The following is a 57,671-nucleotide window of genomic DNA, read 5'->3' on the forward strand; positions in this document are numbered from 1 at the left end:
TGCTCGGCACCAGCGGCGGAACAGCCGTCGGCACCTGCGGCGGGACCTGGTGTGGCACCTGGTGCGGCGCAGCCACAGGCGCGAGCGGCGGTACCGCGGTGGTCGGATTCTCGAGCTGAACCTCGACGGTGCCGGAGGAACCGCTCACCGTCGCGGCGCGCTCGCCGCTCGCGGTCACTCCCCTGCCGGAGTACACGGGCGCGGTGAACGTCACGCCGTCGACAGTCGCTCGCGCCTCCGTCAATGTCACCGCAGCGCCTTCGGGGATGCGAGCGAGCGTGGCACTCGAGCCGTCGTGCACGTGGAGCACGCCGCTCTTGGCATCCGCGCCAGCTCCATAGGACCACGCCACGTCGAAGGGCGTGTCGCCCACCGCGGCCTCGCCCGGTCCGGTGACGTCCTTGGTGAGGTGCAGGGCCCACAGCGCCACGCCGCTCGCGGCGCCGCCGGCGCTCGCCGTGTAGGTCACCTCCTTCGTGGTCGTGACGGATCCCGCCTCCACCGTGTTGGAGTATGCCTCGCCGGTGAAGGCGTCGAGGGGGTACGCGGTCGTGTAGCTGAGCACGTACTGCCCGCCATCGACGCGGCACGTCTGATCGCTGATGCTCACCTCGAGAAGCTGGTTGGAGGCGTCGCTCCCGGAGGTGGACCACGACGCGCTGTCGAGGCCGTGAGTGCGCCCCAGGACGCGGCAGCTCAACGAGACGCTCTCAGGGTCCAGGGTGAGCCGGTCGGAGTAGCGGTCCTTGATGACCGCCTCGCCGGTTCCCAGTCCGGGAGCATCGGCCACCACGGTCCACTCGGCGCGCCGGTGCTCGTTGTCGCCCTTCACGGACTTGCTCAGTTGGGCCGGAGGGTTCCAGGTCGCGTGGGCCGTGGCGCGGGGTTGACCGGGCACGGCCGCGATGTTCTCGAACGTCGTGCGGCTGTGTGCGGACGCCGGCAGCTCGGTCCCGTATGTGAGGACGTAGGTGCCGTCGCACTGCGAGTCGCTGATCCCCACGGTGATGCCATCAGGCCGGGCGGTGACGCTGAACCCGTGCGCTCCCACGCCCGAGGTGTGACCGGAGGTCTGCGCCTTGCAGCTCAGCTTCGCGTCGCCGAGGTACGTGAGCTCGTTCCCGCCGGACCAGGTGTCCGTGATCGTGAGGGCGCTGTGCGAGGGGCGCGCAGAGGTGGGAACGGTGACCTCCCAGTCGATGCGGCGGCGCGTGGAGTCGACGCGCCGGGCGCGCTTGGTCGGGTGCGCGGCGGGGTGATAGGCGTGCGAGGTCTGCGTGTGGGGCTGGGAGGGCGTGGGCTCGTCGACCGTGAGCGGAATGCGGTAGGTCGCACCGCCGGCGCCCACGAGGTTCACGTGATCGGCGCCGTCGGTGTAGTGAGCGGTCACCTTGAACCAGAGGTCTCCGTGGACGTTCTGGTGGGTCGCTCCGTAGTCGTTGACGGTGCAGTCGATCGCGGAGTGCGTGACCTCGCACTCGCCCACCGGCACGCCGGCCGCGTCGAGCAGAGGGAAGGGCGCCACGGGCGTCGCGATCAACTCCGGAGGCAGCGAGAGCCCGAAGTGGCTGCCTGCTGGCGTGCCAGCCGGCTCCGCCCAGTCGGCGGCGACCGTGAGCTGATGGCCGTCTGCGACGGTGGAGACGCTGGCGCGCACGCGGGAGAGCGCGTCGAAGAAACCTGCGGCAGGCGCCGGAGCGGGTGCCACATCGGGCTCGTCCGGGGCGGGAGGTGCCGACGGCTGCTGCGCGGGCTCAGCCGCGGGGACTGGCTCAGTGGCGGGAGCCAGTTCAGCCGCAGGACGAGGCTCGGCGGACGGCGTCGGCTCGGGCGTGGGGGACACCGCCGGAGTCGACACGGTCGTGTCGGCGGCGGGAGCGACCTCTGCGGCGGATGCCGGGATGGCCGCGAGCCCGAAGGCCAGGATGGCGATGGCGACGACCGCCACCAGGGCGACGATCCGACACGCGACGGCGATGGCCAGGTTCGCTGTGCCTCGGACGGTGCGGGCTACTGCATTCATGGGGGACCACTTCCTCAGAGAGTTGAGCCGGAGCGTTCCTCGAGGGGGTCGTCATGGAGATCACCTCAGCGGCGATCGGCGGGGACTCGGTGGGCCCCGGCGTGTCATACCGTTGTGACAGTTCTCACGCTTCCACGGCGCCGCGGGGTCCGCTCGGGCCTTAGGTCCCATTTTTGGCGGATGTTCCAACAAATGTCCCGGTCCTGGTGCGTCAGGGCACGTAAGGACGGCCATGCTTCGAGCCTGGTCGCGCCCGCCCGGACCGACGCCGTGATCCCCCTGGCGCGGGAGATCCAGCCCAACCCGACCGCCAGCGGCTCCGCAGAACTGATGTCACCGGGACCGCGAACGTGCTCGTGGCGGCTCGTGACGCCAGCGTGGCGCACATGGTGGTCGCGTCCTCGGTTGGCGCCTACTGGACGCTCACGAGCGCGACCACCCGGATGTGCTCATCACGCGGCTGCGCCCCGCGACGATCGTCCGGCGCGATGCCGGAGCGCAGATGGTTCGCACGCTGGCCCAAGAATGACTCAAGTCCCGCCGCGACTGCGACGGGGCTTGTCCTGTGGCGCGCCCTGAGGGATTCGAACCCCCAACCTTCTGATCCGTAGTCAGATGCTCTATCCGTTGAGCTAAGGGCGCACGGCCCGTGCGGGCCGAGTCACGAGTATACAGGCTGTGCGACGCGCGTCGCGACGAGCCGGCTACGGGTGGCGGAGACGGTGGGATTCGAACCCACGGATGGGTAACCCCATCACATCCTTAGCAGGGATGCACTTTCGGCCGCTCAGTCACGTCTCCCGATCGCCCACACAGGGTACCGGGCGCGGGGCGCGCTGAGCAAAGCGGATCCGACGAGCGGGTGATCAGGCCGCCCGCCGGTCGCGTTCCAGCCGATCAGCAGCAGCCTCCGCTGCAGCAGCCTCCGCCGTTGTCGGTGTCCACCATCGCGCTCACCTCCTTTCGACATATATCTCAAGCCGAGCGTGGCGCAGGATTCGACATATGTCAAATCTCGTGGCATGATCGCCTCATGCCAGCGAGCCTGCCCGTGATCGACGCCTCCGAGACGCTGTGCTGCGCGCCGCTCGGCTCGGCGGCGTTCTCGCCCGAGCGCGACGCCGCCCAGATCGCGGCCAGGCTGCGCGCGATGGCCGACGCCGGGCGCGTGCGCATCCTGCAGGAGCTCTCGTGCTGCGACGGCCACGCGCTCACCACCACCGAGGTGGCGACGCTGCTGGAGGTGACAGCCGCGACGGCGAACCATCACCTCCGACAGCTCGAACGCGCCGGCCTGGTGGCTCCTCGCCGTGACGGTGCGAGGGTGCTCTACGCCCTGCGCGCGGACAACGTGAGGGCGGTCGCCGCGGCGCTGAGCATCGGCTGCGACTGCTGCTGACGCTGAGACGTCCCGCGCAGGCGAGCGCGCCGCACCAGCGGCGGAGAGTGTGGGATTCGAACCCACGGAGACGGGTTACGCCTCAACAGTTTTCAAGACTGTCACCTTCGGCCGCTCGGTCAACTCTCCTCGGCGACCCGAGGATCGCCAGCGACCATTGTGCCAGCCCGAGCGAGCGCATCGGCCCTCAGGAGGCCGGACCGCCCCCATGCCAGCCCGGCTCGAGGCCAGGGGTGACGACGGTGAGGCCGTAGAGCTCCGCCGCCTGCGCGAGCTCCGCGTCGTACGTGGCGATGGTGTCCATCGCGGGATGGGCGACCGCCGCCCCCAGGTGCAGGGCTGCGAACGGCTTCAGGACCGCGGCAGCGTGCGTGGACACGGAGACGTTCTGGTCGGAGAAGCGGATCATCGCGATCTTCGCGCGCACCTGATCCACCACGTCATACGCGCGAGCCTTCTGGTCGCGCGGCATGAGCTCCGCCGCCTGCCGCAGCTCCGTCACGCCTAGCTGCGTCATCGCGACCTGGTCGATGCGAGGCACCACCCAGGCGTTCCACTCGTCGAAGTACTTCACGCCGGGCAGGAACCTGCACAGCGCGGAACCGTCGACATAGATCACGTCACCAGGGTATCGGCGCAGGCGGCGAGCCGATGCGCACGCGCCTTTGCGCACGCATCGGCCGTCTGAGTCAGCTCTTCTTGAGCTGCTTCATCGCCAACTGCACGACGGCGATGAGCGCCTGCTTGGTCGCGGCCTTCTCGCGAGCGTCCGTGTACATGACCGGGACCTCGGGCGGGATGCCCAGGGCCTCACGAACATCCTCGAGGGTGTGGCGAGCCACGCCATCGAAGCAGTTCACGCACACGACGAACGGCACGCCGCGACCCTCGAAGTAGTCGACGGCCGGGAAGCACTGGTCCAGACGCTCGGTGTCGACCAGCACGACCGCGCCGATGGCGCCCCGCACGAGGTCGTCCCACATGAACAGGAAGCGGTCCTGGCCCGGCGTCCCGAACAGGTACAGCCACAGCGAGCCCGGCAGGGCGATGCGGCCGAAGTCCATGGCGACGGTGGTGGTGGTCTTGCGGTCGGTCACGCCGCCGGCATCGTCGATGCCGATCGACTTCTCCGTCATCGCCGCCTCGGTGTTGAGGGGGTCGATGTCCGAGATCGAACCGATGAAGGTGGTCTTGCCCACCGCGAAGCCGCCCGCGATCACGATCTTGACGACCGTGGGGGCGACGGTGGGGGCGGAGGTCGCGACCGCCGCGTCAGAGGGCTGCGATGCCATCGAGGACACTCTCCAGGAGACTCAGGGAAATGCCGCCGGACTCGTCGTGGGTCGACGTGTCGTCGGCAGTTCCGCCGGTGTGAATCGTCAGGTGATTTTCTTCAGCAAGATCCGTCACCAGCACACGGACCACACCGAGCGGAAGCCGGGTGTGAGCCGAGAGCTCGGCGACGGATTGATATTGACCTGTAGCGAGCTGCAGGATCTTCTTCTTCTCCGGGGTGAGCCCCTTCAAAGCCTGGGTGGTGGAGCGCGACTCGACCAGGGCCTCCATGGGGAGGTCCTTGCTGGCAGCGCTCACGCGGCCGCCGGTCACGGCGTAGGGGCGGACCGTGTAGGTCTCCTCCTCGCCGTGCGGCGTCATCGCGTCTGTCATGATCCGTCCCCTTACGAGCGCAGCAGGCCGTCGGTGGGAAGGTTCTGACGCATCTCGGTGATGAGCTGCGGGGTGAGGGCGTTCTCGGTGCGCGACACCAGCAGTGTCATCTCGTAGCCCACCAGGCCCACGTCGCACGTCGAGTCGGCGGCCACTGCCAGCACCGAGCCGTTCGAGACGCTCATGAGGAAGAGGAACAGCTCGTCCATCTCGATGATGGACTGCCTGACCTCACCCGCTCCGAGCTGTCGCGCCGCGCCCCGGGTGAGGCTCGCCATGCCGGAGACGACCGCGGCCAGGGTGTCGCCACCGGTGCGGTCGAGGTTCTTCGACATGGCCATGAGCAGGCCATCCGCGCTCACCACGAGGGTGTGGCGAGTGCCAGGCACCGTCTGAACGAAGTTGTCGAGAAGCCATCCGAAGTTGGTGGCCTCAGTGCTGAGCTCGGTCACAGCTCCTCCTTGCTGGTAACGCTCCATCGGTGGAACGAGTTCTGGGTGGTAGGGATGCTAGTCGGTTGGGGTCTCACGAGTCGGTCGCCTCCGCAGGCTCAGTCTGGCGCTCGAAGCTCGCGACGTCATCCTTCGCGCGCTGCGTACCCGAGTAGAACGAGCTGAAGCGGTTGCGAACAGCGTCCGCGTCGCGCTCGGCCGGGGCGATCTCCACGGACTCCTCGATGGGCTTGACCTCGACCGGCGCCGCGCCCGTGGGGCGGCGGCGCTGGAGGCCAGCACTCGTCTTCTCGATCTTGGGCCGCTCGGCCGCGAGCGAGCTCAGCTCGGAGAACACCGCCGACGTCACGTCCTCGCCACCTGCGGAGTCCGGCTGGATCACCGGCTGGTAGCTGGTCGCGACCTCGGGCTCGGCGGCCTGGAGCGCGCTCGCACCGGCAGACTCCCATCCCGCCGGCGTGGCGAGCTGCTCGGGCGTGAAGCTTCGCGCGCCTCCGTCGGCTCCCCATGCAGTCGCGGGCTGCTGTGGCGCCGCGGGGAAGTCCTCCGCGCGGGGCTCCGGCTGCGGCTCGGGCGCGAAGGACGTGGGCGCGGACGGGGATGCCTGCCACGGCGACTGCGCCGGCTGCCGCGCGTCGTGCTGGGGCGACTCGTGCTGGGGCGACTCGTGGTGCGGCGCGGCCGGCTCGGGCGCGGACGGCACCTGTGGCGCGAAGGCCACCGGAGCTGACGGCACGGAAGGAGCCTGCGGTGCGCTCGTCGCCTCGGGCGCCGGCTGCGGCGTCCCGAAGGCGAAGCCGTTCTGAGCCTGCGGCGCGGGCTGCTCGTCGCGCGGGCCAGCGGCCTCGGGGACGGACGGCGTCTGTGGCGCGAAGGCGACCGGAGCCGATGGCACGGACGGGACCTGCTGGGCACTCGCGGGCTCCGGCGTCGACGTCACGGAGCTGAACGCGTGAGGCGATGACGCCGGCGGCGCGCTCGGCTGGGCCAGCGGCGCAGCGCCGGTGGCCTTGCGGTTGCCACGGCCGAACAGCCGGGCGAAGAACCCGGGGCGCTCCTCCGCGTCGTGGTCGACGGCACTCTGAATCAGGTCATCGAGGCTCGGGTTGGACCGCGCGCCTGGACTCGGAGCCGAGCTCGCGCCCGGGGCCGCGAGCTCCTCCTGGCGCTCGGCATCCACGGGCTCTGCAGCGGCCACCGGCTCGGCCACGGGCTCAGGCGCCGGCGATGCGAAGCCCGGCGCGGCCGGGGCGAACCCGGGTGCCGGCTGCTGGGCGACGGGCGCGGCCGGAGCATCGTGCTCGACCGCGGACTGCGACCACGGGGCCGCTGCCGGGGCAGCGGACGGGGCCGACGGCGCGTGCGCCGACTGCTCCCACGGCATGCTCGTCGGTGTGCCGTCGTGAGGCGCGGCCGGAGCGGGCATGTCGTAGCGATCGTCGCTCAGGGAGACCGCGTCGACGCCGCTGTGCGGATCCGGAACGTCCGAGGGGGCGTCGTCGGCAGGCACGGCCGCGGCTCGCGCGTCCTCCGCCTGGTCCGCCTGGTCCGCCTGACCGTGATCGGCCTCGGCGGCCTCATCCTCGTCGCTCTCGAGGCTCGGGATCACCATGGGAGCAGCGGAGTCTGCGCCGAACTCCGGCTCGAAGTCGTCAGCGCTCGAGGCGGACAGGGCTGGCCCGTCGCTCTCCAGGTCAGGGACGGACTCGACTCGGGTCTCGTCCGCCGCAGGGGTCGCGGGCGCCGATGCGCTCGCCGGCTCGTCTTGGTGCGCGACGGCACCGGTAGCCGCCAGCCCGACGCCCGTGGCTCCAGCGAGCTTGGGCATCGAGAAGGTCGGCAGGTCAGCGTCAGGCTGCGGCGACAGATCGTCTTCGGCGGCGACGGGTGCCGACGCCGCGGAAGGCGCCGTCGGCGCCGAGGCCGCGGAGCTCGCCGACGCGAACGACGTCGCGGACCCGACGGGCGCGTCGGCCCCATCTGCAGCGTTCGCGTCGGCAGCGTGCGCGTCCGCGGAGCTCGGAGCGCCGCCATCCTCGGCTGCCCGCGCTCCGAAGAACGCGGCCGCGCCGAAGGCGGTCGCGCCGGCGGCGATCGCAGTGTCACCAGAGCCGTCGGCGTCCGCGCCCTCACCGTCCGCGCTGCCCTCGGGAGAGGGCGCGTCATCGGGCTCGAGCGACGGGATGGTCAGCTCGGGCTCGGCCGGCGCCGCGGACTCCGCGGGCTCCGCCGGCTCGTTGGCCGCAGCAAGGGCGGATGCGTCGAGGCCGCCACGACGGGCAGCGTGGCCGAGCGACTCCTGCTCGGGATCGACCGGCGCCTCGTCCTCGGTGGACCTGCGCGACCGGAAGCCGCGGAACATCGACGCGCGCTCCTCGGCGGACTGCGGCGCGAGCTCGCTGGGCGAGACGGCGGGCGTGAAGCCGCCGGCCTGCTCCGCCTCGAGGGCGGACAGCTGCTCGTCGGTCGCGGTCGCAGGAAGTCCGACGATCGACTGCTGCTCGCGCTCGGCGTCGGCGGGCGCGGGAGCCTCCCGGCGACGGCGCGTGGGCAGGCCCGCTCCGGTGGTCCCCTCGGTGAGGTCTGCGGGGTTGGACTGCTCGCCGGAGGGCGCGGCGGCGGCATCGGCGGCGATCAGCGCCTCGATCGAGTTCGGGTCTGCCTGCGGCTGCGGGCTGGCCTCCTGCTCGGTGGTCGCCGGGCCTGACGCGGCACCACGGCCCGCGAGCAGGCTTGCGCCTTCCTCGATCACCGTCGGGGTGTACGCGGGTGCCGCGGTGGCGCGCGATGGCAACTCGGAGATCTCGTCCGCGGCGTCGTGGCTCACGAGCGCCGCCGGGGCATGAGTCGCGGCGTCGACTGCGGAGCCCGAGATGTGCTCCTCCGGAACGCTCTCCTCCGACACGAACAGCGACTGCGGCATGGTGACGGTCGCCACCGTGCCCTTGTTCTCCTGGGAGGCGATGCTGACGCGCGCACCCACGCGACGGGCGATGCGGCCGACCACGAACAGGCCCAGGCGCTGCGCGCCCAGGATCTCGGACGCGGCCGACGAGGCGACGCGGTTGTTGGCCTCGGCGAGCTCCGACTCGGTCATGCCGATTCCGGAGTCCTCGATCTCGACCACGTACGTCCCGTCGATGTGCCGCGTGCGCACCACGACCTGGGTGCCAGGGTCGGAGAACACGGTCGCGTTCTCGAGGAGCTCGGCGAACAGGTGCGCTGCGGTGAGCGCCGAGTGACCGAGCATCGAGGGATCGGCGTCGAGCTCGAGCTGCACGCGCTCGTAGAGCTCGATCTCCGACGACGCGGTGCGGATCACGTCGGACAGCGGCATCGGACGGCGCAGGCGACGGCCGGTATCGATGCCTGCGAGCACCAGGAGCGACTCGGAGTTTCGACGCATTCGGGTCGCGAGGTGGTCGAGCGCGAACAGCCGGGTCAGCGTATCCGGGTCGTCCTCGGTGCGCTCCATCTCGTCGATCGACTTGAGCTGGCGGTTGAGGAGGACCTGGTCACGACGGGCGACGTTGACGAACATCTCCGAGATCGAGCCACGCAGGGCGGCCTGCTCGGCCGCGATCGACAGCGTCGCGGCGTTGACGCCGTTGAACGCCTCCGCGAGCGTGCCGATCTCATCACGGGACTCGACGGTGATCTGCACCTCGGAGACGTCCACCTGCTCGCCCGGCATCGCCACGCGCTCCACGAGGCGCGGCAGCTCCTGGCGCACGGCGGTCGCCGTCGTGGTCAGGCGTCGCAGCGGGTTGATGATGCGGCGGGCGATGAGGAGGGCGATGATGATCGACGCCACGACGACCAGCACGGCGACGATGGCCGTCAGGATGGCCTGGGTGAGCGCCGCTCCGGCGTCTGCCGCCACCATGTCCTCGACCTCGTTCCAGAGGTCCTCGCGCAGCGGCTCGTAGACCGCAAGCTCCTCGTCGACCTGCTCCGCCCACTGGGCGTTGCTCTGGGCGGCCAGGTCGGTGTCGGTGCCTCGGATGACCGCGGCACGCACGGACTCGTACGACTGCTGGTCGAGGGAGCCGTCGAATCCCACGGACGCGCCGAAGTCGGGGACGGGCTCGACGCCGGCGATGGCGGCGGACGAGTCCTGCGCCTCCTCGAGCGTCAGGTCCGTGCGGACCGTCAGGTTCCTCGCCTCGGTGGACTCGCCCACCTGGAAGGTGCCCGCGCGGATCAGCTTCTCGAACTCTGACTTCTCGAACTCCATGTTCTCGACGAGCGCGTCGAGATCGCCGTACGCCTGGAGCGCGGCGACGACCTCGCGGTCGGTCATCGCCACGGCGATGTCGTCCGCGGCGCCGACGATCGTGAGCAGGATGCTGCGGTAGAAGCCGGAGTAGGTGGCGACGTTGCCCTGCGCGGCGCGCACGCCGGTGCGAACCGACTCGAGGTTCGCGATGGCGGCCTCGCCGGACGACAGCGCGGCGACGGCGGCGGCGTTGTCCTCGTTCTGCTCGAGGCGCGCGGTCGAGCCCAGCAGCGCGGCGATGGCGCGGTCGACGTCGGCGGCGCTCGAGTCGACCTGTGCCTGCAGCGGGACCGGCTCGGTGAACAGGCGTGCAGCGGTGTCGCGCTCGTAGCCGATGCTGGACTCGAGGATCGTGAAGCTTCCGCCGACCGTCGCAGGGGCGTCCTCCGCGACTGCGGCGACTGCGGCCTGCGTCGCGGTGTACGCGTCCTGCATCGCCGCGACCTCGTCCTCGGCGGGGAACGTCAGCCAGCCCCCCTCCTCGGCCGGCGCGCCCAGCGTGACGGCGCGCTGCGCAGCGAAGAGCGGGTCGTCGGGACCGCTCACTCCCAGCGCGGCGTAGAGCTCGGGCACCAGCTCCGACGCGTCCTCGGCCTGCAGGTCGGCAACGGCCGCGTCGACGGCCTCGTCCGTGTCGTTCTGTCCGAGCACTCGGGCGTTGCTCACGCCCTGCACGATGTCCACGAACTCGGTTCCCGCCCAGCGCTCGTCCTGCAGCGCGGCCTCGAGCCCGCGGGTGGTGTCGAGGGTCTCGACCAGATCCTGGGAGTTGCGGGCGGCACTGAGGTCCTGGGAGGCGCCGTAGGTGATGAAGGCGGCCGCGAGCACGAGCACCAGGATCGGCACTGCCACCACCGCGAGGATCTTTCCCCGAATACCAAGCCTTTGGAGCATCTACTCTCTCCCTCACAAGCCACGTGCCTGGCCAGCTGGACATCTTCCAGCCGCGCCCTCATGCATCTGGACCCCAGCCTTATCGGCACCTTCGCCGAGAACCTGAAACCAGCGGCTTCGCAGACTGAGACGCTATACCGTGGCCGCTATGACGCAAACCATTGGGGCGTTGATGTGATCATCTCCACTTTGCGTGGTTTTGGCGGACCCGAGGTCCTCCACCTCGCCGAGGCCCCCGATCCGGCCCCTAGCCCTCACGACGTGGTGGTCGCCGTGCGCGCCGCCGGCGTGAATCGGGCAGACCTCCTACAGCGCGAAGGCCGGTACCCTCCGCCGGCCGGATCGCCGGAATGGCCCGGGCTCGAGGTCGCCGGCGAGGTGGTCGAGATGGGCGGACGGGTCACCCGCTGGCAGCTCGGCGACGCGGTGTGCGCGCTCGTGGCGGGTGGCGGCTATGCCCAGCGCGTCGCCGTCCACGAGGACCTGGTCCTGCCGCGCCCTGATGGGCTGTCCTGGGAAGAGGCCGGCAGCATCGTGGAGGCGGCGTGCACGGCGTGGTCCACCTTGGAGGCGGCCGATGCGCGGGCTGGGCAGACCCTGCTCGTCCAGGGAGGATCCGGTGGAGTGGGCAGCCTCGCGATCCAGATCGCTGCCGCGCACGGCATGCGGGTGCTCGCCACGGCGCGAGGGTCGGACCGCGCCGCGCGGTGCGAGGCGCTGGGCGCGGTCGGGATCGACTACACCGCAGGAGACGTGGTGGACCGCGTGCGCGAGCTGGGCGGGGCCGACGTGATCCTCGACGTGCTGGGCGCCGGCGCCTTGGCCGACAACCTCGCGATGCTGCGCCCTGACGGAGCGCTCGCCGTCATCGGACTTCAGCGCGGCGTCCGCGGCGAGCTCGACCTGGGCCGGCTGCTGGCGCTGCGCGGCAGGCTGATCGGCACCACCCTGCGAGCCCGACCCCACGCGCAGAAGGCCGCGATCGTGCGCGCCGTCGAACGCGACGTGTGGCCCTTCGTCCCCACGCAGGTGCGGCCCGTCGTGCACGGGGCCTTCGCGCTCGGCGAGGCCGACCACGCCCACCGCGCCCTCGAATCAGGCGACGTCTTCGGCAAACTGGTGCTCACGCCGCCCCGATGACCCGCGCATCGGCCCCGCGCATCGGCCCCGCGCATCGGCCCCGCGCACTGTCCCCCTCCTCCGCGGCTGATGCGCGAATGGGGAGCTGAACGTCAGCGAAGGTTGCCTGACGCCAACGAGCTCGCGAGCGCAGGCGACACCGGCAGCCGCGGGATCAAGGTCGCCTGCAGCGCGTGATAGATGTCCGCCTTGCCCTCCCACACCGTCCGGGAGACCGCATTGCCCGGGCCGAGCTCGTGCCACCACGAGCCGCCTCGTCGATCGATGTGGAACTCAGCCGCGAAGTCCCACCAGCGCTGGTAGTCCTCCGCGTATGCCGCGTTCCTGGTGACGGACCACAGCACCGCGGCGGCGCCGATCGCCTCCGCCGTCACCCAGTGCATGCGCTCGCGCACGACCGGCTTTCCCTCCCAGTCGACCGTGTAGACGAACCCCACCGCGCCGTCGACGTTCCACCCCTCGCGCACGGCCGCCTCATACAGGTGCTTGGCATCCTCGACCATCCACTCTGGTCGCGCGAGGCCGGACTGCTGCACGGACGATGCGAGCTGCAGCGTCAGCCGAGACCACTCGAACAGATGGCCGATGGTGGCGCCGTAGGGGCGGAACGGGTGGGCGGGATGCCCCGCGTTGTACTCGAGCAGCGGGGTCCATGACGAGTCGAAGTGCTCCGGCAGGCGCCAGTCGTTCTCCAGGGCGTACGCGTGCACCACGCGCTCGGCGATGCGCAGCGCTCGAGCGAGGAGCTGCTTGTCGCCCGTCGCATCCGCCGCCGCCATGTACGCCTCGACCGTGTGCATGTTCGCGTTGACGCCGCGGTAGTCCTCCACCTCCGACCAGTCGCGGCCGAAGACCTCCCGGCTCATCCCGGCGCCCTCGTCCCAGAACCTCTCGGCATGCACGGCGAGCGCCTCGTCCAGCAGCGACTGCGCCCCCGGACGGCCCGCCATGAGCGCCGACGACGCCGCGAGGATCACGAATGCGTGGCCGTACGCCTCCTTGAGATCCTTGGTGATGGCATCCCCGTCAACGGCCGCGAACCATCCCCCGTGCACGTCGTCATGCAGTCGCCCGCGCAGAGCGTCGATGCCGTGGTCAGCGAGCGCGCCGGCACCTGGGCGTCCCATGAGCGCCGCGAGGGAGAAGCAGTGGGTCATGCGGCAGGTGATCCACAGCTCCACGGGACGCGTCACGTCGAGACTGCCCGCCTCGTCGAGCCACCCGAACCCGCCGCGCGGGTCGAGGCTCGCGGCGCCGAACTCGAGCAGTCGATCCGTCTCGGACTCGAGCCAGCGCACGTGCGCGGGGTTCGTCATCCAGATCATGGTGTGAGGCTAGCGCCGCGCTCAGAGGACGGCGAGGCGGTCGGGGTCGATGAGCCGCTCGAGCAGCGGAAGCAGCCCGTCCTCCTCGACCGACCCCAGAACCTCGTCCGCGGCAGCGTGAACGTGCGCGGGCGCATTTCCCATCGCCGCTGACTGACCCGCCCACTCGAGCATCGCGAGGTCGTTGTTGCCGTCGCCGACGGCCACCGTGTGGGCGGGATACACGCCCAGCTTGCGGCGCAGCGCCTCGAGCGCGGACGCCTTGGTCACGCCCGGCGGCGTCAGGTCGAGCCACGCCGAGTAGCCCACCGCGTACGTGACGTCGTTGAGGCCGATGCGGTGGACCAGATCGTCGAAGTGGGAGACGTCCACGCCGGGCGCACGGATCACCACGCGGGTCGCCTCGCCGTGCGCCAGGTCCTCGAAGCTGTCGACCACGATCTGCCGACCGGTGAGCTCTCCCATCGGGAACTCACGGCTCACGCGGAACCCCACGCCCAGGTCCTCGACGGCGAAGAACGCGTCCGGCATCTCCTCGCGGATGAGCGCGAGAGCCGCCGTGGGATCGAAGGTGACCGTCTCGATGATGTCGTAGCCACCGGGGCTTGCTGGGTTCAGGCGCAGCGTCACCGCTCCGTTGGAGCACACGGCGTAGCCGCGCCTGATACCCAGCCGCTCCGCCACGGGCATGGTCGCGACGATGTTGCGGCCGGTCGCGAGGATCACGTGATTGCGGCACATGCGCACCTGCTCGACCGCCCGCACCACCCGATCCGAGATGTCGCCGCCCCAGTGCATGAGGGTGCCGTCGATGTCGAGGCCGAGGATCCGCCACGAGTCGTTGTCGAGCGGGGGGCGCATCTCCATGACACAGATGCTACGACGTGCCGGTGACGCAGGGTGGAGGACGTCAGGACAGCGCGTCGAGCACTGCGACCACGCCGTCGTCGTCAAGTGTTCCGGTGACGTGGGTCGCCGCCTCGCGCACCGCCTGTGAGGCCTGGCCCATCGCGACCGAGTGCGCCGCCCACGCGAACATGGGCAGATCGTTGGTGTGGTCTCCCACCGCGACCGTGTTGCGCCGCGGCACGCCATACGCCACCCGCAGCTCCTCGAGCCCTGAGGCCTTGGTCACGCCAGGGGGCGACGCATCGACCCAGCCCGAGCCCAGGTCGGTGAAGGGATGGCAGCTGAGCCCCAGGTGCTCGATCGCGTCATGGAGCTCGTCGCCCGTCGCCGTGGTGCTGCTCACCATGAGAGCGGTGGTCTCCGCCGCGTCCGCGTCCGTCATCCCTGCGGCCATGCGACCGAACACCGTGCCCTGAGGATGCGCCACGCCCACCGCATGCCCCGTGTCGATGTGCTCCACGCTGTAGCTCAGGTCAGGGAAGCGCGACAGCAGCGCCGAGATCGCAGGTCGCGCGTCGAACGTGCGGCGCGCGGTGATCTCGAAGTCCGCGGCATCGGGCGAGGTGTGGACCGTGACCGCGCCCTGGGAGCACAGCATGTCGAGGTCGCCCCAGCCCTGCTGGCGGGCCAACGCCAGTGCGGAGTCCGTCTGCCGGCCCGTCGCGAAGACGAGGTGCACCCCCGCATCGCGCACGCGGTCGATCGCCTCCTGGACCGCGCGCGAGACCACGCCCAGGGAACGCACCTCGCCAACGGTCTCCTGGTACGAGCACGTGTCATCGATGTCGAGCGCGAGCAGCACGGGCGCGGTCGGATCGAGGTCGAACCGCAGGGGGGCGGGCGTCGCGCCCGCACTCATGCGACCGGCTCGAGCCGCTCGACCCCGCCCAGGTAGGGCCGCAGGATCTCGGGCACGTGCACCGAGCCGTCCGCCTGCTGATGGTTCTCGAGCAGCGCCACGATCCACCGCGTGGTACCGATGGTGCCGTTGACGGTCGCCACTGCCTCCGTGCCGCGCTCGCCCCGCTCGCGGACGTTGAGCCTGCGCGCCTGATACGTGGTGCAGTTCGAGGTCGACGTGACCTCCATCCAGCGCTCCTGGCTCGGCAGCCACGCCTCGCAGTCGAACTTGCGCGCCGCGCTCATGCCCAGGTCGCCGGCCGCGGTGTCGATCACCCGGTACGGCAGCTCGAGCGCCTGCAGCATGCGCTCCTCGATCTCGAGGAACCGCGCGTGCTCGGCGGCCGCGTCGGCGGCGGTCACGTAGCTGAACATCTCCACCTTGTGGAACTGGTGCACGCGGATGATGCCACGCGTGTCGCGCCCGGCGGACCCGGCCTCGCGCCGATAGCACGCGCTCCAGCCGGCATACCGGAGTGGGCCGCTGCTCAGGTCGAGTATCTCGTCCGTGTGGTAGCCCGCGAGCGCGACCTCCGAGGTTCCCGTCAGGTACAGCTCATCGCGCTCGAGGTAGTAGATCTCGTCCGCATGCTTGCCCAGGAACCCGGTGCCCGCCATGGTCTCCGGGCGCACGAGGGTGGGCGTGATCATCGGGCTGAAGCCCGCATCCTGCGCCACGGCCATCGCCGCGTTCAGGATCGCGAGCTCGAGGCGCGCCCCGACGCCGGTGAGGAAGTAGAACCGAGCACCGGACACCTTCGCGCCGCGCTCCATGTCGATGGCCTTGAGGCCCTCGGCGATCGCGAGGTGATCCGCGACCTCGACGCCCTCGGCAGCGAAGTCGCGCACCTCGCCCTCATGACGCAGGACCGCGAAGCTGTCCTCGCCGCCGCTCGGCACGCCGGCCTCGGGGATGTTGCCCAGCGACCGGGCGAGCTCGATCGCCCGAGCCGCCGCCGCATCGGCGCTTGCCTGCAGCTCCTTGACCTCGGCGGCCAGCGTCTTGGTGCGCGCGAGCAGCGCCTGTTTGGCGTCGCCCTGAGCCTGCGCGACGTCCTTGCCCAGCGCCTTCTGCTCCGCCCGCTTGGTCTCGAAGTCCGCGAGCGCGCCGCGGTGCTCGGCGTCCGCCGCGAGCACCCGATCGACCACATCGGGGTCCTCTCCGCGAGAGCGCTGGCTGTCCTTCACGAGGTCCGGCTGAGCACGAAGGAGCTTCAGGTCGATCATGCGGGCGAGTCTATCGGCGGCGTAGGCTCGGGACATGGTTGCCCTGGTGCTCGGCGGTATTGCCCTGATCATCGCCGTCATGGCGCTGGTGCTCGCCGTCACCATCACGCGCCGCGTGGGGGCCCGCGATCCCTTCGCCGTGCCCAAGTATCTGCGCCGACTCCTGCGGATCCGGCCCGCCGTTCCCGGCGGCAGCGGAGCCTTCAGCCTCGACCACCCCGACCAGCAGCGTGTCGCCTTCGTCGCCAACCCGTCGAAGGACGGCGTCCTCCAGATCAAGGAGCGCGCGATGCGTGCGTGCGCGATCCGGTATCTGCCGCAGCCCATGTGGTTCACCACGACGGTCGAGGATCCGGGGACGGGACAGGCGCGCGCGGCCGTCGAGGCGGGCGCCGATGTGGTGGTCGCCGTGGGTGGCGACGGCACGGTGCGCGCCGTCGCGGAGGCGCTCGCCGGCACTGGCGTGGCGATGGGGATCCTGCCCATGGGCACCGGGAACCTCTTCGCACGCAACCTGGACCTGCCGCTGGCGGACACGAGTGCGCTCATGCGAACGGCTCTCGAGGGAGTGGACCGCGCCGTCGACGTGGGCTACCTGGACGTCGACCGCGCCGACGGCGAGTTCGACCACGAGGGGCGCCACCTGTTCCTCGTCATGGCGGGCGCGGGCATCGACGCGGAGATGGTCGCGGGCGCCAATCCGACCCTCAAGCGCCGGCTCGGATGGATGGCGTACTTCTTCGCGGCGCTCGAGCATCTGGGCGACAAGCGCATGACGGCGACGGTCACCATCGACGACGGCGAGCCCGTCACCAACGAGATGCGCACCGTGCTGCTCGCGAACGCTGGGCGACTGCCCGGCGGCCTTCAGCTGATCCCGGATGCGTCGATCTCGGATGGCACCCTCGACATCGCGACGCTCGACGCGCGCGCCGGGATCGTGGGATGGACAGACCTGTTCGGATCGGTCATCGCTCAAGGCGCTGGCATCAAGCAGTCCGAGGTCCTCCAGGCGTGGCGCGCGTCCCGCATCGACACCGCGACGGGGCGCAAGGTCGAGATCTCCATGGCGTCGCCCGAGCGCGTGCAGGTCGACGGCGAGGAGCTCGGGCGCGCGACTCGGATCACGGCGGTCCTCGATCCAGGCGCCCTGAAGGTCCGAGTCCCGGCCACCTGACCCGCGCCTCCCCTCCCCCTGATGCGCGAGTTGGGCCCAACTCGCGCACCTAAGCGACTTGATGCACCAGAACCGACCCACAGGATCGCAGGTCTACCGCGCCGCTAGGGCCTCCCGAACACGTCGCCTGCACCACTCCGGACGGCGAGTGATGTCCTCCCAGGTGAGCCGGATCACCATGAACCCCACGGAGGCAAGCAGCGCATCGCGTTCGATATCGCGCCGCCGCTGACCGTCGTCAGAGTGGTGACGTGCCCCGTCGAGCTCAATCGCGATGCGCGACGCCCGATGGACCATGTCAGGGTGCAGCACTCGTCCGCCCACCGCTATCGCCCCTTGGCGCTCCCAGTCGCGCCACTCCGGGCCGTGGAAGACCTCTGTCGCAGCGATGTACTCGAGCATGCTCTGAACGCCCTCACGCGCGAGAGCGACGACCTTTAGCAGTCCGTCGCGATCGGGTATGCGCGCGGTCGAGTCGACACGCTCCCTCAGAACGGAAGCGCGCACGCTCATGTCTCGCAGAACATCGAGCAGGAGCCCCTTGCGGTCGTCGGCTTGCGCCCGGCGCCACGCCATCACTGCGGCATCTTCAACCCCAACGACCCGAAGCCCGCGAACCACGTCGCTCGCTGGCACGTCGTCTGTGCGCAGCGTGTCCACGAATGCCGGCCTAGCGAGCTTGGAGCCGCGCGGCAACACGACGTCGATTCGCTCGGGCTCGGCGCCTCTCCAGCCTCGCACCCACAGAGCCGCAACGCCCGAGATCACGCCAGATGGAGCCATCCAGCTCGAGACGGCCTCAAGTCGGCATCCGGGGTCCTCGGAGTACGCCGCGTGGACATACTGTGCAGGAGCGATGCGCGCGATGAACCCTCTGCGAAGCGCCTCGGAGAGGGTTCGACCGCTCCACGAGGCCTCGAGCTCAGCTCGAGTCCAGGGCCGAGGTGCCGACTGCATCGCCGTCGTCATCGAGACGAGTGAAGGCGCGGAACGGCGTCTGGGCATGACTCGCACCGTATGCCTGGCGAGCGCGCGGGGGCCACTGCGGGTGCGCGGCCTGTGGATAAGCGTTCGCCGCGGCCATCGCCGTGGTCGGTTTTGGTGCATCAAGTCGCTTAGGTGCGCGAGTTGGGCCCAATTCGCGCAACAAGGGAGAGGTGAGGGTTGCGGAGGCCGGGACGGCCGCGGCGGCTAGGGCTGTCCGTTCCTGAGGCCCGCCACCCAGGCGCGGGCTTCCTCGAAGGCCCGATCGGTCATGCCGTCCGGCACCGCGGTGACGCCGGAGCCCACCGCAGGGTAGGAGCCCAGGAAGACCACCAGCGGGCACGACCGTCGAAGTCCCGCGAGCGCGTCCGCGATGCGCTCCTCCGCGATGTGGCCGAGCGCGTCGATCGAGAACGAGTACTCGCCCGGCCGGTCCCACCGCGGCCGCGACTCGATGCGCGACAGGTTCACGCCGCGCGCGGCGAACTGCTCGAGCATCTCCAGCAGGGCTCCCGAGCGATCGGTGGGCAGGTGCACCGTGAGCGTGGTCTTGTCGCGCCCGGTGGGTGCCGGCACGTCGCCGGGACGGCCGATGCGCACGAACCTGGTCGCTGCATGAGGGTTGTCGGCGACGTGGGACTCGATGAGGCTCAGGCCCAGACGCGCGGCGGTCCCCGGGGGAGCGAGCGCTGCGTCGACGTCCACGCCGCCCACTCCCTCACGCCCCGCGACGGCGAGTGCGCCGGCAGCGTTCGATGAGGCGGGCACGAACACCGCCTGCGGGATCGTCGCGTGCGCCCAGCGCCGCACCTGCGCCCACGCGTGCGAGTGCGCCGTGACCCGCTCGATGTCGGCATGCGCCGTGGGCTGCCGGGCGACGAGCTCGAACTCGACGGGCAGGACCGACTCGCCCAGGATGACCAGCGGGTCGCCCTCGGCGAGGGTGTCGAGCGTCGCGGTGACGCCGCCCTCGACGGTGTTCTCGATCGCGACCACGGCGAAGTCCGCCTCACCGGCGCGCACGGCGCCCAGCGCCGCAGGAACGTCGACCACGGGCACCGCATCGATGGCCGTGTCACCGACCATGGCGTACAGCGCGGCCTCCGTGAAGGTGCCGGCCGGTCCCAGATACGCATAGCGGGGACTGTGGGTCACGCGTCCTCCTCCTTGCTGCCGCGCAGGCGCTGGCTCACAGCGACGCGCGCGCCCGTCACCTCCGACCGCACCCGTCTCGAGCTCACGGCCACCATGACGTCACGGTACTGGGCGGCACGCTTGGCCGCGGCCCTGGGAGACGAACCCCCGGGGCGGTGCCGGATGTCGCACTCCACCTCCGTCACCGTGAATCCCGATCGGAGCGCGTCGAGCGTCATCGCGACCTCGAGTCCGGCGCCGCGCGCCAGCGGGACCGCCGCCTCGAACGCCTCACGCGTGATGCATCGGATGGGTCCGAGCGGGTCGTGAGGCGCCCATCCGGAGAAATGCTCGACGGCACGCCTGGCCAGCTTGCCAGAGGTGCTGAGAGCACGGTCATCGTGCTCGGTGACGGCGACGGCGAGATCCGCGACCTGCTCCACGACCGCGGGGACGAGGGGCGCGGCACCCACGGCGTGATGCCCCAGCCCGCCAGGCAGCAGGAGGATCGCCCGCGGAGTGCGGCCGGGCTCGTCGCGCATCGCGATGACGGAGGCCCCGGTCTCCACCGATGCGCTCTTGCCGCGATGGTGGGAGTGGCGGATCACCACCGCCCCCGCCTTGCGAGCGAGCTCCTGGGTGTTGTCGCCGGAGCCATCGTCGACCACGAGCACGAGGTCGACGCCGGGGATCGATCGTGCCGCGCGGACGGTCGCGGCGATGCGACGCGCCTGGTTGTGCGCCACGATCAGCGCGGCTGCGGCGTGAAGGTCGCGCGGGTCGGTGATGGCGCGGCGGCGCGCGGCGACCGCGATGCCGTCGGAGGCGCTGCCGTCGGGGGCCGATGCGCCGGTCCTCTTGGGGCGTCGGCTCGCCTTGGGGCCCGCGGTGCGGCTCGGCTTGCCGGCCTGCGTCGCCTCCGCGTCCGCAGGCTCCCGGTCTGCGCTTGCCTTGCGCTGAGCTGCCACGAGCACAGCCTAGCCCTCCAGCCGGGCATTTTTCCCCGTCTTTTGCATGACCGTGACCTCGACGTGACTCTGCATCGCCGTGCCTGTGCGATGGACGCGACCGCGCGCCTGGTGCAAGAGTGGGAGCCATGCACGAGCGCGCCGGAACTCCCGCCCAGCCCCAGGACCTCATCGATGTCGACCGCCTCATCGGCGAGTACTTCGACAAGGTCCCCGATCCCTCCGACCCCGCGCACCAGGTGGTGTTCGGCACGTCCGGGCACCGCGGCAGCGCGTTCGACACCGCCTTCAACGAAGCCCACATCGTCGCCACCACCGCCGCGATCGTCGAGTACCGGCGCTCGCAGGGCACGGACGGCGTGCTGTTCCTGGGCAAGGACACCCATGCGCTGTCCGGCCCGGCGCAGGACACGGCCCTCGAGGTGCTCGCCGCAGCGGGCGTGCGCACCCGCATCGACGCCCGCGACGGCTACACCCCCACCCCCGCGGTGTCGCTGGCGATCCTCGTCGAGAACGGCGCGGTCTCGCCGACCGGCCTGCGAACGTCGGGAGCCGGCCTCGCGGATGGCATCGTCGTGACGCCGTCGCACAACCCTCCGCGCGACGGCGGCTTCAAGTACAACCCGCCGCACGGCGGACCCGCGGACACGGACGCGACGGCCTGGATCGCGAATCGCGCGAACGAGCTCCTGCGGGGCGGCGGCTGGAAGCAGGTCCAGCGCCTGCAGCTCAAGGCGGCGCTCTCTGCCGAGACCACCGAGCGGTTCGACTTCCTCAAGGTCTACCTCGATCACCTCCCCAGCGTCATCGATCTGGAGGTGATTCGGGAGGCGGGCGTGCGCATCGGCGCCGATCCCCTCGGCGGAGCCGCCGTCGACTACTGGGGCGCCATCGGCGAGGAGCACCGTTTGAACCTCACCGTGGTCAACCCGGAGGTCGATCCCACCTGGCGCTTCATGACGCTCGACTGGGACGGCAAGATCCGCATGGACTGCAGCTCGCCGTCGGCGATGGCCAGCCTGCGCTCGCTCATGGAGGGCGCGGACGCGCCGTACGACATCGCCACGGGCAACGACGCGGACTCCGACCGCCACGGCATCGTCACCCGCGACGGCGGCCTCATGAACCCGAACCACTACCTCGCCGCCGCGATCTCGTACCTCTACGGAGGGGCGCGGCCGCAGTGGAGGGACGATGCGCGCATCGGCAAGACGCTCGTGTCGTCCTCGTTGATCGATCGGGTGGGGACCAAGCGCGGCCGGCGAGTCGAGGAGGTGCCGGTGGGCTTCAAGTGGTTCGTGCCCGGCCTCCTCGACGGCTCCACGGGCTTTGGCGGCGAGGAGTCGGCGGGAGCATCGTTCCTGCGGCGCGACGGCCGGGTGTGGACCACCGACAAGGACGGCATCATCCTCGCGCTGCTGGCGTCCGAGATCACCGGCGCGACGGGCCGCACGCCGTCGCAGCTGCACGCCTCGCTGACGGACGAGCTGGGCGAGTCCTGGTACGCGCGCGTGGATGCCGCGGCGACGAAGGCCGAGAAGGACACGCTGAAGAAGCTGTCGCCGTCCCAGGTGCGTGCCACCGAGCTCGCTGGCCAGGAGATCACCGCGAAGCTCACGGAGGCGCCCGGCAACGGCGCCGCGATCGGCGGGCTCAAGGTGACGACGGCTGATGCGTGGTTCGCCGCCCGCCCGTCCGGCACCGAGGACGTCTACAAGATCTACGCGGAGTCCTTCGTGTCCGAGGACCACCTGGCCGAGGTGCAGGACGCCGCGAAGGCGCTCGTCAGCGAGGCGCTGGAGGGCTGAGCACGCTCCGGCTGCTCGGCGGCCTGGCGGTGTCGCGGGGCCTCCGCCGCGACACGGCGCGTGCGATTACTCCTTGATGCGCCGCCTGACCACGACGAGGATCACGCCCAGCACCAGCAGCGCTCCCGCGACGGCCACGAGCCACCAGCCGTCGAATCCGGTGAGCGGCAGCACCGCGTCCGCCTCGAAGGTGTTGACCGCCGTCACCGACACCGACGTGCCTGCCGCGATGGTGACGACGGCCGTGCCCGCCTCCGATCCCGCCGGCGAGAGAGCCACCTCATCCGCCCCGCCCGTGTCGACCTCGGTGATGACGCACTCCGAGCCGGCGACGATGCCGTCGATGCCAGCGACGAGCGGCTGCCCGCCGCCGAGGATCAGCTCGCCGGTGTAGGTCGGCGCAGGGCCGCGGCCCGCCCGTGCCAGGGTGCACTCGATGGAGAAGGTGAACGGTCCGGCGTCGGCGTAGGCCTCGGGGTCGCCGGCGAGCTCCTTCACGAGAGCGAGCGAGCCCGCGTCGAACGCGTTCGTCACGACCACGGACGTGGTCGCCTCGTCCGCGTCGTCGTTCGGCGTGATCGCGACCGCACCCGCCGTGCCGTCGACTGGCTCGCCGGCGCCATCGGCGTTCGCGACCGTGACCGTGCTCGACACGGCACCGCCGTCGACGAGCTCGGTGACCGTGCAGACCGAGGTCGCGGGAATGCCGGTGTAGGTCGCCGTCTCGCCGTCGTCGAGCAGCGCGACCATGGGCCTGAGCAGACCGTGGCCGTCGGCGTAGACCTCGTGCTCGTTGGGGCCGCCCGGGTCGTAGATGCACTCCACGGCGATCGCGTACGGGCCGAGGTCGGGGACGGCGCCAGTCTCGTCGGCGATGGTGTCCTCCACGACCTTGGTCACCTCGAGAGAGGCGAGCGGCTCGAAGTGGTTGGTCACGGTGACCGTCACCGGCGCCTGGGCGTCAGCCGTGACGAGCACGGTACTCTGGCGGGCACCCGGGAGCGCGGGCTCGAAGAACACGGCGTCCGCGCCGCCGTCGTCGACCTCCGTCACGGTGCACAGCGACGGCGCGAGGATGCCGTCGATGGTCGCGGTGAGCGGCTCGGTGCCGCCGACGATCACGTCGCCGGACCAGGTGTCGGCGCCGAACGTCGGCGACGTGCACTCGACGTGCAGCGTGAACGGCCCGGCTCCACGGTCCGCTGCCCCATCGCCGGTCAGCACCTTCTCGAGCGCGAGGGAGCCCACCGGGAAGTCGTTGACGAAGGTCACGTGGTTGGTGGTGCCGCCGAGGACGCCGTTCGGGGTGAGGGTGATGGTGGTGCTCGTGCCATCGAGCGCGCCAGTGCTGCCGTCGGCGTTCTCGGCCTCCACGGTGGTCCCGATGGCTCCAGCCGCATCCGTCTCGGTCACGGTGCAGACCGTGCCGGTGGGCATGTCCTCGACCAACCAGACGTCGCCGTCGAGCAGCTCGTTCGTCGCTGGCGCGTCGGTGGAGTAGATCACCTGCTCGTAGGGTGTGCCCTCGGCGTAGACGCACGTGACCGCGACCGGGAAGGGGCCCACGTCCGGCACGCCTCCCTGACCGTCGTTCAGCGGGTCGGCGTCGACGATCTTCGTCACGTCGAGGTCCACGAGGGTCTCGAAGACGTTCGTGACCGTGAGGGTCACCGGCGCCGTGTCGGTGTCGATGACCACCTGACCCGCGTCCGCGCCGTCGGGCGCGGCAGGATCGAAGATCCACTGGTCGGCGCCGTTGCGGCCCGACTCGGGTTCGGTCACGTCGCAGACCGAGCCCACGATGATGCCGTCGATCACCGTCGGCGTCCCGACCACGACGTCCACGGCGCCGTCGAAGGTCACGACGTCGCCGCCCTCGTCGTCAGGCCGCTCGAAGACACAGGTCACCTCGACGGTGAACGTGTCGCCCAGGTGAGCGGACGCTCCGGGGCCGTCCAGCTCCTTGATGATCTCGAGCTGGCCCTGGGCGTACTGGTTGAGGACCAGGACATCGTTCGTCGTCGGGCCCAGCGGCGCGTCGTCGTCGTCCGGGGTCAGCGCGAACAGGTCGGACGCGACGGGCCCGTCGTCGGGGTCTCCCACCACTGTGCCGCCGGAGCCGGCAGTCGCGGTGGTCCAGATCACGCCCACGCGATCCGCGCCGGCCGCGTCGAGCTCTCCCGCGATGCACTCGGCACCCGCGGGCAGACCCTCGAGAATGATGGAGTCGTCGTGCGTCATGCCCTCGACGGCCATGATGGTGCCGCTCACAACGGTGTAGTCGGAGGTGTTGCTCGCGAACACCACGTCACCCTGGAAGCGGCAGATCGCGGCGAGCGTGAACGGCCCGGCATCCTCGGGGTCAACCGTCGAATCGCCCTGCAGCACCTCCTTCGTCAGGCGCAGGGACGCGAGCGGGTAGTCGTTGGTGATGGTGATCTGGACGGGCACGGCAGACCCATCCGGGATCGTGACGGTCTCCGGGTCGAGCGCCACGGTGTACTGACCTTGGTCCGTCTCCTCGAGCGTGCACTCCGCGCCATACGGCAGGTTGTCAACGAGCTCGGCGGGGCCGTTGCCCGTGACGGTGAAGGTGGTGCGGAACACCTCCTCGTCCAACGAGGTGCACACAACCGTCACGTCGAAGTCGTCCGGCGCGAAGTCGGGATCGATGCCGTCCGCCCCCTCGCCGATGACGACCTTGTTGAACTCGAGCGCGCCCGTCGCGAGCGCGACGCCCGCCGCGTTGCCCTCGGTGGCGAGCAGGTCGGTGCCGTCCTCGGTGGTGGCCGACGTCGCGACCGTGTTCCAGGCGATCGGATCGGCGGTCGCGGTGTCGGGGTCGGTGAGGGATGGCGCGGTCGCGGGAGTGGTGGTCTCGACATCGATCCAGACCACGCCGCCTGGCTCCAGTGCGCTGCCAGGGGCGAAGTCCGCGATGTACATGGAGCCGGTGATGTCGGCCACGTCGCCGGTGAAGTCCTCGAGGGGGATCCACGAGCCATCGCAGTCGCCGGTGTGATTGATGACGTCCGTGCACGGCACCTCGTCCTCGGTGACGTACTCCGTCAAGGTGACGCCTGTCGCGCCGCCCGAGCCCGCCAGCGGCGTGGTCAGCACGGGCGCCCACAGCGAGCCGCGGCTCTGGCCCGGGTTGAGCGCTGTCGCATCGCCCACGGCCGGCAGACGGTCGACGGCGATGATCTGACTCAACGGCACATTGCCGGTGTTCCGCAGCACCAGCCGCCACGTCTCGGTCTGCCCTGGCGCGGTGCGCGGCACGCAGGGCAGGGCGAAGAAGCCGTCATTGAAGGTTCCCGTGTACGGCTCGCACTCGGCGCCGGGGTCGATCACGTTGATCTCGCCCAGGTCGTAGCTCGGCTCGTCCTCGGTCCCTGCACGCACGAACTTGCCCGAGCGCAGCGCCCCGCCGGCGGCCACGGAGTTCGTCGCATCGCCCTCGCAGGTGTCGAGCACCTCGGCGTCGTCGGGATCGAAGGGCGGCGCGGCACAGTAGTCGAACGGCCGATCGCCGTCGATGACGGCGGTGTTGGTGAAGAACTCGTCGGGGCTCAGCCCGGCCTGGGTGAGCATCTGGATGGTGATGGTGTAGCTCTCGCCCACGCCGAGCGCCACTCCGTCGGGGAAGGCGAACTCGATCTCGGTCGTGTCGTCGCCGGCCGGGTCGGGGGTGATGGTGATCTGCGCCTCATCGGTGGGCACCGGAGCCCACCCGGCAGGCAGCGGATCCCCCCCGGCGGTGTCCAGTGCGAACGCGTACGGACTGCCGCCGGTCGCCGCCGGGGAGGGATCGACGAGCAGCACAGGGCCGTCGGCGTTCACCGGCAGCTCGTCGGTGAAGACCGGGTTGTAGATGGGCGTGTCGCCGGTGTTGGTGAACGTGAGGCTGAACGGCGTCGACGCCGCGAGGCTCAGCGGACCGCTGCCATCCGGGGTCTTCACGACCTCCGCGGCCGTCACCGAGTGGGCATAGGTGACATCCGCCGTGACGTCCTCCGCGACGCCGTGGATGCCGTCGCCGGTGGCGCCGGCCTCGTCGAGCAGCGCGGTGATCGCGCCCTGCGTGGTGTTCTCCCACGTGCCCGCCGCGGCCTCTCCAGGCGCCGCCTGGTTGCCGTCCAGGTCCGTGGGCGGTGCGGAGCCGGCCGGCGTCAGCATGGTCTCGCGCCGCTGGACGATGATGGGGATCTCCTGCACGGGGTTCCACGGGTTCTCCCAGGCGGTCGCCGACGAGAACGTGAAGATCAGTCCGATCACGTCCTCCGCGTCCACGTCCGTCGGGAGCGTGGGGATGACTGAGGTGGGACCGCTGGACTCGAGCGTGCCGGAGTACGTCACCGAGTCGTCGCCTGCGACGGCGCGCTCACACCCACCCGAGATGGTCGCATCGCCTAGATCGCCGGCGAGCGCCGGGCCGGTGCACACCTGCATCTCGACCGTCTCGATCGGCGACGCGAGCGTGAAGCTCGGGTCGATGCCCACGAACTCGTAGGCGTTCCAGAAGCTCGCGTCGAGGTCGCTCACCTGCATCGAGATCGGCCGAGCGCCCTCGATGGGCGTGCCCGTCAGCGTCATCCGGAACTCGGGCCGCGATCCGTCCACGGTCTCCACCTGGACGTACGGATCGGCGGCGTTCGCGCCATCGGCGTCGGAGAACTCCTTGTCCACCGCGACGCCGATCTCGAACACGGTCAGGTCCACCGAGGCCTCGGCGTCATCCGTCGGAGGCTCAGGATCCACGGCGGGCACGCGGCCCGCGTCGTCGACAGACCCGACGGAGGCATTGTCCACCGGAACGGAGTAGTCGCCGGTGATGGGGTCCTCGACGCCGTAGGTCTCCAGGTAGGCATCGTCGATGGGAACCGACCGGTACCGATCCTCCTGGCGAAGGCGCAGGGACAGGTCGATGCCTCCTGTCTCGCTCGGCTCGATGCCTCCGGTGGTCGGGTCCCCGGGCCCGCCGGTCGCCGGGTCGACCCGTCCGGAGAACAGCAGCTCGAATCCGACGACGTTCGCGAGCTGCGCCTCCGTCCACGCCACAGCGCCCGCGCCGTCGGCGTCGGTCGACGCGAGGATCTCGACGCCCGCATCATCGAAGGCGGTCACCGTGACCTCGTCGGCTCCGATCGGCATCGTCACCGCGTCGATCGAGGTGATGTCGAAGACATCCGGCATGAGCACCTGGGGGTCATCCGCAGGACGACCCTCCGTCGGGCGGTCGACGATCCTGAGCTCGTCGACGTACACGATGGACGAGCCGTTGGTCACGGTGAGCGACATGGCGGTGTTCGGATACGAGCCGGGATCGGTCGAGGTGGGTGGAACGCCCACGGGCGAGCCGTCCCACGTCTTCGTGGTGGCGACGTCGAGGTCGGGTCCGGTGATGACGATCTCCGCACCATCGTCGACGGACGTGGTCGTGCCGCCCATGTCCGAGACGGCCGAGGCCGTGTTGCCCACGAGTCCCGCATCGCCGGCGTTGTACGTGTCCGTGCTGTCGACCGCCTCGAGACCAGGGAGCACGCTCCGGCGCCAGTCCCTGACGCGCATGGTGAGGTCCGCGTCACGACCGTCGGCATCGGTCGAGCGGGCGACGCCCGAGCCCACCGGCGGCGCCAGCGCGTCGCCGCGCGCGCCCGGGTACTCGACGTAGACGATCTGCACGCCGACGGTCTGCGCCTGCTCCTCATCGGTCAGCGCGATGGCGGGCATCGCGCCGGCACACGCCGCGGTGAACTCGGCCCCGCCACCGTCGTCGAGCGGGCCGCACGGACTGTCGGTCGGCACCACCCACGCGTCGAGGTCGTCCCGATAGATGAGGACGGCGTCGATCGCGTCGTACTCCATGAGCGGGTCGAGGCTGCCGTCGATCGCGTCGATCTGGACGAGGTCGAATGCATCGAACACGGAGGTGGCGAGGTCGCCAGGCGGGGCGCCGTCCTCGTCGGTGAGAGTGACCGAGTCGACGTCCGACATTCCGCCCGTCGACCAGTGCAGGCGAGCCGTGGTGGTCTGGTGCGATCGGGCGGGGATGCTCGGGTCCTCGCTCCCATCGGCGTTGACGAAGGTCTTGTCCATGGTGGGGCCGCCGCCGTCGGCGTCGGGCTCGAGAACGTCGACGTCGGCACAGGCGGGGTCGGACGGGCCGAAGCCGGTGGTACCGGCAGCCGCGCTCGCGTTCGCGCAGTTCGTGAACTGGGCGGGATCGTCGGACTCCCACGCGGACGTGTCGGCCGCATCGACGTCGAAGTCCATGACCACGTTCGGCTGAAAGGAGGTGCCCGGCGGGAAGCCGTCATCGGCGCCCACATAGTCGTACTGGAACTGCAGTCCGCCGATGTCCTCGGGCGCGGGGGGTGCCTCGCCGGCGATGTCATAGGAGAACGGGGACTGCGAGCTGTCGAGGGGACCGGTGAGGGTCTCCCAGGAGTCGCCGTCCCAATAGTTGACGGTGAGCTCCGCGTCCGCCGGGATGTCGATGTCGGTGAGCTGGGTCGGGTCGAAGGCGTCCCAGAAGGGATCCGCGGCACTCGGATCCACCGGGTCCTGCACCACGATCTGCTGCGAGGGGATGGACGAGTACGGGACGTCGGTCTCGCCATCGACGGGCAGGCCCGCGGTTCCTCCGGAGAGCTGCATCACCACCCACTCGCCGTCGAAGCCGAGGATCGAGCTGGGCGTGATCGACTTGGTGGCCGTGGGGTCGATGTGCTCATCGAACACGTAGAGCGTGTCCTCGCCGGAAGCGGAGCCGTTGACGCCGTCCTCCGTGGTGCCGGTCACGTCGATCGGGTTGTCGAGCTCGGTGACCTCGGCGGTGTCGGTGGGGTCCGTGCCCACCGCGATCGGGATGGACGCCTCGGTCCCGCCCGCGACGATGCCGCTGTCGTCGGTGTCCTCGAAGGTGATGGCGAAGCTGGTGACCGTGGCGGGATCGGGCAGGGGAGTCGGATCCTCGCCCGACGCGAACGGGTCCGTGGTCACCGGGCCACCGGTGGTCTGGAAGGTGATCGTCGCGGAGTCCGCGCCTTCGGGGAAGACGATGGGTCCGTCGAAGCCCTCGAAGCTCATGGCCTCCGAGAACGATCCCGCGGACGGCTCGGTCACGGTGAGCGTCTCGACATCGATGTCGCCCTCCACACCGGCGGTGATGGTCGCCGTCGATGACTCCCCGTGCAGCACCTGGTCGGGATCGAAGGTCTTGCCGGCGGACACGGTGGGGACATTGGTCGTGATGTCGTAGGTCGCGTCGTCCGTGTCGGATCCCGGCTCGCCATCGCGACTGACCTCGGAACCAGCGGTGTTGGTGACCGTCACGTCATCGCTGAGCGCTCCGGGGTCGCGCTGGACCATGCCGATGTCGACGCCCGCGCTGGCCCCATCCTCGATGCGAGGGTCTTCGGTGTCCGTGAACTCGATCTGGATGCCCTCGACCGCCTCGAGGTCGACGCCCGACAGGTCGATCACGTACGGCGCGGCGGGGGGACTGACGTCGATCGCCGGGCCGACCGGCTCGAGTCCGCTGCCGGTGTCCACGGAGACCACGAGCTCGTCCGCACCGGCCGGCACATCGGTGATGGTGATGGAGTCGAGCTGGAGATAGTCGAAGGTGGTGCTGCCCGATCCCGGCGCCGGATCGGTGATCACGAGCGAATCCACTCCCGTGCCTGACTCATTCGTCGCGTCGATCTCGATGGTGGTGGGGGTTCCTGCGCTCGCCGTCGCCTCTGCGGGGTCGAAGGACTTCGTGACATCGGTCTCGGGATCGAGCTCCACGTCGATCTGGACCGCGTGATCGTCGTCGACGGGCGCAGTGTCGGGGTTGGACGCGGAGAAGTCCGCGGTGTTGACGATGTCCGTGCCCGAGAAGTCGTAGTCCGCGTCCTCGGGAACGACCACCGGAATGGTGATGGTCGCGGTGGTGCCGCCGAGCATGCCGGAGCCGGGGTCGGTGGTGTTGAGGAACGTGGTGTCGAAGTCGACAGTGACGTCGTTGCCGGACGTCGTCACCGTCGCGGAGTTGCCGTTGGACACGACTGTGGGCGTGCCGGCGAGCTCGAACGGAGCCGGGATCGTGTCGGTGACCTGCGCGTCGTAGCAGCCGGAGTTGGGGATGGGGTACGAGCACTGAACGGTGACGACGTAGTTGAAGGGCTCGCCGGGCGACAGCGGAAGATCCGCGGGAGCGGGTCCGGTCTTCTCGATCGACAGGGTTGCGGGCTGGATCACCGCTGCGGCCGTCGTGCCCGCGATCACCGTGGTGGCACCTGCGGTGACGAGTGCGATCAGCCCCGCGATCCATCGTTGACCTGTGCTGTGACGCCTCCGGCGACCGTTCACGTGCCCTCCCCGTCCTGGCACGTGATGACCCGCGACACGCACCTCATCCGACACTCGCCACGGTAGCCGAATCCGCGCGAGATGGCCTCTATAGGAGTTATCGGCGCTCACGCCTGGACCTGAAGCCACCGTCCGTGCGGATGCGCGGTCGCGACCACCTCAGCCGCGCCGAAGGCATGGCCCACGCGCACCTCGGGATCGCGGCCCGATGCGACCGGCTCGAAGCCGATCCTGGTCACGTCGCGCAGGCGCGCGGCGTGGTTGACCGCCGCGTCGATGTCCGCCTGTGCCGTCGCACTGGCTTGATAGAGCGCGATGGTGTGCCAGATCACCGCGGGGCCGGGCGGCAGCGCGTCGAGAACGTCGGCGAGAGCGGACGCTGCATCCCCCGCGACCATCCGCACGTCGACCCCTCGCCGGACGGCGATGGCGGCGCGCAGGCGGTCGAGCCGATCCTGGTGCTCGGGCCACACGAGCGCCTCGAGCCACGCGGCGGCCTCCGGGTCCGTCGGGTCGACGGGCGCGAGGTCGATGCCCGTGCGCGTCGCGAACGTCGGAAGACTCTCGGGCAGCTCGACCTCTCCGCGCACCTCGCAGGTGATCCGCGGCTCACCTGCGCCGAGCGTCGCGCGCCTGTCGCCCGTGTACCGGTACGAGAAGTGGTCCAGACACAGATTGAGACCGGCCGATGCGCCCAGGTCGATCGCGTGGACCGGCACCTGGGCGGGCATCCATGGTAGGAGCACGGCTGCTCTCGCGGTCTCGTTCGTCTGGGTGCGGTGGGCGGAGGCAATCGCAAGCAGGTCGCGCTCACGCTCGAGCACGTAGGTGCGGAACGCCGCGAACGCGGCGCCGCCCGCCACTCGAGGGTCGGAGGTGAGGTGGGGATACCAGGCCGCGAGCGCATCGGCCCTGTCCAAGGTGAGCTTGACCGCGCCGAACAGGAGGTTGAGGGGAGGCACATTGTCGATGGCCGCGACCACGCGCAGCAGGTCGGGGTCGCTTGCGATGCCGAGCGCGAAGGCGCTGTAGAGCGGGGAGTCGGGCACGGCCCGCTCCCACCGCAGCACCTCGGCGGCGACCTGCGCGAGGTCGGCGCGGTCGGCGGCGCTCCACGCGGTCGTCGGCATGAGTCGATGGTCCCGCATCCCGCGACGGCGCGCCCAGTGCCGGAACGTGCGGATCCGGCACCGCCGTGTGTCGGAGCGCATGAGTACCGTGACACGCATGGCCGTCCTGAGCGTCGACGAGGTCCGCGCTCTGCGCATGCGCGCGCTGCTGCTGGCGGGCGAGCACCCGCACCGCTCCGTCGAGGACGTCGTGACATGGATGGGGGCGATGCAGGCGCAGGACGAGGCGAGCGGGATGTGGTCTCTGGGAATCCGCTTGCCGGGGTGGACGAGCAGCGACGTGACCGAGGCGCTCGAGCGGCGCGAGGCCCTGCGCACCTGGCCCATGCGCGGCACGGTGCACCTCGTGCCGTCGCGCGACGCGCGCTGGATGCTCGACCTGATGTCCGCGAAGCCGCTCGCCGGGGCAGCCAAGCGGCGCGAGTACCTGGGAATCACGGAGCGCACCGTCGAGACCGCCAATGGCGCGCTCGAGCAGGCGCTGCGCGGCGGCGGTCGCCTGACCCGCGCGCAGTGCATCGAGCGCATCGCGGCGGCCGGGGTCGAGACTCCCGGCCAGGTGGGCTACCACCTGCTGTGGTACGCCTCGCAGACCGGCCTCACGTGCATCGCTCCGGCCCAGGGCAAGGAGCAGACGTTCGTGCTGCTCGACGAGTGGGTGCCTGATCCGGTGCGGCTGTCGCGCGAGGAGAGCCTCGCGACCATCGCTCTGCGCTACGTCCGCTCGCACGGGCCGGCGCTCGTCAAGGACCTGTCGCGGTGGACGGGGCTCGGGGTGCGCGACTGCCGCGCGGGCATCGATGGCGCGGGGGACGCGCTCGCGAGCGTCGACACGGAGCTGGGCCCCATGATCGCCGCGGCCGATGCGCTCGCCGAGGGCGTCCCGAACAGCGCGGGCGGCGCCGTGGTGCCGCCCGGCTTCGACGAGCTCATGCTCGGGTTCGGCGATCGCACGGCCTTCGTCGCTGCCGGCGACCTCGACAGGATCGTGCCCGGCGGCAACGGGGTCTTCCGGGCCACCCTCGTGCGCGAGGGCGTGGTCGTGGGCACGTGGACCCGCACCCTTCGAACGCGCCTCTGCGTGGTCGACGTCGAGCCGCTCTCCCGGCTCACGGGTCGCGACCGTCACGCCTTCGAGCGCGCCTTCACGCGGTATGCCGCGTTCCTGGGGCGTGAGGTCGACGTGCGATGGACGGACCGCACGCCCACCGGCTGAACGTTCCGTGGGTCGCCAGACCTCGATGTCCTCGCCAGGACGGCCAACGCCGTCACCCTGGCCAGGGAGCTACGCCCAGACGAGCCCCTGCGCGGGATCCTCCATGACTCGGCCCACGTCGTAGAGCACGCGGGCGCCCAGCTCGCCGTCGACCAGGCGGTGGTCGAAGCTGAGCGCGAGCTGCGTGACCCAGCGCACCTTGATCTCGCCCTCGTGCACCCACGGCTGTTGCCGCACGGCGCCAAACGCGAGGATCGCCGCCTCCCCAGGATTGAGGATGGGCGTGCCCGTGTCGATGCCCAGCGCGCCCACGTTGGTGATGGTGATGGTGCCGTCCGTCATCTGCGCGGGCTTCACGGTGCCCGCCCGCGCCTCGGTGGTGAGGTGCTGGAGCTCGACCGCGAGCGCGTGCAGCGGGAGACGGTGGGCGTCCTTGATGTTCGGCACCACGAGGCCGCGCGGGGTGGAGGCCGCAATGCCCAGGTTGACGTAGTGCTTGTAGACGATCTCCTGGGTCTCGTCATCCCACGCCGCGTTCACCTCCGGGTGGCGGCGCACCGCGAGCAGGAGCGCCTTCGCGACGATGAGCAGCGGGGTCACGCGAACATCCTGGAAGTCGCGGTCCTGCTTGAGCTTCGCCACGAGGTTCATGGTCTCGGTGACGTCGACGGTGTGGAACTCGGTGACGTGCGGAGCGGTGAATGCCGACTGGACCATCGCCTCGGCGGTGCGCTTGCGCACCGACTTCACGGGCACGCGGGTGGTGCGGCCGTCGTTCTGCGTGGTTCCGGTCTCGAGCCATGGCTGGTCGTCGCCTGGGTACGTGGCGAGCGTCTGCGCCGCCGTCGCCTTCACGTGCTGCTCGACGTCCTCGCGGGTCACGAGGCCACCCGGCCCGGATGGTGTCACGGTGGTGAGGTCCACGCCGAGGTCCCGAGCGAGCTTGCGCACGGGCGGCTTGGCGAGCACCGGGTAGTCCCCGGCATCCTGCGCGCCGCCCACGGGCTCGAGGGCGTCATCGTGGCGCGGGCGTCGCTGCGCCGAGCCGGCTCGAACCCCGTACCCGACCAGCACCGCGCCCGAGCCCTCATCCCCACTCGCGCCCGAGCCCTCGCTCGAGGGCGACCCGGCTGGCGCATCGTCGCTGCCCCCAGCCCGCGCATCGGCCGAGGGCGCTGTCGCCTGTGCCGAGCTCACAGATGAGCCGACGCGAGAGCCACCGTCCGCCGTAGGCGTGGCAGCAGCCGCTGCAGTTGAACTGGGAGTTGTGCTCGCTGGCGCGGGCGCCTCACCGCTCGGATCGACGTCGACCTCGAGGATCGGCACGCCCACCTCGACCGTCTCTCCCTCCTGCGCGAGCAGGCGCGAGACCACGCCGTCGAACGGGCACGGGAGCTCGACCAGGGACTTCGCGGTCTCGATCTCGACGATGGGCTGGTTGACCTCGACCGTGTCGCCGGGGCCGACCATCCAGGTGATGATGTCGGCCTCGGTCAGGCCCTCGCCCGCGTCGGGCATGGTGAACTGCTCGAAGGTAGGCACCCGCGCTCCTCAGTGCTGAATGACCCGGTCGACCGCGTCGAGGACCCGGTCGAGGCTGGGCAGGTAGTCGTGCTCGTACGTGGCTCCAGGGTAGGGCGTGTGGAAGCCGCCCACGCGGAGCACAGGCGCGTGCAGATGGAAGAAGGCCTGCTCGGTGACGCGCGCGGACAGCTCGGCGCCCGAGCCGAAGCTCGTCGGGGCCTCGTGGACCACCACGACCCGGCCGGTGCGCTTGGCGCTCGCGACGACGGCGCCCGAGTCGAGCGGCGAGATCGAGCGCAGGTCGATCACCTCGACGTCGGTGCCGTCCTTCGCGGCGACCTCGGCTGCCTGCAGCGCCAGGCGCACGGTCGGTCCGTAGGCGACCAGGGTGACATCGGCACCTTCGCGAGCGACGCGAGCCTTCGCCATCTCCGCGGTCCCGGCGGATTGGCCGTCGGCCGCGTCGAGCTGGGCGCTCACCCGCGCCGTGTCGACCTCGCCCTTGTCCCAGTAACGGGCCTTGGGCTCGAAGAACATGACCGGGTCAGGGCACGCGATGGACTGCTGGATGAGGTCGTAGGCGTCCTGCGGCGTGGCCGGGGAGACGATGCGCAGGCCGGCCGTGTGCGCGAACAGCGCCTCGGGAGACTCCGAGTGGTGCTCGACGGCGCCGATGCCGCCCGCGAACGGCACCCTGATGACGATCGGCAGCGTGATCTGGCCCTGCGAGCGGTAGTGCATCTTCGCGAGCTGGGTGGTGATCTGGTCGTACGCGGGGAAGATGAAGCCGTCGAACTGGATCTCGATCACCGAGCGGTAGCCGCGCATGGCCATCCCGATCGCGGTGCCCACGATGCCGGACTCCGCGAGCGGAGTGTCCATCACGCGGTCGTCGCCGAAGTCCTTGTGCAGGCCGTCCGTGACGCGGAACACCCCGCCGAGGGCGCCGATGTCCTCGCCCATCAGCAGCACCTTGGGGTCACGGTCCATCGCGGCCCGCAGCCCGGCGTTGATGGCGCCGGCCATGGTCAGGGTCGTGGTCGTGCTGGGGGCCGATGCGGTGGTCGCCGGCCGTTCGATCGTCGCGGTCATCGGGTGGCCTCCACATCCGCGAAGGAGCTCTCGTAGCGCTCGAACCACGCTCGCTCGGCCTCCACGGTGGCGTGAGGCAGGGCGTAGACGTGGTCGAACATGGTGGTGGTCGGTGGCTTGGTCCAGCCGCGCACGGTGGTGCGCGTGCGCTCGCCCAAGGCCTTGCACTCGGCGGCGACCTGCGCGCGGAACTGCTCGTCGAGCTCGCCGCTGCGGGTGAGGTGGGCGTCGAGGCGGGCGATGGGGTCGCGCTCGCGCCAGTGCTCATCCTGCGCCTTCGAGCGGTACCGCGTGGGGTCGTCCGAGGTGGTGTGCGCGCCCATGCGGTAGGTGAACGCCTCGATGAGCACGGGGCCTTGTCCGGACCGCGCGTGCTCGAGCGCCCAGCGCGTGACGGCGTGGCACGCGATGACGTCGTTGCCGTCCACCCGCACCGATGGGATGCCGAACCCCTTGCCGCGGTCGGCGATCGGGACGCGCGACTGGCGGGTCGCGGGCTCGGAGATGGCGAACTGGTTGTTCTGAACGAAGAACACCACGGGCGCATTGTTGACCGCGGCGAACACCATGGCCTCGCTCACGTCGCCCTGGGACGTGGCGCCATCGCCGAAGTAGGCGACGACCGCGCCATCCTTGTCGGGGTCGCCCGACGCCACGAGCCCGTCGCGGTCGAGCGCCATCGCGTAGCCCGTGGCATGGAGGGCGTGGGTGCCGATCACCAGTGAGTAGAGGTGGAAGCCGTGGTCAGCGGGGTTCCACGCGCCGTGCTGGAGGCCGCGGAAGATGCGCAGGATCTCGACGAGGTCCACGTCCCTGGTGAGCGCGACGCCGTGCTCCCGGTAGCTGGGGAACACGAAGTCGGGTTCACGAAGGGCGTGGCCGGAGCCGATCTGGGCTGCCTCCTGCCCCAGCGACTGCACCCACAGGCCCAGCTCGCCCTGACGCTGGAGGCTTGTGGCCTCGAGGTCCCAGCTGCGCAGCACCGTCATGTCGCGCCAGAAGGCCCGCAGGTCATGTGCGCTCAGGTGCGCGGCGAACGGGTCGAACTGCTCGTTGCCGATGCGCTCGCCCGCGGGCGTGAGGAGCTGGACGAGCCCTTCCTCGGAGAGCGGTCCTCCGACGTCCACGTTGCCTCCCAGGTTCCAAGGGTGCTCAAGCACCCGCCTGCGCTAACTTACGCAAGCGTAGGCTACGGAAGCGTAGGTTTCAAGCGATGCGGCCCCCTTGGCCGGGTCGCCCCTGGCGGGATCGGAGCACATGCGCAACGATGGGGGGCCACGCGGCGGCCGCCGCAGACACACAGCAAAGTGGAGGACCATGGCCGAGAGGGAGCTCATCTACCTCGTCGCCACCGCGGGACATCCCAACTACGGCGACGAGCTCATCGCAGCGGGTTGGCTCTGCTACCTCGCAGAGCGCCGGCCCGACGCCGACGTGTGGATCGACTGCGCGCAGCCAGGGCGCGCTGCCGTGCTGCTCGCCGGCATCCACCCGCGGCTGCAGACCACCGACACCTGCTGGCGGGTCGCCTGGCAGGCTGACGGTCCCGATCGCGACGCGGCCCACGCCCGCGCGCGAGAGCTCGTGGCGAAGCGCGGCACCCCGCGAGAGGACCTGGGAATCGAGCTCGCGACGGACGCCGACACCATCCATCTGCTGGGCGGCGGGCACCTGTCGTCCCTGTGGCCGCCGAACCTGCTGATCCCGACCATCGTGTCCGAGCTGGTGCGCATCTCCGGCGCGCCCGCGCACGCGACCGGCATGAGCCTGCTGCCGGTGGACGGCGAGGATGTCGGCCACCTCCGCGACGCGCTCGGCGATCTCACCATCGCCGAGGCGAGCGAGGCGCGAACGGCCGAGCAGTTCGGTCTGGAAATCGGGATCGACGACGCCTTCCTGGCCCTCGCCACCGACCAGCTGCGCATCGATGCGCGACCCGCGCCGCGCGGGATGCTCCTGCTCCATGGCGACCTTCACGAACGCGGTGCCCTCGACCGTGCGCTCGATCAGGCGCTCGCGGCGTTCAAGGCAGAGGGTCTGGACGGGCAGGAGATCGGCGTGGTCGAGGCGATACCGCCCGACGACTCGTGGCTGCTCGACGCCGCCAGGGAGCGATGGGGCGCCGTACGCATGTTCTCGTTCGCCGAGGTGTGGCAGCAGGGTCTCGCCGCGAATGCTGACCAGGTATGGATCACGAGTCGCTTCCACGCCCACCTCGTGGCTGCTGCTCAGGGAGCTCGCGGCCTCGCCGTCAACACGGGCCTCGAGTACTACCAGGTCAAGCATCGCTCGCTGCTCGCGCAGGACTCAGGTTGGGAGCTGGTCGACGCCGCTCAGGACTGGCCGGCGATTCCTCCTGCAGGGACCTTTCCCCGTGTCGCGGCGCGACTGGCCGACCGCAAGCGCAGCGTCGCCGACCGGCTCTACCCGACCAGCACGCGCAAGCGCGGCCTCTTCGGTCGCTGACGCGCGCGGCCGCGCGGCCGCGCGCGTCCCCGACTACGCCTGATCGTCGACGGCGTTGGCCGCGAAGGTCACGCGCCACTCCTCAGGCGAGGTGAAGGCCGGCATCGCGGCGCGGTACTGGCGGCTCAACGGCCCCCATTGCCGAGCGAGGCGCTGGTGCAGCCGCGCGCTCCGGCGCAGGTACGCCCTGAACTTCTTGGGGTCGCGCACGTACATCGATGCGCCCGTGCCGTCCGCTGAGGTCACCACCGCGGAGTCGAGGTGCGACAGGCGCCACCACTTCGCCGCCGTCGTCGCGATGCGCTCCTCGGGGATCTCGAGCGCCTGCGGCCGCACCGATCGCAGCTGCTTGAGAGCGCCGGTCAGCGCGGAGGCGAGCGCCGCCGGGGCGCCCTTGGGCTGCGACGGCAGCTTTCCGCGCGAGGGCGGACGGTGGCGTCGGGTCAGCGGGAACGCACCGGGATCCTTCTCGATCACGGCGTCGGTGAACTGCGCTCGCAGGGCGCGCACCTCCGGCAGCGTGGTGCCGATTGTGGCGTGCAGGTGCTCCGGCCCCTCGAGCAGGTCCTCGAGAGCCTTGAGCCGCAGCTCGACCGCCGAGTACTGCAGCTGCAGCAGGTGCTTGACGTCAGAGGTGAAGCTCACGCGCGGCAGCGCGCCGCCGCCGTTGTACGGGGAGTGGAGCATCGCCGCCAACCACCGGTTGCGCTGGTGGTAGTACGCCTGCCAGTCGATCGCATCGTCCTTGTCGACCCACGGCACGTGCCACACTGCCGCGCCCGGCAGCGACACGGTGGGGATGCCGGCATCCGCCGCACGCAGGCAGTACTCGGCGTCGTCCCACTTGATGAACACCGGCAGCGAGAGGCCGACGGCGCGCAACGCCTCGACGGGGATCAGGCACATCCACCAGCCGTTGTAGTCGACGTCGACGCGCTGATGCAGCCACGGAGTCGTTCGCAGCGGCGCCAGCGAGAAGTCGTGGCGCTCCTCGGTGTTCTCGAGACCGCCCCACCAGAACGAGTAGCGATTCACGCGCTCGCCGAACGCGTGGAGCGTCGACTTCTCGTACATCGAGAACATGTGGCCGCCCACGATGGTGGGCGTGCGGGCGAAGTCGCCGAAGGCCACGGCGCGCACGATGCCCTCGGGCTCCGAGACGATGTCGTCGTCGAGCAGCATCACGTAGTCGGAGTCGCCCGCCTCGAGCGTCTCCGTCATGCCTCGGGAGAAGCCGCCCGATCCACCCAGATTGCCCTGTCGCACCACCGCGAGCCGTTCGCCCAGGCGGGCTGCCGCCTCCTCGAAGTCCGGCTGATCCTGGACCAGCTGGTTGCCCTGGTCGACCACGTAGATGCGGTCGACGGTCTCCGTCAGGGTCTGATCCTGGCCGAGCTTGTGCAGCTGTGCCACGCAGTAGTCCGGGCGATTGAAGGTGGTGATGGCGATCGACGCCGTCCCCACCTTGCGCGCGTACGACCCGTCGACGCTCCACTCGGCCGACTCGAGCGTCACGTCGCCATCGGACGCGTAGAGGTCGAACCAGTACCAGCCGCCATCGCCGAACGGCGCGAGCGACAGGTCGACGTCGATCACGCCGTCGTCCGTCCGCACGAGCCTCACTCGCTGAGCGTTGCCGCGCGCGTTCGACTTGTGCACGGCGATCGTGCCGGCGCCCGACAGTCGTACGCTGAGGCGCACCTCGGCCACGTCGGTCCAGCGCCGCCAGTAGCCGGCAGGGAACGCGCTGAAGTACGCGCCGAAGGAGGCCTCGGCGCCGCCGTTGAGCCGCAGCGAGCGCCTGCCCGTGACCTCGGCCCCCGCCTCCGCTGGCGCCACGGCCGCGTGGATCTTCTCCTCGGCCCTCGCCATCGTGAAGTCCACGTAGAGGGGCAGCGTGTCGGGGTCGGCGTCCGGCGGGAGCACCACGCGGTGGACCACGCGGCGGATGACCTCCGAGGCCTGCTCGGCCTCAGCCTGCTCGACGGCGGTCACCGCTGGCCCCCGAACACGGCGTCGAGCTTGTTGTCGACCATGGACAGCGCCGAGCCGATCGCCATGTGCATGTCGAGATACTGGTACGTGCCGAGCCGTCCGCCGAAGAACACATCCTTCTCCCCGGTCATCAGATCACGGTAGTGCGACAGGCGCTCCCGATCCTGAGGCGTGTTCACGGGGTAGTACGGCTCGTCGCCGCGCTCGGCAAAGCGCGAGTACTCCTTGACGACCACCGTCTTGTCCTTCGGGTAGTCCCGCTCGGGATGCAGGTGACGGAACTCAAGGATGCGCGTGTAGGGCGCATCGGCGTCCGCGTAGTTCATGACCGACGTGCCCTGGAAGTCCCCGACCGGCAGGACCTCCTGCTCGAAGTCGATGGTCCGCCAGGACAGGTCGCCGGCGGAGTAGTCGAAGTAGCGGTCGACCGCTCCCGTGTAGATCACCGGCACCTGCCCGACGGTCGCCGCCTTGGAGAAGGGCTGGCTGTCGTCGAAGAAGTCGGCGTTCAGGCGCACCTCGATGTTCGGGTGGTCGGCCATGCGCTCGAGCCACGCCGTGTAGCCATCCACGGGAAGACCCTCGTACGTGTCGTTGAAGTACCGGTTGTCATACGTGTAGCGGACCGGCAGGCGCGAGATCACCGATGCGGGAAGCTCCGTGGGATCCGTCTGCCACTGCTTCTGCGTGTATCCCTTGATGAAGGCCTCGTAGAGCGGTCGGCCGATCAGGTTGACGCCCTGCTCGTCGAGGTTGGCGGGCTCCTTGCCGCCCAGCTCGGCGGCCTGCTCCCGGATGAGAGCCTTCGCCTCCTCGGGCCCGTGCGCCGACCGGAAGAACTGGTTGATGGTGCCCAGGTTGATGGGCATGGGGTACACCTCGCCCTTGTGGGTGGTGTAGACCTTGTGGACGTAGTCGGTGAACGCGGTGAAGCGGTTGACGTACTCCCACACGCGCTCGTTCGAGGTGTGGAACAGATGGGTGCCGTACTGATGGACCTCGATGCCCGTCTCGGGCTCCGGAGCGCTGTACGCATTGCCCCCCACGTGGTGACGCCGGTCGATGACCATCACCTTCGCGCCGTACTGCTCGGCGAGCCTCTCGGCGACGGTCAGGCCGAAGAAGCCCGAGCCGACCACGACGACATCCGTCATGTGCACTCTCCCGTTGTTGGTGTGGCGCGCGGACGAGCGCGCTATCGCAGTTCAGGGTACCCGCGGGCGCGAACCGGCAACAAAACGACCACGCCCGTTCACCGAGCCGACATGTCCGCGGCGGGTCCGCCTAGTCCAGGGCGTCGAGCCGTTGGAGGAACGCCGCCATCGCGTCCCTGGAGATGGGCGCGAACGGCCGGAACTCGACGCCTTCCGAGGTCTGCCAGCCGGTGGAGATGCCGGACTCAGCCAACCAGGTGATCTCCCGGTAGAACGGCGACGATGGATCGACGTCCACGAACGGCGAGGCGGCGGGCGCCTCGTAGTCCTGCGGCGCCTCGAGTCGGAACAGGAACGCGGCCATCGCGTCGCGGGTGGTGCGCGCGAGGGGTCGGTACTCGCTGCCGTCGTCGCCGGCCCAACCGCTCGCGACCCCGGTGCTGGCGAGCCACTCGATCTCCTCGTAGAACTCGCTCGAGTCCGGAGTCACATCCACGAAGCTGGGCTCATCGCCCGGAGCGTGCGTCGCCTCCGCATGGCGGTACAGGAAGGCCGCCATGGCGTCACGCGTGATGGACGCCGTCGGCCTGAACTGCGGGCCGTACCGGGACTGCCAGCCTTCCGCGATTCCGGTGCGAGCCATCCAGAAGATCGCGTCCGCGTGCTCTGTGTAGTCGCGGGAGGCCGGGTTGTCGGAGACGTCGCTGTAGGGATGGCCGGGGACTGCCTTGCCGTCGATCTGCGCGACGCGCAGGTGCTGGAACTCGACCATCGTCGTGCCGGCGTGGGTGAAGGCGTCCGTGATGGGCCATCCCCACGGCCCCGCTGGGCCGCCCGCCGCCTCGTACGCCTTCGTCACCGCGTACGGATGATGGCGGAACGTGACGATGCCGGACCGTGTCATGAAGAGCGTCCCCTTGGACATCCTCTGGTACCAGCCGCCGCCGTGCGCATCGAGCCACACGGTCTTGGCCTCTGGCACCCCCAGCGTGGCCGCGCCGCCGCGCTCGTCGTAGGCGGCCTGCAGGCGCGGGTAGACCTCGATGCCCCGCGTCGAGCCGAACCAGGTGCTGTAGTACAGGAAGAAGTTGCGGTTCCCGTACGAGCTGCACGAGTTGCCCGTCCCGAAACCAGCCGCGAGCGCACTCGAGTTGGGCACGTACGGCGTGTAGATGTACAGCGCCGCCGTCGCCTGATTCTCGATGTACACCGATGCGGTTCCGCAGGACGTGTTGTGGGGGTGGTACTTGATCACGTTGGTACGACCGGCCCGGTAGCCGTAGTTCTGCGGCAGCGCCTGGTAGCGCTTGAACTGGCGTGCGGCCATGTAGACCTGATTGAAGAAGCCCCGGTACTGCGTGTCGCACGGCGCGGTGTCAGGGCATCCGTAGCCCATCGCCTTGTCGAAGCGGTAGCTCGACGGCCAATCGTGGGTGACGAGACCCTGCTCCTTCTGGAGAGTCACCAGCAGCACCTTCTGGCTGATCCCGCAGGACCGCGCCACACCGTCGATGATCTGCGCCGCCGTCTGCGTCTTCACGGCGTACCCGTTGCAGTACGCGTCCCTGGACTTCGCCGTCGTCCTCTGCCGGAAGTCCTTGAGGCACGTGATGTCCTCGGGGTTGGGGTCCTTCTCCGGATGGCAGGTGCGCACCTTGCCGTTGAGGAACGTCTGCACCTGGGACGCAGTCATGGCGTCGGAGTCGTAGAACAGCGAGTCGCTGATGATCATGCCGGGGTCGAAGTCGGTGGCGGACACCGCCTGCGCGCTCGTGGCCGGCGTCACGAGCGCCAGCAGGGTGGCCGCGATCAGCGTGATGGACAGCGTCGAGATGTGGGACATGCGCGTCACGGCACCTCCACCTCCTGAGGTTCGGTCGAGCCGACGACGTCGCCGGCGTCGAAGCTCACGTGCAGCATCCACGTGCCTGCGGTCAGCTCCGACAGGGGTATCGACAGGTCCTGGGCGCAGCTGGACGAGTCTGCCGACCGGGTGGAGGGGCCGGTCGCCTTCCTGACGTCGCCGCGACGGGTCATCTCCAGCGTGCACGTCCCGTCGTCGACGACGCCTTCGACGATCGCCGTCGCGGAGTACTCGCTCGACGACGCTCCCCAGCCGGTCAGCACCATCTCTGCCTTGGCCGTGGACGAGCCGGCCGTGGGACTCGGTTCCGCGACCGGGGGGTCGACCGCGACGCCGTCGCCTGGGTCGTTGCGCTCAGTCTCCGTCTCCGAGGGTGTTCGCGTCGGTGCGGCCGATGCGGGCGCCGTCACGGCGGCCGTGGGCTTCGCGGTCGGCTCGGCAGCCGGTGTGGCCGTCGCCGACGGCGCGGTGGCGCTGGGCGTCGCCGCGGGGTCGTCGTCGCTGGTGCACCCGGTCGCCAGCAGCGCGCAGAGAACCGCGGGCACCGCTGCGAGGGGGCGGGCGCGTAGGCGCATGGCAGACTCCTTGGGCATGGTCGCGTCCGGCCATCGTAGGAGCCGAGGCGCGCGGTGCGCGGAAGGCGCGGCCGGTGAGCCGCCGAGCAGCGGTGCGGCCGGGGGGCGCCTGCGTCCTGGCATACTGGCCCGGATTCAGCCCTTCTCGTGCCGCGTCAGCACCTGGTCGATCTCGGTGCGCTTCGACCGCGGGACCAGCACCTGCTCGTCGTAGTGGCCCACCGCCACGAACGCGATGAAGACCTCGTGGTCAGGGATGTCGATGATCTTGCGGATCGCGGCGTCCTTCTGCGCACCCATCGCCGTGTTCAGCGAGCATGAGCCCAGCCCCATGTGGGTCAGGCCGAGAAGCACGGACATCATGAACAGCCCGCCGTCGACGTAGGGCTGATTGCGTTCGGCCGCGAAGAGGAACGCATCGAGGTCCGCGGTGATCAGCAGCAGGCGGGGCGGCATCTCGTAGCCGCTGAAGCCTCCCTGGATGTCGAGCACGGACTTGATGACGCGGGGGTCGGAGAACTGATGCACGCGTCCCCCCTGTCGATTGCACACCGACGGCGCCTGCATGGCGATCTGCACCGCAGCGGCGATGTCCTCGTCGCTCACCGGCTCCCGGGTGAACTCCCGAACGCTGCGACGCCCGTACATGACGTCCAGGAACGACCGGTCCTCGTTGCTCGCCAGGACGATCTCGCGCACCTTCTGCGCGGGCAGCACGCCACCTTCCTCGTGCGTGCAGGTGTCGATGAGCTCCTGGGCCTGCGCGGAGAAGAGGTCACGGAAGTGCTGCACGTCGAACTTCTTCTCGCGATGCCGGTCGAAGTAGGTCTTCATCACGGCCGCGGAGCTCTGCAGGAACGAGTCGTCGAGGCTCCGCCCCGCCGCCAGCCAGGCGTTCATCTCCTTCGCGAGGCCAGGAACCGCGATCTTGCCGAAGCCCAGGCGGGCGTTGCTGCGGCTCAAGCCCTTCTCGACCGCATGCGCATGGAAGATCATCCGCGCGCGAGCACCCGACACCCCGTCCGGTGTGCGGGCGTGGGCATGGGAGCGAACCTGGCGCGCGTGATCCTTGAGCGCAAGGATCTTCGCCTGCGACGCGAACCCGCCCTGCACGGGCGCGCCTGAGCTCACGGGCGCCGAGCCCGCGGGCATCTCCTCGATCTCGATGGAGCGCACGAGAGCGCCGCGCCCGAGGCCGGTGAAGTGCAGCGCACCCAGCATGAACTGGGAGAGACCGGACTCGGGCGCACGGAAGAACAGCGTGTCCAAGCGCGTGCGCGCATTCCGATCGGGCACGTCGATCTGGCCGATCACCTTGAAGCGACCCGTGCTCGCGTTGCGCAGGTGGAGATTGATGACGGGGGACGAGGTGCGAGGGGTCCAGTCCAGCTTGAGCCGGTAGGTCGCACCCTTCACGAGCGGCTCAGGCAGGTCGGCCCACACGAGATTGCCGCGCTCGGCTCCCCCTCGCGCCACCCTCAGACGGGTGCCGTTCGCACGCTGGGTCGTCCTCCACGCGCCGCTGCTCGCCGTGAAGCTCGGAGCCTCCAGGGTGAAGTGCTGGGGCACACGTTCCGCGACAGCCGCGGACGCGGCCGTGGACGTGCCGGTCGCATCGCTCATGCCAACTCCCTTGCGTAGCCTCTCCACGGCCTCCCGGCGCGCAGTCTGGTGGTGCGACGGATCGCGGGCCCTCAGGCCTGCGGCCCGGTCGCCTTCCGCTCGAGGTCGGTCACGGGGGATCCCGTCGTGTAGCGCTCGTAGCGGTGCGGGCGCTCACCCAGGAACTCCACCTCCGGCTCGAGCAGGAACCCGGAGTGCTCGTAGACCTTGCCGATGGCGTAGTCGACGAGCGCCTCGTAGTCAGCGGCGGTGGCCCGGTCGACGTTGACGAAGAAGCCGGGCTGCTTGGTCGAGATCTGCGCGCCGCCGATGCGGTAGCCCGTCAGCCCGCTCTGCATGATGAGCCTCGGTGCACGCCACCACTTGAAGGTCGAGCCGTGGTTGGGGCTCTCGAGCGGGAAGTGGTTCTCACGCACCTGCACCGTGCGCAGCATCTTCTTCGAGAGGTCCTCCTTGTCGGAGGGCGAGGTGGTGAAGGTCGCCTCCAGCACCACCCAGTTGGGGTGGTCCTGGAAGGTCGTGTACCGCTTGCCCCAGGAGATCTGGTCCTTCTGCAGCTCGCGGATGTTGCCCTTGTGGTCGAGGTACGTGACCGAGCGGATCGTCGCACGCACGTCGCTGACGTTGGTGCCGGCGTTCATGTAGACCGCGCCGCCCACCGTTCCGGGGATGCCGGAGGCCCACTCGAGCGTGGACAGCCCGTGCTCGAGCAGGAAGTACGACGCTTCGATGAAGCTCGCGCCGGCACCCGCGGTGAAGATGCCGTCCTCGAGCTTGAAGTAGTTGAGGCCGGTGGTGATGATGACGATGCCGCGGATGCCGCCGTCACGGACGATGACGTTGGTGCCACGGCCCAGGATCGTGTACGGCACGTCGTCCTCGAGAGCGAGGTCGACGAGCTGCTTCAGCTCGTCGATGGTCCTGGGGAACGCCAGGATGTCCGCCGGCCCGCCCACCTTGTTCCACGTGTACTCCTTGAGCTCGCGGCCCATGTAGATGGGGATGTCGGGGTTCACGGAGACGATGCGGTGCTTGAGCGCGTTGACGTGCGGGTCGTTGAGGACGCTCAGGATCATCTCCTCGCGATCCCGCGTCTTCCCGGGGATCGCCAGCTCCTTCTGCCGCGCCCCTGGCGCGTCCTTCGCGCCGCCCTTGGTCTGGCGCGCAGCGGCGCTCATCGCGCTGGCCGGGACCTCATCGATGTCGATGGAGCGCACGTCGGCGCCGCCGCGACGCCCAGGGAAGTGCACCGCGCCCAGCGCCACCTGCGTGTAGCCGGCGTCCTGCACGCTGAACAGCACCGAGTCCTGGCGCGAGCGGCCGGAGCCCTTGGACAGGTCGACGCTGCCGATCACCCTGAACGTCCCCGTCGCAGGGTTGCGCAGGTGCAGGTTCACGGTCGAGGCCTCCGACTGGGGCGTCCAGTCGATGCTGAGCCGGTACGCCGATCCCTTGGTGAGCGGCTGCGGCAGCTCGGTCCACACCAGGTTTCCGCGAACGGCGCCCCCGCGTGCGACCCTCAATCGCACCGCGCCGGACTTCCGAGTGACCTTCCACGCATCGCTGCTCGCCTCGAACTCGGGGTTGCGCAGCGCGAAGTGCTGGTAGGGCCTCACCGCGGCGGAGTCCTTCTTGTCCGGGTCGAGCGCCGTCTTGAGCCACTCCATCGAGGATGCGCGACCCTTCTCGATGTACTCGCGGGCCTTGGTGAAGTCGATCTCCCTCGACACGTTCTCGTTCGCGGCGATCTTGTCCGCGCCGTCGGTCTCGAAGACGCGACGCGAGTCGTCGAAGCCCAGCGAGGCGAGCAGGTTCTTGAACCGGTCCGCGCCGCGCTTGGTGTTGTAGATGGAGGAGAAGGGCTTCTCGAAGATCGCGGCGAAGGCGGTGCCGTGGAAGCTGTCCGTGACCACGTAGCCCGCGTCGCGGTACGCGCGCAGGAAGTTCTCGGGGGCGTCCTCTGCGAGGACCTCGACGCGCGAGTCGCCCTGGAACAGCGAGGTCGCCGCCTCCCGGCCCTCATCCGGGTTGGGGATCACGAGGATCTTCTCGAAGCCGAGCTTGGTCGCGATCGCGAGGGCGACGGCCTTCTTCTCAGGGTTGGGGTCCAGGAAGAACACCGCCATGTGCCCGCCCTCGGGGGTCACCGTCGCCGTGTCAGCGAGCTCGGCGTAGTGCTCCTGGGACATGAGGAATACGGGGTCGACCACCAGGGTCGCCTTGGCGCCGAACACGTCGCGAGCGGTGTCGATCGCATAGTTCTCTCGCACCGAGATCGCCTTGAACTTCTGCAGGTTCGCGGCATGCTTGGTGATGAACGGCGCCTTGAACTTGTCGGTGCCGCGGTTGCCGAAGGACGTCGCATAGGCGACGCGATCGTTCGAAGGGTCCACGAAGTCGAGGAACAGGTCGTCGTTGACGCGACCGATCATGGGGTTCCACAGCTGGTCGCTGCCCACGACGAAGGTGCGCGCGACGTCGTTCAACCGTGGGAGCTGCGAGTAGTGCTCCTGCTGCGTGTAGTCGTAGCCGATCCTCCGCGCGAACTCCATCGACAGGATGTCGTCGGGCCACGACACGCGAAAGCCGTTGTACCCCAGCGGCTCGTGCACCATGAGCGCCGAGCGCCCGAGGCTGGTGATCGCGCGGTTGAGCCCGTAGTACGTGAGGATCGAACCGTAGTTCTTCCCGTACCACCAGCCGAGGACTGCGACGTCGTACTTCTTCGAGGGATCGGTCATCTGCGAAAGTTCCTTACCTGCCGTGATGTGGTGGGTCCATGGCCGCGGCCGCTGCTCGTCGACTCCAGTGCGTTCGACATGGCAGAGCCATCGACCACGGCGGCTCGAGGGAGACGATGTACGCGCGACGATTCTAGTTCAGAATCCTCCCGACGAGAGGTGGTGAGGAGAGCGGGTTCGCCCGCGCGTTCCACGGCGAGGGACCTCGCCTTCTCGTGCCTCATCCGCTCGACAGGAAGGTGCGGCGATAGGCGGTGCGCCGCACCAGCGTCGGGACCAGGCGGTAGCCGCCACGCACCACGAGGTTGCGCACGTACTGCCGCCGCGAGGTGAAGCCGATGCGCCGCATGTGGCGCTGCAGCGCCAGCTCCGCGCGGAGCTGCTCCCAGCCGCCACGGCGCCGATAGGCGCCCGCGTCCACGCGGTACGCGACGAGCGGCTCGACGATGTTCTCGACGTGCGCTCCGGACGAGATCATGCGCGCCCACAGCCAGTAGTCCTCCATCGGGCCCATCGCCTGATAGCCCGCCGCGCGCTGCACGGCCTCGCGCCGGAACATCACCGTCGGGTGGTGGAAGGGCGAGCGGAACCGCGCTGCACGCGCGATGTCGGCACCCTGCGGCGTGACCCGCGCGCGCCCGAGTGACTGGGCGTCGCCCTCGAACTCGACCAGACCGGTACCGACGAGGTCGTAGCCCCGCTCGATCATGGCGAGCTGGCGAGCGAACCGCTCCGGGAAGGACACGTCGTCGGCGTCCATGCGCGCCACGACGTCATGGGAGCACGCCTCCAGACCCCTCGTGAGAGCGATCGCCAGCCCGGAGTTGTCCGGCAGGTCAACGCGCGTGACCGAGACCGGCGACTCGCGTGCGAGACGGTCGAGCTCGGCGGCGAGCTCGTCATGAACGGGGCCGTCGCGCACGAGCACGACCTCGGAGGGAGGCGTGGTCTGGTCCTGCACGCTCGACACGAAGGCTGCGCGCAGATGGGCCGCCCTGTCGCCGTCGTACACCGGCAGCAGCAGCGAGAAGCGCGTGTCGGTCATGACCGCCCTCCGTCGGCTCCTGCGGCCGCCAGCGACTCGGACGCGGTGCGCGGCCGCGTGCGCCAGCCGTCCCGCCACCCCGAGCGCAGGCCGGACACCAGCACCCCGCGGTCGGACGACCGAGCGAGCGTTCGCAGCCAGCGCGCAGCGGAGGATGCCCCGTACATCCCCTTCTCGAAGGGAGACAGGGACGGGGACAGGCGCCACATCCACACCTTGTTGCGCACCTCGTAGTAGAACCGCGCCCCTGGATCGATGTCCGTCGACCCGAGCTTGGCTGTCTTGTGCACCACGACGCTCGCGGGGACGTGCAGGCCGAGTCGACGCCGCAGCAGGCGCGTCGAGTACTCGAAGTCGTCGTTCCAGATGAAGTAGTCGACGACGGGCAGGGCCTCGACCCGGGCCGCCTGGGCGTCGATGAGCATCGACACGAAGGACGACGAGCGCACGCTGGTCGCCTGCGCCTGGGCGGCGGCGTCGCGGCGGGAGCGCGAGTCGAACGGGCGCCGGCGCGGCGTGTTCATCGGATGGTCGGCTCCATCGGTCCAGACGACTCGTGACCCCGCCACGGCGGCGCCGGCGGCGGTCGCCGCCTCGACCAGCGCCTCGAGCGCGTCGTGCTCAGGGATGGTGTCGTCATCCATCAGCCACAGCCAGTCGGGCTGGTGCGCCCGGAGCGCCCTCGCGATGCCCGCAGCGAACCCCCCTGCTCCGCCGATGTTCTCCGCGAGCTCGATCACATCGGCGCCAGGCGTCGCGCGCCTCGCGGCGTCGGCGGAGCCATCGCTCGAGGCGTTGTCGACCACGACGATCTGCGCGAGCGGCAAGGTCTGCGCCCCGAGGGCTCCGAGCGCCTCGGTCAGCAGCTCGCGACGGTTGTACGAGACCACGACGGCGACCACGCGGACAGTGCCCGAGGCAGCGCTCCGCGAGGTGGCCGGTTCCACGGTGCTACGTCGACTCCGCATACGCGGCGACGACCTCCTCGGCGTCACCATCCATCTTGAGCTCGCCGTGGTCGATCCAGATCACACGTGAACAGGTGTCGAGGATCGACCGCATCGAGTGACTCACGAGGAACACCGTCCCAGCGGTGTCTCGCAGCTCCCGAATGCGCGCCTCGGACTTGGCGCGAAACTCCTTGTCGCCCACCGAGAGCGCTTCGTCGACGAGCAGGATGCGGTGGTCGCGGGAGACGGCGATGGAGAACCGCAGGCGTGCGGACATCCCCGACGAGTAGGTCTTCATGGGCAGGTCGATGAACTCCTCGAGCCCCGAGAAGTCGACGATGCCCTGATAGTTCTCCTCCGCCTCGGCGCGCGAGTGGCCGAGGGCGAGCGACCCGAGGATGACGTTCTTCGAGCCCGACAGGTCTCCCAGGAGGGCGGCGTTGACGCCCAGCAGCGCGGGCTGGCTGGAGGCGTACACGCCGCCGCTCGCGGGCTGCTGGAGACCGGCGATCGCACGCATGAGGGAGGACTTGCCGGAGCCGTTGTGCCCGATCACGCCGATCGACTCGCCCTCGTGCGCGACGAAGGACACGCCCTTGACGGCGTGCACGATGCGCACGCCCTTCTGGCGCTGGAGCAGCGCTCGCGTGGAGCTCGCGGCCTTGCCGGAGGCGAAGGTCTTGTACTTGATGTGGACGTCGTCCACGATCACCGTGGGCCGCGTCGTGTCGACGGTGGCGTCAGTCACGGCCGTACCTCTCCTCGGCCTTCCAGAAGTACACGAGGCCGAACCCGAAGGTCACGAGGGAGGCACCGATGGCGATCCACCACATGAACGGCTCGATCGGATTGCCCGACACCATGTAGCCGCGCACGAGCGCGATGAAGTCGTGGACGGGGTTGAGCCGCGCGAGCGTCAGCAGCGTCGGCTCGTCGGCGAGCACCTTCTCGAGGTCGAAGAAGATCCCCGAGGTGTAGAAGACCACTCGCGACACCAGCGGGATGATCTGGGTCAGGTCTCGCACGTGCACGGTGAGGCGCGCGGTGATGAGCGCGATGCCCGTGTTGAACACCGTCATGAGCATCATGACGGGGATGAGCATCAGCCACCACCAGGTGATGGGCTCTCCGAGCACGATGAGGATCACGATCATCACGATGAGCATCGGGATGAGCTCGACGAGCTGACGGATGACCACGGCGAGCGGCAGCAGGATGCGCGGGAAGGTGAGGCTGCGCACGAGCGACCTCGCGCCGACGATCGATCTCGCGCCCCCTGACAGCGTCGAGGAGAAGTACTCGAAGATGAAGAAGCCGACGATGAGGAACGGCACGAAGTTGTCCGGCCGTGTGCTGTCGGGGAGGATCAGGCCGAAGATCGTGCCGAACAGCGCCGCGTTGAGGATCGGCCGCAGGACCACCCAGCCCAGGCCGAGGCGGTTCTCGCTCATCGACGCCTGGAGCCGGTACCGCGCGAGTGTGGCTGCGAAGTCCCGGCGGTGCCAGGTGGCTGCGAGGTAGCGGAAGAACGGTGGCCGAGCGCCAACGCGCTCCAGGCCGTTCTCGCTCGCCAGCGCCTCGAGGTGGGTGGAAGTCACACGTCTCCTTGGAAACAGGTCCTCAGCGGTGATGACCGCGGGACACAGGCGAGTCCAAGTTACCAGTCAGTCGCACGAGTCTGGGAATCGGTGGTGCCTCACGCCCACTCGCGCAGGGCCGCGAGCAATGCGTCGTTCTCCTCCGGCGCGCCGATCGTCACGCGGATGCCCTCGCCGGCGAAGGGCCGCACGAGGACCGGCCGCTCGGCGTCGGCCAGCGCGGCCGCGATCTCCGCCGTGCGCTCGCCCGCCGGGAGCCAGACGAAGTTGCCCTGCGCATCGGGGACGTTCCAGCCCAAGCCAGCCAGCGCATCGGCCACGCGCACACGCTCCGTGACGACGGACTCGACGCGTTCGAGCAGCTCGTCCCGCGCCTCGAGCGACACGATCGCGGCGGTCTGGGCGGGGGCGGACACGGAGAACGGCGTGACGCATGAGCGCACGGGCGCGATCAGCTCGGGGTCGCCCGCCACGTAGCCCACGCGGAGTCCGGCGAGCCCGTACGCCTTCGAGAACGTGCGCGCGATGAGCAGATTGGGGTGGCGGTCCAGCGCCGCGCGGCCGTCGATCACCTCAGGGTCGCGCACGAACTCCACGTACGCCTCATCGAGTACCACCAGCACCCGGGAGGGCACCTTCGCCAGGAAGTCCTCGACCTCGGTGGAGCGCAGCGCCGGTCCGGTGGGATTGTTGGGCGAGCACAGCAGGATGACCGTGGTCGCGTCCGTGATCGCAGCCGCCATGGCGTCGAGGTCGTGGCGCCCGTCCGCCAGGAGCGGCACCGGCACGGCCGTCGCGCCCGCCACCTGCGTGAGGATCGGGTACGCCTCGAAGCTGCGCCACGCGAAGATCACCTCGTCACCGGCAGCGGCGTAGGCCTGCAGGACGTGGTGAAGCGCGGCGACGGACCCGCCGCCGACCGCGACAGACTCTGCGCTCAGGCCCAGGAAGGAGCCGATGCGCTCGTGGAGCTCCACCGCGAACATGTCGGGGTAGCGGTGCGCCACCTCGCCGGCTGCCGCGACGGCCTGCGCGACCGAGGGCAGCGGAGGGTAGGGGCTCTCGTTCGACGACAGCTTCACGGGCGGCGGTCCGCCCGCACTGCCGCGCGCTCCAGGAACGTAGCGGGGCAGCGCGGCGACGGCCGGGCGGGGCACAGGCAGGGACGCAGGTCGATCCATGGTCACCAGGATGGCAGGTGAGGCTCGCGGAGTCGTCCGGACCGTGTGGAAGACTGCAGCCCATGAAGTTCGTGCTCAACGTCATCGTGATCTCCGTGGCGGTCTGGATCGCCACGCTCCTGCCGCTCGACCTGGTCGTCACCGGGGGCGAGGCCGAGTGGTGGACGAGGGTGCTGGCCTTCCTCGCGCTGGGAGCCGTGATCGCGCTGCTGAACGCGATCGTCAAGCCCGTGCTGAGCGTGCTGGCCCTCCCGATCACGATCCTGACGCTCGGCCTGTTCGCGCTGGTGATCAACTGGTTCATCCTGTGGCTCACGGCGTGGATCTCCGAGCAGGTGGACTTCGTGAACCTGTCCATCGGCGGCTTCTGGCAGACACTGCTCGCTGCGCTCGTCATCTCGATCGCGTCCGCGCTCATGGGGACGTTGGTGGGATCCCGCCGAGACTGACAGCGGGCCGCGGGAGGGCGTCCAGCCGCCTCAGCGGGCGGCACTGCTCCTCGCCCGACTCGCCCGCCGGCGAGGGGTGATCCGGCCGCACGGCATGCACCTGCTGGAAGTGCACGCGGTCGGTCCGACCGTCCCTGAAGAACTGCTGGTTCTGCTCCTTCCACCGCTCGAGCGAGAGGCTGGAGGAGGTCCGGTCCGCGCTCGCGAGCGCCGCAGCGTACGTGGTGGTGTGATGGGCGCCGACGACGGTGCGCGAGACCTCCGCGAGCCTGCGATCCCCAGAGGCCCTCGTGTCGAACCCCACCACCACGACGTTCGGGCCCAGGGCATGGAGCGCGCCGTCGGCCGCAGGCACGATGTCGGGCGCGTTCTCGAGGTGCAGATAGCTGACCCCGGGCGCCCGCGCCACCCCGGCCGACGGCCCGCCGATGGTCACGACCGAGCGCACGTCATAGGCGCCGCTCGCGGTGGCGCCTTCGGCGATGGCGGCCGCGACCATCGCACCCTGCGAGTGCCCTGCGAGCATGACGGGCTGGTCCGCGGGGATGCGCGCGGCCTTCATCGCCGCGAGAACCATGGCCGCGGACGCGGAGGGGCCGCCGGCGACGCCATCCAGGTTGCTGCCGATGTCGAACACCTCGCCGCGTGCGCCCACGGTGTCCGCGGTGCCGGGGATGGTGACGACCCAGGCGCTGCTGCCGTCCGGCTGCGAGACGCGATCGATCGTCACCTCACGCGGCGCGGAGCGGTCGAGCAGGACGAACAGCGCGCCCAGGTCGGCGAGCGACCGCAGCGGCTGCGGGTCATCGGGCGTCGTGGCGGCGACAGCCACCAGCGCGGGCTCGCCGGCGACGTGGTCGACGAACCGGGCGAGGCGGGCCAGGTGCGCGCGGGCGGGCTCGTAGACGCCCGCCCCGCGCAAAGCGAATGTGACGGCCTCGAGCGACGTCCCGTTGAGGTAGCCCGCTGTGGGAGGCGCTCCGTCTGGCTGGATCGCGTCGCCTACGGGATCGGCGCCCACGAGACGTGACAGCACCCCCCACTGGCTGACCTTCCACAGGCTCGCAGCCACGGCGCGGGTGCCCCACACCCGCGTGTCGGCCAGGTCGCGCAGCGTCCAGCCCATCTGCACCAGCGTCGGCACGCGCTCGCGCGCCGCCTCCTCTGCGGCCGCGTAGCCCCGCGCGACCTGGTGGAGCCTGACCTCGACGCCGTCCATCTCCCTCGCGAGCGACCTGGCGCCGTCGATCCCCAAGCGCGCCTCCTCCGCGGCGTCGCGCGCCTGCCATATGAGGGGGGCGACGCTCGGGATCGCCCTGGCGTGGGCGTCGTCGCACACGTCCTGCACCTCTGACAGCCACCGGTCCGCGTCGCGCAGCTGCGAGGCGGCATCGCCCAGCACACGCGCTGCCTCGACGAGGTCCTCGGTGAGAGCGGCGTGACCGGCCACACCGCCGTAGACGTTGAGGTGGACGGGGGCATCGCTGATCTCGTCCTCGCTCACAGCTGACCTACGCTCTGCGCGCCCCAGCGAGCCTGCAGCAGCGCGATGCGTGCGCGGTCGACGGCGGCGGCCAGCTCACCGACTCTTCGCTCGAGCCGCGCGAGCTCCTCGCGGTACTCCTCGGCGGCGACGGAGACCCACTCGACCATGGCCGCTCGCCGCAGCGCCGCGTGGACGCCGTCGATGGAGGCCTCCGCGGCCATCATCTGGTGCGTAGGCAGATAGAGCGTGGGCGCGTCGAGCGTGAGCGGGTCGGTCATGGCTCGACGCTAGGCATCCGCGGCGCGCCGACGGCCAGACCCTCCCCTGCCTGTGGATAATCCCCACGCCGCCCCGCATTGGGAGCGTGGAACAATGGTCGCCGTGACCGCCTGGGACCCCGCCTCCATGACCTCGTTCGCCGATCTTGAGCCCGCCGTGGCGCTCGGCCCTCTGGACGGCCGCTACCGGTCCGCCGCATCGGCCCTCGTCGACCACCTCTCCGAGCCGGCGCTCAACCGGGCCCGGCTCCACGTCGAGGTCGAGTGGTTCATCCACCTGTGCGCGAGCGGCGCGGTGCCGGGAGCGCGCGAGCTGTCCGGCGAGGAGACCGCACTGCTGCGCGCGATCCCTCGCGACTTCGACGGGGACGGCATCCGCGAGCACGCCGACATCGAGAAGGTCACCGTCCACGACGTCAAGGCCATCGAGTACTACATCAAGCGGCGCATCGCGGGCACGTCGCTCGCGCCGCTCGCCGAGCTGGTCCACTTCGCGTGCACCTCCGAGGACATCAATAACCTGTCCTATGCCCTGATGGTGAAGGGTGCCGTCGAGCAGGTGTGGCTGCCCGCGGCCGATGCGCTGGCTGGGCAGATCGCCGATCTCGCCCGAGCGACGGCCGGCACGCCGATGCTGTCGCGCACCCACGGCCAGACGGCGACGCCCACCACGCTCGGCAAGGAGCTCGCGGTTCTCGCCCACCGACTGCGTCGCCAGCTCGCGCGCGTGCGCGCGCAGGAGTATCTGGGCAAGATCAACGGTGCGACGGGAACGTTCGGCGCTCACACGGCGGCGGTGCCGTCCACAGACTGGGTCGGCGTGTCACGCAGCTTCGTCGAGGGCCTGGGCCTCACCTGGAATCCGCTCACCACGCAGATCGAGAGCCACGACTGGCAGGCCGAGCTCTACGCGGACGGCGCGCGCTTCGGCCGCATTCTGCATAATTTGGCCACCGACGTGTGGACCTACATCTCGCTGGGCTACTTCGCGCAGGCCGCGGTCGAGGGTGCCATCGGGTCCAGCGCGATGCCGCACAAGATCAACCCCATCCGCTTCGAGAACGCGGAGGCGAACCTCGAGATCTCCGCCGCGCTGTTCGACACCCTTGGTGCGACGCTCGTCACCAGCCGTCTGCAGCGCGACCTCACGGACTCGACGTCGCAGCGCAACATCGGCGTCGCGTTCGGCCACTCGCTGCTGGCGATCGACAACGTGCGCCGGGGAATGACCGCGCTGTCGGTGAACGAGGCGGCGCTGGCGGCTGACCTCGACGCGTCATGGGAGGTGCTCGCCGAGCCCATCCAGTCGGCGATGCGCGCGGCGGCCGTCGCGGGCGTGCCCGGCATGGAGAACCCGTACGAGCGGCTCAAGGACCTCACCCGCGGTCACGTCATCGACGCCGACGCGATCCGGGCCTTCGTCGACGAGCTGGAGCTGCCCTCTGACGTGAAGGAGCGCCTGGCCGCCCTCACCCCCGCCACCTACACCGGCCTCGCCGAGTCCCTGGTGCGCGACTACCTGAGCTGACCCCGCATCGGCGCTGCGCCTGCGCTCGCTGGAAGGTCGTGAGTGTACGTTCGAGGGCCGATCCGGGCACTCAGGACCTGCTGAGGCGCACATCGTCGCCCACGGCGATCCGTCCCGGCGTCACCACGTCCAGGTAGATGGCGACGCGCAGGTCCCGCTTGTCGCCCAGCGCCTTGAGCCAGCGGGTCTCGGTGTCGACGCCGTCCTGGGCGAGGTCGATGGTGCGGCAGCGTTCGATCCGTCCGGCCGGCCTCAGCACCGCAGAGCCGATGCGCACGTCGCCTTGCCAGCCCTCCTCCTCGAACGGCTCGGACGTGTCGACCACGAGGTTGGCCCGCAGGCGCCGGGCATCGGCGTCCACGTCCAGCTCGCGCGCGCACCAGTCGAGCGTCGCGGTGCCCACCAGCGAGATCGCGCCGTCGTCGAAGTGCGGCACGTCCGTCTCGGGCGCGACGGCGACGTCCGCCGCGAGCGCGTCGGACAGCCAGACGTCCAGGTGCGGGGCGCCCACCACGGCGTGCCGCCCGCCAGGGCCGGTCACGACCACGCCCTCAGGCTGCGTCGCGGCGCGGAACTCGAAGATCCCGTCCCGACGCACCATGCGCTTGGTGCTCTTGCCGGCGGCGAGCCGCGAGTCGGCGTCCCGCACCGCGTACTCGCGGTCGCCCACGAGCCCGCGCTCATCGACCTCGATGGTCTGCAAGGACTCGCCGCCCATCGACTTCACGGGGTAGCGACGGATCGACACCACTGACGTCATGGTCTCCAGGCTACGGGTTGCATCGCGCGCCGCCGGGGACACTGCGCATTCGCCGGTCGTTAGAGTGGCCGTGACCATGAACGACCGCACAGCAACGGACACCTCCGCGACCGTCGCGTCCGCGCCCGAGCCAGCCCGCGCATCGGCCCTCGAGGTGACCACGCCGAGCCGCCGCCGGCTCGGGGCCGAGGTCCTCATCGTCCTCGGGCTGTCGCTGGGCTACTACGCGATCACCGCCGCCCTGCGCCTGGTCGAGCGCTATCTCGCGGAGCCGGCGATCGGCCAGCAGTCCACCACTATCAACCCCTCTCGCTCCCAGATCGACTACGTCGACCTCGCCTTCCAGGTGGTCCGCCAGCTGTACCTGC

Annotated in this window: 41 protein-coding genes and 3 tRNA genes (1 of these 44 running past the window's edge); 9 read left to right on the top strand and 35 right to left on the bottom strand. The window is 70.2% G+C overall.

What is annotated here, in order from left to right:
• The 3 genes from B7K22_RS12050 to B7K22_RS05375 form a co-directional block, all read right to left on the bottom strand.
• Window positions 1-2,023 (bottom strand): DUF5979 domain-containing protein (locus tag B7K22_RS12050; RefSeq protein ID WP_200807367.1); only part of this gene is annotated, 2,023 nt, incomplete at its 3' end.
• Window positions 2,024-2,589: 566 nt separating this feature from the next.
• A tRNA-Arg gene (locus B7K22_RS05370) sits at window positions 2,590-2,665 on the bottom strand.
• Window positions 2,666-2,734: 69 nt separating this feature from the next.
• Window positions 2,735-2,824, bottom strand: a tRNA-Ser gene (locus tag B7K22_RS05375).
• Window positions 2,825-3,056: 232 nt separating this feature from the next.
• On the opposite strand from B7K22_RS05375, the gene B7K22_RS05380 reads away from it, so the two are divergent.
• Window positions 3,057-3,422 carry a helix-turn-helix transcriptional regulator gene (locus B7K22_RS05380; RefSeq protein ID WP_084038951.1) on the top strand — a complete coding sequence of 122 codons (366 nt, stop codon included), beginning with the start codon at window positions 3,057-3,059 and terminating at the stop codon, window positions 3,420-3,422.
• Window positions 3,423-3,463: 41 nt separating this feature from the next.
• Here B7K22_RS05380 and B7K22_RS05385 read toward each other — a convergent pair.
• The 6 genes from B7K22_RS05385 to B7K22_RS05410 form a co-directional block, all read right to left on the bottom strand.
• Window positions 3,464-3,551, bottom strand: a tRNA-Ser gene (locus tag B7K22_RS05385).
• A 58-nt stretch (window positions 3,552-3,609) separates the two neighbouring features.
• The gene (locus tag B7K22_RS05390; RefSeq protein WP_084038952.1) at window positions 3,610-4,041 is read right to left on the bottom strand and encodes a hypothetical protein; all 432 of its coding nucleotides are present in this window, start codon (window positions 4,039-4,041) and stop codon (window positions 3,610-3,612) included.
• 70 nt (window positions 4,042-4,111) lie between these two features.
• Entirely contained in the window at window positions 4,112-4,714 is a 603-nt protein-coding gene (locus B7K22_RS05395; protein ID WP_084038953.1) for an ATP/GTP-binding protein, read from the bottom strand.
• Window positions 4,695-5,090: a DUF742 domain-containing protein gene (locus tag B7K22_RS05400; protein ID WP_234983320.1), complete on the bottom strand. Its 396-nt coding sequence runs from the start codon at window positions 5,088-5,090 to the stop codon at window positions 4,695-4,697. The genes B7K22_RS05395 and B7K22_RS05400 overlap by 20 nt, the downstream gene beginning before the upstream one ends.
• A gap of 11 nt (window positions 5,091-5,101) precedes the next feature.
• Window positions 5,102-5,569 (bottom strand): roadblock/LC7 domain-containing protein, encoded by a 468-nt coding sequence (locus tag B7K22_RS05405; RefSeq protein WP_200807368.1) that lies wholly within the window; start codon window positions 5,567-5,569, stop codon window positions 5,102-5,104.
• A 46-nt stretch (window positions 5,570-5,615) separates the two neighbouring features.
• Window positions 5,616-10,673 carry an ATP-binding protein gene (locus tag B7K22_RS05410; protein ID WP_144276248.1) on the bottom strand — a complete coding sequence of 1,686 codons (5,058 nt, stop codon included), beginning with the start codon at window positions 10,671-10,673 and terminating at the stop codon, window positions 5,616-5,618.
• Window positions 10,674-10,889: 216 nt separating this feature from the next.
• On the opposite strand from B7K22_RS05410, the gene B7K22_RS05415 reads away from it, so the two are divergent.
• The gene (locus B7K22_RS05415; RefSeq protein ID WP_144276249.1) at window positions 10,890-11,855 is read left to right on the top strand and encodes an NAD(P)H-quinone oxidoreductase; all 966 of its coding nucleotides are present in this window, start codon (window positions 10,890-10,892) and stop codon (window positions 11,853-11,855) included.
• A gap of 92 nt (window positions 11,856-11,947) precedes the next feature.
• Here the strand turns inward: B7K22_RS05415 and B7K22_RS05420 are convergent, their stop codons facing one another.
• From B7K22_RS05420 to serS, 4 genes are read right to left on the bottom strand one after another with little or no spacing between them, the layout of a single operon-like run.
• A complete protein-coding gene (locus B7K22_RS05420) occupies window positions 11,948-13,180 on the bottom strand; it encodes an AGE family epimerase/isomerase (RefSeq protein WP_084038958.1) in 1,233 nt (410 codons plus the stop codon).
• A gap of 21 nt (window positions 13,181-13,201) precedes the next feature.
• Window positions 13,202-14,047: an HAD family hydrolase gene (locus B7K22_RS05425; protein WP_234983321.1), complete on the bottom strand. Its 846-nt coding sequence runs from the start codon at window positions 14,045-14,047 to the stop codon at window positions 13,202-13,204.
• Between the two features lie 43 nt (window positions 14,048-14,090).
• Window positions 14,091-14,948, bottom strand: coding sequence for an HAD family hydrolase (locus B7K22_RS05430; protein WP_084038960.1), 858 nt, complete (start codon window positions 14,946-14,948; stop codon window positions 14,091-14,093).
• Window positions 14,945-16,216, bottom strand: a complete 1,272-nt coding sequence (serS, locus tag B7K22_RS05435) for a serine--tRNA ligase (protein ID WP_084038961.1) — start codon at window positions 16,214-16,216, stop codon at window positions 14,945-14,947. The genes B7K22_RS05430 and serS overlap by 4 nt, the downstream gene beginning before the upstream one ends.
• A 34-nt stretch (window positions 16,217-16,250) precedes the next feature.
• Here serS and B7K22_RS05440 point away from each other — a divergent pair, with 34 nt between their 5' ends.
• On the top strand, window positions 16,251-17,393 hold the full coding sequence (locus B7K22_RS05440; protein WP_084038962.1) for a diacylglycerol kinase family protein: 1,143 nt from the start codon (window positions 16,251-16,253) through the stop codon (window positions 17,391-17,393).
• 93 nt (window positions 17,394-17,486) lie between these two features.
• Here the strand turns inward: B7K22_RS05440 and B7K22_RS12055 are convergent, their stop codons facing one another.
• The 3 genes from B7K22_RS12055 to B7K22_RS05455 all read right to left on the bottom strand — a co-directional run bounded on the left by B7K22_RS12055 (window position 17,487) and on the right by B7K22_RS05455 (window position 20,479).
• Window positions 17,487-17,906, bottom strand: coding sequence for an endonuclease domain-containing protein (locus B7K22_RS12055; protein WP_159448769.1), 420 nt, complete (start codon window positions 17,904-17,906; stop codon window positions 17,487-17,489).
• A 678-nt stretch (window positions 17,907-18,584) separates the two neighbouring features.
• Window positions 18,585-19,532 carry a prephenate dehydratase gene (pheA, locus tag B7K22_RS05450; protein ID WP_084038964.1) on the bottom strand — a complete coding sequence of 316 codons (948 nt, stop codon included), beginning with the start codon at window positions 19,530-19,532 and terminating at the stop codon, window positions 18,585-18,587.
• Complete coding sequence (locus B7K22_RS05455; RefSeq protein WP_234983322.1) at window positions 19,529-20,479, bottom strand: glycosyltransferase; 951 nt, start codon at window positions 20,477-20,479, stop codon at window positions 19,529-19,531. Before B7K22_RS05455 ends, pheA begins: the two co-directional genes overlap by 4 nt.
• A 128-nt stretch (window positions 20,480-20,607) precedes the next feature.
• Here B7K22_RS05455 and pgm point away from each other — a divergent pair, with 128 nt between their 5' ends.
• Window positions 20,608-22,287 (top strand): phosphoglucomutase (alpha-D-glucose-1,6-bisphosphate-dependent), encoded by a 1,680-nt coding sequence (gene pgm, locus B7K22_RS05460; protein WP_084038965.1) that lies wholly within the window; start codon window positions 20,608-20,610, stop codon window positions 22,285-22,287.
• Between the two features lie 66 nt (window positions 22,288-22,353).
• Here the strand turns inward: pgm and B7K22_RS05465 are convergent, their stop codons facing one another.
• Entirely contained in the window at window positions 22,354-30,648 is an 8,295-nt protein-coding gene (locus B7K22_RS05465) for a DUF5979 domain-containing protein (protein WP_159448770.1), read from the bottom strand.
• 107 nt (window positions 30,649-30,755) lie between these two features.
• Complete coding sequence (locus tag B7K22_RS05470; RefSeq protein ID WP_159448771.1) at window positions 30,756-31,778, bottom strand: DUF2332 domain-containing protein; 1,023 nt, start codon at window positions 31,776-31,778, stop codon at window positions 30,756-30,758.
• A 97-nt stretch (window positions 31,779-31,875) separates the two neighbouring features.
• Between B7K22_RS05470 and B7K22_RS05475 the strand changes: the two genes are divergently transcribed.
• Entirely contained in the window at window positions 31,876-32,994 is a 1,119-nt protein-coding gene (locus tag B7K22_RS05475) for a winged helix DNA-binding domain-containing protein (RefSeq protein WP_084038968.1), read from the top strand.
• Window positions 32,995-33,063: 69 nt separating this feature from the next.
• On the opposite strand, the gene B7K22_RS05480 is transcribed toward B7K22_RS05475, so the two are convergent.
• The 3 genes from B7K22_RS05480 to pdhA are packed head-to-tail and all read right to left on the bottom strand — an operon-like array spanning window position 33,064 to window position 36,770.
• Window positions 33,064-34,536 (bottom strand): dihydrolipoamide acetyltransferase family protein, encoded by a 1,473-nt coding sequence (locus B7K22_RS05480; protein ID WP_084038969.1) that lies wholly within the window; start codon window positions 34,534-34,536, stop codon window positions 33,064-33,066.
• A gap of 9 nt (window positions 34,537-34,545) precedes the next feature.
• The gene (locus tag B7K22_RS05485; RefSeq protein ID WP_084038970.1) at window positions 34,546-35,610 is read right to left on the bottom strand and encodes an alpha-ketoacid dehydrogenase subunit beta; all 1,065 of its coding nucleotides are present in this window, start codon (window positions 35,608-35,610) and stop codon (window positions 34,546-34,548) included.
• Entirely contained in the window at window positions 35,607-36,770 is a 1,164-nt protein-coding gene (gene pdhA, locus B7K22_RS05490) for a pyruvate dehydrogenase (acetyl-transferring) E1 component subunit alpha (protein WP_234983323.1), read from the bottom strand. The genes B7K22_RS05485 and pdhA overlap by 4 nt, the downstream gene beginning before the upstream one ends.
• A gap of 157 nt (window positions 36,771-36,927) precedes the next feature.
• On the opposite strand from pdhA, the gene B7K22_RS05495 reads away from it, so the two are divergent.
• A complete protein-coding gene (locus B7K22_RS05495) occupies window positions 36,928-38,076 on the top strand; it encodes a polysaccharide pyruvyl transferase family protein (protein ID WP_084038971.1) in 1,149 nt (382 codons plus the stop codon).
• A gap of 33 nt (window positions 38,077-38,109) precedes the next feature.
• Here B7K22_RS05495 and B7K22_RS05500 read toward each other — a convergent pair whose 3' ends face one another.
• From B7K22_RS05500 to hisC, 11 genes are all read right to left on the bottom strand, one after another.
• Window positions 38,110-40,071 carry a glycosyltransferase gene (locus tag B7K22_RS05500; RefSeq protein ID WP_159448772.1) on the bottom strand — a complete coding sequence of 654 codons (1,962 nt, stop codon included), beginning with the start codon at window positions 40,069-40,071 and terminating at the stop codon, window positions 38,110-38,112.
• Window positions 40,068-41,225: a UDP-galactopyranose mutase gene (gene glf / locus B7K22_RS05505; RefSeq protein WP_084038972.1), complete on the bottom strand. Its 1,158-nt coding sequence runs from the start codon at window positions 41,223-41,225 to the stop codon at window positions 40,068-40,070. The genes B7K22_RS05500 and glf overlap by 4 nt, the downstream gene beginning before the upstream one ends.
• A gap of 130 nt (window positions 41,226-41,355) precedes the next feature.
• Window positions 41,356-43,068 carry an S-layer homology domain-containing protein gene (locus B7K22_RS05510; RefSeq protein ID WP_234983396.1) on the bottom strand — a complete coding sequence of 571 codons (1,713 nt, stop codon included), beginning with the start codon at window positions 43,066-43,068 and terminating at the stop codon, window positions 41,356-41,358.
• A 5-nt stretch (window positions 43,069-43,073) separates the two neighbouring features.
• Window positions 43,074-43,664 carry a hypothetical protein gene (locus B7K22_RS05515; protein ID WP_084038974.1) on the bottom strand — a complete coding sequence of 197 codons (591 nt, stop codon included), beginning with the start codon at window positions 43,662-43,664 and terminating at the stop codon, window positions 43,074-43,076.
• A gap of 135 nt (window positions 43,665-43,799) precedes the next feature.
• Window positions 43,800-45,287, bottom strand: a complete 1,488-nt coding sequence (locus B7K22_RS05520; protein WP_084038975.1) for a nitroreductase family protein — start codon at window positions 45,285-45,287, stop codon at window positions 43,800-43,802.
• 71 nt (window positions 45,288-45,358) lie between these two features.
• Entirely contained in the window at window positions 45,359-48,028 is a 2,670-nt protein-coding gene (gene murB, locus B7K22_RS11830; protein WP_144276251.1) for a UDP-N-acetylmuramate dehydrogenase, read from the bottom strand.
• A 220-nt stretch (window positions 48,029-48,248) separates the two neighbouring features.
• Window positions 48,249-49,073 (bottom strand): glycosyltransferase, encoded by an 825-nt coding sequence (locus B7K22_RS05535; protein WP_084038976.1) that lies wholly within the window; start codon window positions 49,071-49,073, stop codon window positions 48,249-48,251.
• Window positions 49,070-50,020 (bottom strand): glycosyltransferase, encoded by a 951-nt coding sequence (locus B7K22_RS05540; protein WP_234983324.1) that lies wholly within the window; start codon window positions 50,018-50,020, stop codon window positions 49,070-49,072. Before B7K22_RS05540 ends, B7K22_RS05535 begins: the two co-directional genes overlap by 4 nt.
• 4 nt (window positions 50,021-50,024) lie before the next feature.
• Window positions 50,025-50,771, bottom strand: a complete 747-nt coding sequence (locus B7K22_RS05545) for an ABC transporter ATP-binding protein (RefSeq protein ID WP_084038978.1) — start codon at window positions 50,769-50,771, stop codon at window positions 50,025-50,027.
• Complete coding sequence (locus tag B7K22_RS05550) at window positions 50,764-51,621, bottom strand: ABC transporter permease (RefSeq protein ID WP_084038979.1); 858 nt, start codon at window positions 51,619-51,621, stop codon at window positions 50,764-50,766. Before B7K22_RS05550 ends, B7K22_RS05545 begins: the two co-directional genes overlap by 8 nt.
• Window positions 51,622-51,719: 98 nt before the next feature.
• Window positions 51,720-52,802 carry a histidinol-phosphate transaminase gene (gene hisC / locus B7K22_RS05555; protein WP_084038980.1) on the bottom strand — a complete coding sequence of 361 codons (1,083 nt, stop codon included), beginning with the start codon at window positions 52,800-52,802 and terminating at the stop codon, window positions 51,720-51,722.
• A 62-nt stretch (window positions 52,803-52,864) separates the two neighbouring features.
• Between hisC and B7K22_RS05560 the strand changes: the two genes are divergently transcribed.
• Window positions 52,865-53,251 carry a phage holin family protein gene (locus tag B7K22_RS05560; RefSeq protein WP_084038981.1) on the top strand — a complete coding sequence of 129 codons (387 nt, stop codon included), beginning with the start codon at window positions 52,865-52,867 and terminating at the stop codon, window positions 53,249-53,251.
• Here B7K22_RS05560 and B7K22_RS05565 read toward each other — a convergent pair.
• Both B7K22_RS05565 and B7K22_RS05570 read right to left on the bottom strand, forming a co-directional pair.
• Window positions 53,217-54,755, bottom strand: a complete 1,539-nt coding sequence (locus tag B7K22_RS05565) for a hypothetical protein (RefSeq protein WP_084038982.1) — start codon at window positions 54,753-54,755, stop codon at window positions 53,217-53,219. The genes B7K22_RS05560 and B7K22_RS05565 overlap by 35 nt on opposite strands.
• Window positions 54,752-55,015, bottom strand: a complete 264-nt coding sequence (locus B7K22_RS05570) for a hypothetical protein (protein ID WP_084038983.1) — start codon at window positions 55,013-55,015, stop codon at window positions 54,752-54,754. Before B7K22_RS05570 ends, B7K22_RS05565 begins: the two co-directional genes overlap by 4 nt.
• A 127-nt stretch (window positions 55,016-55,142) precedes the next feature.
• On the opposite strand from B7K22_RS05570, the gene purB reads away from it, so the two are divergent.
• The gene (gene purB, locus B7K22_RS05575; RefSeq protein WP_084039805.1) at window positions 55,143-56,543 is read left to right on the top strand and encodes an adenylosuccinate lyase; all 1,401 of its coding nucleotides are present in this window, start codon (window positions 55,143-55,145) and stop codon (window positions 56,541-56,543) included.
• A gap of 70 nt (window positions 56,544-56,613) precedes the next feature.
• Here purB and B7K22_RS05580 read toward each other — a convergent pair whose 3' ends face one another.
• Window positions 56,614-57,303, bottom strand: a complete 690-nt coding sequence (locus B7K22_RS05580) for an MOSC domain-containing protein (protein WP_159448773.1) — start codon at window positions 57,301-57,303, stop codon at window positions 56,614-56,616.
• Window positions 57,304-57,379: 76 nt separating this feature from the next.
• Here B7K22_RS05580 and B7K22_RS05585 point away from each other — a divergent pair, with 76 nt between their 5' ends.
• Window positions 57,380-57,671: the start of a CPBP family intramembrane glutamic endopeptidase gene (locus B7K22_RS05585; RefSeq protein WP_084039807.1), read on the top strand. Its footprint extends 557 nt past the window's final position; the window shows 292 of its 849 coding nt (coding positions 1-292); the start codon lies at window positions 57,380-57,382; the stop codon falls past the right edge of the window.

Source organism: Demequina sp. NBRC 110053 (assembly GCF_002090095.1).
GTDB lineage: Bacteria > Actinomycetota > Actinomycetes > Actinomycetales > Demequinaceae > Demequina.

What these genes read in the sequence shown, in the direction of transcription:
- B7K22_RS05520 (WP_084038975.1), bottom strand. Translation starts at nt 45,287, where the DNA reads ATGAGCGATGCGACCGGCACGTCCACGGCCGCGTCCGCGGCTGTCGCG.
- B7K22_RS05400 (WP_234983320.1), bottom strand. Translation starts at nt 5,090, where the DNA reads ATGACAGACGCGATGACGCCGCACGGCGAGGAGGAGACCTACACGGTC.
- B7K22_RS05395 (WP_084038953.1), bottom strand. Translation starts at nt 4,714, where the DNA reads ATGGCATCGCAGCCCTCTGACGCGGCGGTCGCGACCTCCGCCCCCACC.
- glf (WP_084038972.1), bottom strand. Translation starts at nt 41,225, where the DNA reads ATGACGGATGTCGTCGTGGTCGGCTCGGGCTTCTTCGGCCTGACCGTC.
- hisC (WP_084038980.1), bottom strand. Translation starts at nt 52,802, where the DNA reads ATGGATCGACCTGCGTCCCTGCCTGTGCCCCGCCCGGCCGTCGCCGCG.
- B7K22_RS05405 (WP_200807368.1), bottom strand. Translation starts at nt 5,569, where the DNA reads ATGGAGCGTTACCAGCAAGGAGGAGCTGTGACCGAGCTCAGCACTGAG.
- B7K22_RS05535 (WP_084038976.1), bottom strand. Translation starts at nt 49,073, where the DNA reads ATGACCGACACGCGCTTCTCGCTGCTGCTGCCGGTGTACGACGGCGAC.
- B7K22_RS05380 (WP_084038951.1), top strand. Translation starts at nt 3,057, where the DNA reads ATGCCAGCGAGCCTGCCCGTGATCGACGCCTCCGAGACGCTGTGCTGC.
- B7K22_RS05570 (WP_084038983.1), bottom strand. Translation starts at nt 55,015, where the DNA reads ATGACCGACCCGCTCACGCTCGACGCGCCCACGCTCTATCTGCCTACG.
- B7K22_RS05475 (WP_084038968.1), top strand. Translation starts at nt 31,876, where the DNA reads ATGGCCGTCCTGAGCGTCGACGAGGTCCGCGCTCTGCGCATGCGCGCG.
- pgm (WP_084038965.1), top strand. Translation starts at nt 20,608, where the DNA reads ATGCACGAGCGCGCCGGAACTCCCGCCCAGCCCCAGGACCTCATCGAT.
- B7K22_RS05440 (WP_084038962.1), top strand. Translation starts at nt 16,251, where the DNA reads ATGGTTGCCCTGGTGCTCGGCGGTATTGCCCTGATCATCGCCGTCATG.
- murB (WP_144276251.1), bottom strand. Translation starts at nt 48,028, where the DNA reads ATGACCGATCCCTCGAAGAAGTACGACGTCGCAGTCCTCGGCTGGTGG.
- B7K22_RS05515 (WP_084038974.1), bottom strand. Translation starts at nt 43,664, where the DNA reads ATGCGCCTACGCGCCCGCCCCCTCGCAGCGGTGCCCGCGGTTCTCTGC.
- serS (WP_084038961.1), bottom strand. Translation starts at nt 16,216, where the DNA reads ATGATCGACCTGAAGCTCCTTCGTGCTCAGCCGGACCTCGTGAAGGAC.
- B7K22_RS12055 (WP_159448769.1), bottom strand. Translation starts at nt 17,906, where the DNA reads ATGAGCGTGCGCGCTTCCGTTCTGAGGGAGCGTGTCGACTCGACCGCG.
- B7K22_RS05580 (WP_159448773.1), bottom strand. Translation starts at nt 57,303, where the DNA reads ATGACGTCAGTGGTGTCGATCCGTCGCTACCCCGTGAAGTCGATGGGC.
- B7K22_RS05420 (WP_084038958.1), bottom strand. Translation starts at nt 13,180, where the DNA reads ATGATCTGGATGACGAACCCCGCGCACGTGCGCTGGCTCGAGTCCGAG.
- B7K22_RS05495 (WP_084038971.1), top strand. Translation starts at nt 36,928, where the DNA reads ATGGCCGAGAGGGAGCTCATCTACCTCGTCGCCACCGCGGGACATCCC.
- B7K22_RS05560 (WP_084038981.1), top strand. Translation starts at nt 52,865, where the DNA reads ATGAAGTTCGTGCTCAACGTCATCGTGATCTCCGTGGCGGTCTGGATC.
- B7K22_RS05470 (WP_159448771.1), bottom strand. Translation starts at nt 31,778, where the DNA reads ATGCCGACGACCGCGTGGAGCGCCGCCGACCGCGCCGACCTCGCGCAG.
- B7K22_RS05485 (WP_084038970.1), bottom strand. Translation starts at nt 35,610, where the DNA reads ATGACCGCGACGATCGAACGGCCGGCGACCACCGCATCGGCCCCCAGC.
- B7K22_RS05510 (WP_234983396.1), bottom strand. Translation starts at nt 43,068, where the DNA reads ATGTCCCACATCTCGACGCTGTCCATCACGCTGATCGCGGCCACCCTG.
- B7K22_RS05425 (WP_234983321.1), bottom strand. Translation starts at nt 14,047, where the DNA reads ATGGAGATGCGCCCCCCGCTCGACAACGACTCGTGGCGGATCCTCGGC.
- purB (WP_084039805.1), top strand. Translation starts at nt 55,143, where the DNA reads ATGACCTCGTTCGCCGATCTTGAGCCCGCCGTGGCGCTCGGCCCTCTG.
- B7K22_RS05430 (WP_084038960.1), bottom strand. Translation starts at nt 14,948, where the DNA reads ATGAGTGCGGGCGCGACGCCCGCCCCCCTGCGGTTCGACCTCGATCCG.